Source organism: Pseudomonas sp. KH_027, assembly GCF_057838565.1.
The window spans coordinates 2,560,932-2,618,602 of sequence record NZ_CM174470.1 but is presented as its reverse complement, the minus strand read 5'-3'; the positions used below and the strand labels follow the sequence as shown (position 1 = coordinate 2,618,602).

The 57,671-nt window shown below is 60.8% G+C and carries 45 protein-coding genes and 1 pseudogene (2 of these 46 cut by a window edge); 20 read left to right on the top strand and 26 right to left on the bottom strand.

Annotated features, from left to right (window positions below):
- The 4 genes in view from AC3IYG_RS12300 to AC3IYG_RS12285 are tightly spaced (at most 1 nt apart) and all read right to left on the bottom strand, a layout consistent with a single transcriptional unit that may run on beyond the window.
- Window positions 1-750: the 5' portion of an ABC transporter permease gene (locus AC3IYG_RS12300; RefSeq protein WP_489308760.1), read on the bottom strand. 282 nt of this gene lie to the left of the window's left edge; only the first 750 of its 1,032 coding nucleotides appear in the window; it begins with the start codon at window positions 748-750; its stop codon lies off the left edge, out of view.
- Between the two features lies 1 nt (window position 751).
- Window positions 752-1,825, bottom strand: a complete 1,074-nt coding sequence (locus AC3IYG_RS12295) for a microcin C ABC transporter permease YejB (protein ID WP_489308758.1) — start codon at window positions 1,823-1,825, stop codon at window positions 752-754.
- Entirely contained in the window at window positions 1,826-3,667 is a 1,842-nt protein-coding gene (locus AC3IYG_RS12290; protein WP_489308756.1) for an extracellular solute-binding protein, read from the bottom strand. It abuts the gene before it with no gap.
- A complete protein-coding gene (locus AC3IYG_RS12285) occupies window positions 3,664-5,493 on the bottom strand; it encodes an extracellular solute-binding protein (protein WP_489308754.1) in 1,830 nt (609 codons plus the stop codon). The genes AC3IYG_RS12290 and AC3IYG_RS12285 overlap by 4 nt, the downstream gene beginning before the upstream one ends.
- 166 nt (window positions 5,494-5,659) lie before the next feature.
- On the opposite strand from AC3IYG_RS12285, the gene AC3IYG_RS12280 reads away from it, so the two are divergent.
- Window positions 5,660-7,081 carry an HDOD domain-containing protein gene (locus tag AC3IYG_RS12280; protein ID WP_489313900.1) on the top strand — a complete coding sequence of 474 codons (1,422 nt, stop codon included), beginning with the start codon at window positions 5,660-5,662 and terminating at the stop codon, window positions 7,079-7,081.
- Here the strand turns inward: AC3IYG_RS12280 and AC3IYG_RS12275 are convergent.
- Window positions 7,078-8,658, bottom strand: a complete 1,581-nt coding sequence (locus AC3IYG_RS12275; RefSeq protein ID WP_489308752.1) for a LysM peptidoglycan-binding domain-containing protein — start codon at window positions 8,656-8,658, stop codon at window positions 7,078-7,080. The two genes, AC3IYG_RS12280 and AC3IYG_RS12275, sit on opposite strands and share 4 nt — an antisense overlap.
- 100 nt (window positions 8,659-8,758) lie before the next feature.
- The gene (gene gloB / locus AC3IYG_RS12270) at window positions 8,759-9,538 is read right to left on the bottom strand and encodes a hydroxyacylglutathione hydrolase (RefSeq protein ID WP_489308750.1); all 780 of its coding nucleotides are present in this window, start codon (window positions 9,536-9,538) and stop codon (window positions 8,759-8,761) included.
- Window positions 9,539-9,645: 107 nt separating this feature from the next.
- On the opposite strand from gloB, the gene AC3IYG_RS12265 reads away from it, so the two are divergent.
- From AC3IYG_RS12265 to AC3IYG_RS12250, 4 genes and pseudogenes are all read left to right on the top strand, one after another.
- Entirely contained in the window at window positions 9,646-10,410 is a 765-nt protein-coding gene (locus AC3IYG_RS12265) for a methyltransferase domain-containing protein (protein ID WP_489308748.1), read from the top strand.
- Window positions 10,411-10,422: 12 nt separating this feature from the next.
- The gene (rnhA, locus tag AC3IYG_RS12260; RefSeq protein WP_489308746.1) at window positions 10,423-10,875 is read left to right on the top strand and encodes a ribonuclease HI; all 453 of its coding nucleotides are present in this window, start codon (window positions 10,423-10,425) and stop codon (window positions 10,873-10,875) included.
- Window positions 10,868-11,614: a DNA polymerase III subunit epsilon gene (gene dnaQ / locus AC3IYG_RS12255; RefSeq protein ID WP_489308744.1), complete on the top strand. Its 747-nt coding sequence runs from the start codon at window positions 10,868-10,870 to the stop codon at window positions 11,612-11,614. Before rnhA ends, dnaQ begins: the two co-directional genes overlap by 8 nt.
- Window positions 11,615-11,719: 105 nt before the next feature.
- A pseudogene (locus tag AC3IYG_RS12250) lies at window positions 11,720-11,854 on the top strand (amino acid permease); the annotation flags it as partial.
- Between the two features lie 188 nt (window positions 11,855-12,042).
- Here the strand turns inward: AC3IYG_RS12250 and AC3IYG_RS12245 are convergent.
- Window positions 12,043-13,302, bottom strand: a complete 1,260-nt coding sequence (locus AC3IYG_RS12245) for a putative Na+/H+ antiporter (RefSeq protein WP_489308742.1) — start codon at window positions 13,300-13,302, stop codon at window positions 12,043-12,045.
- Between the two features lie 382 nt (window positions 13,303-13,684).
- Here AC3IYG_RS12245 and AC3IYG_RS12240 point away from each other — a divergent pair, with 382 nt between their 5' ends.
- From AC3IYG_RS12240 to nudC, 3 genes are read left to right on the top strand one after another with little or no spacing between them, the layout of a single operon-like run.
- Complete coding sequence (locus tag AC3IYG_RS12240) at window positions 13,685-14,497, top strand: crotonase/enoyl-CoA hydratase family protein (protein WP_489308740.1); 813 nt, start codon at window positions 13,685-13,687, stop codon at window positions 14,495-14,497.
- Window positions 14,498-14,547: 50 nt separating this feature from the next.
- Entirely contained in the window at window positions 14,548-16,227 is a 1,680-nt protein-coding gene (locus AC3IYG_RS12235) for a FimL-related protein (protein ID WP_489308738.1), read from the top strand.
- Window positions 16,227-17,057: an NAD(+) diphosphatase gene (gene nudC, locus AC3IYG_RS12230; protein WP_489308736.1), complete on the top strand. Its 831-nt coding sequence runs from the start codon at window positions 16,227-16,229 to the stop codon at window positions 17,055-17,057. Before AC3IYG_RS12235 ends, nudC begins: the two co-directional genes overlap by 1 nt.
- On the opposite strand, the gene AC3IYG_RS12225 is transcribed toward nudC, so the two are convergent.
- On the bottom strand, window positions 17,025-17,810 hold the full coding sequence (locus AC3IYG_RS12225; RefSeq protein ID WP_489308734.1) for a TSUP family transporter: 786 nt from the start codon (window positions 17,808-17,810) through the stop codon (window positions 17,025-17,027). The genes nudC and AC3IYG_RS12225 overlap by 33 nt on opposite strands.
- A 99-nt stretch (window positions 17,811-17,909) precedes the next feature.
- On the opposite strand from AC3IYG_RS12225, the gene AC3IYG_RS12220 reads away from it, so the two are divergent.
- The gene (locus AC3IYG_RS12220) at window positions 17,910-18,560 is read left to right on the top strand and encodes a hypothetical protein (protein ID WP_489308732.1); all 651 of its coding nucleotides are present in this window, start codon (window positions 17,910-17,912) and stop codon (window positions 18,558-18,560) included.
- A 58-nt stretch (window positions 18,561-18,618) separates the two neighbouring features.
- Here the strand turns inward: AC3IYG_RS12220 and AC3IYG_RS12215 are convergent, their stop codons facing one another.
- From AC3IYG_RS12215 to AC3IYG_RS12200, 4 genes are all read right to left on the bottom strand, one after another.
- A complete protein-coding gene (locus tag AC3IYG_RS12215) occupies window positions 18,619-19,386 on the bottom strand; it encodes an SDR family oxidoreductase (protein WP_489308730.1) in 768 nt (255 codons plus the stop codon).
- Between the two features lie 27 nt (window positions 19,387-19,413).
- On the bottom strand, window positions 19,414-20,481 hold the full coding sequence (locus tag AC3IYG_RS12210; protein ID WP_489308728.1) for a phosphotransferase family protein: 1,068 nt from the start codon (window positions 20,479-20,481) through the stop codon (window positions 19,414-19,416).
- A 208-nt stretch (window positions 20,482-20,689) separates the two neighbouring features.
- Window positions 20,690-21,004, bottom strand: a complete 315-nt coding sequence (locus tag AC3IYG_RS12205; protein WP_489308726.1) for an SCP2 sterol-binding domain-containing protein — start codon at window positions 21,002-21,004, stop codon at window positions 20,690-20,692.
- Between the two features lie 63 nt (window positions 21,005-21,067).
- On the bottom strand, window positions 21,068-21,778 hold the full coding sequence (locus AC3IYG_RS12200) for a histidine phosphatase family protein (RefSeq protein WP_489308724.1): 711 nt from the start codon (window positions 21,776-21,778) through the stop codon (window positions 21,068-21,070).
- 230 nt (window positions 21,779-22,008) lie between these two features.
- Here AC3IYG_RS12200 and sohB point away from each other — a divergent pair, with 230 nt between their 5' ends.
- The gene (gene sohB, locus AC3IYG_RS12195) at window positions 22,009-23,028 is read left to right on the top strand and encodes a protease SohB (protein WP_489308722.1); all 1,020 of its coding nucleotides are present in this window, start codon (window positions 22,009-22,011) and stop codon (window positions 23,026-23,028) included.
- A gap of 43 nt (window positions 23,029-23,071) precedes the next feature.
- Entirely contained in the window at window positions 23,072-24,064 is a 993-nt protein-coding gene (locus tag AC3IYG_RS12190) for a YhdH/YhfP family quinone oxidoreductase (protein WP_489308720.1), read from the top strand.
- A 50-nt stretch (window positions 24,065-24,114) separates the two neighbouring features.
- Here AC3IYG_RS12190 and AC3IYG_RS12185 read toward each other — a convergent pair whose 3' ends face one another.
- On the bottom strand, window positions 24,115-24,552 hold the full coding sequence (locus AC3IYG_RS12185; protein WP_489308718.1) for a hotdog fold domain-containing protein: 438 nt from the start codon (window positions 24,550-24,552) through the stop codon (window positions 24,115-24,117).
- A 114-nt stretch (window positions 24,553-24,666) separates the two neighbouring features.
- Here AC3IYG_RS12185 and AC3IYG_RS12180 point away from each other — a divergent pair, with 114 nt between their 5' ends.
- Complete coding sequence (locus AC3IYG_RS12180; protein ID WP_489308716.1) at window positions 24,667-25,245, top strand: TetR/AcrR family transcriptional regulator; 579 nt, start codon at window positions 24,667-24,669, stop codon at window positions 25,243-25,245.
- Between the two features lie 69 nt (window positions 25,246-25,314).
- Here the strand turns inward: AC3IYG_RS12180 and AC3IYG_RS12175 are convergent, their stop codons facing one another.
- Window positions 25,315-25,815 carry a DUF934 domain-containing protein gene (locus AC3IYG_RS12175; protein WP_489308714.1) on the bottom strand — a complete coding sequence of 167 codons (501 nt, stop codon included), beginning with the start codon at window positions 25,813-25,815 and terminating at the stop codon, window positions 25,315-25,317.
- Window positions 25,799-27,457 (bottom strand): nitrite/sulfite reductase, encoded by a 1,659-nt coding sequence (locus AC3IYG_RS12170; RefSeq protein WP_489308712.1) that lies wholly within the window; start codon window positions 27,455-27,457, stop codon window positions 25,799-25,801. Before AC3IYG_RS12170 ends, AC3IYG_RS12175 begins: the two co-directional genes overlap by 17 nt.
- A 517-nt stretch (window positions 27,458-27,974) precedes the next feature.
- Between AC3IYG_RS12170 and AC3IYG_RS12165 the strand changes: the two genes are divergently transcribed.
- Complete coding sequence (locus tag AC3IYG_RS12165; protein ID WP_489308710.1) at window positions 27,975-29,042, top strand: ABC transporter substrate-binding protein; 1,068 nt, start codon at window positions 27,975-27,977, stop codon at window positions 29,040-29,042.
- A gap of 3 nt (window positions 29,043-29,045) precedes the next feature.
- Here the strand turns inward: AC3IYG_RS12165 and AC3IYG_RS12160 are convergent, their stop codons facing one another.
- Window positions 29,046-29,270, bottom strand: coding sequence for a DUF2970 domain-containing protein (locus AC3IYG_RS12160; RefSeq protein ID WP_489308708.1), 225 nt, complete (start codon window positions 29,268-29,270; stop codon window positions 29,046-29,048).
- Window positions 29,271-29,605: 335 nt separating this feature from the next.
- Between AC3IYG_RS12160 and AC3IYG_RS12155 the strand changes: the two genes are divergently transcribed.
- Entirely contained in the window at window positions 29,606-29,761 is a 156-nt protein-coding gene (locus AC3IYG_RS12155) for a hypothetical protein (protein WP_489308706.1), read from the top strand.
- Window positions 29,762-29,885: 124 nt separating this feature from the next.
- Window positions 29,886-30,188, top strand: coding sequence for a DUF1883 domain-containing protein (locus AC3IYG_RS12150; protein ID WP_489308704.1), 303 nt, complete (start codon window positions 29,886-29,888; stop codon window positions 30,186-30,188).
- Window positions 30,189-30,267: 79 nt separating this feature from the next.
- On the opposite strand, the gene metH is transcribed toward AC3IYG_RS12150, so the two are convergent.
- Complete coding sequence (metH, locus tag AC3IYG_RS12145) at window positions 30,268-33,978, bottom strand: methionine synthase (protein WP_489308702.1); 3,711 nt, start codon at window positions 33,976-33,978, stop codon at window positions 30,268-30,270.
- A 168-nt stretch (window positions 33,979-34,146) separates the two neighbouring features.
- On the opposite strand from metH, the gene AC3IYG_RS12140 reads away from it, so the two are divergent.
- Both AC3IYG_RS12140 and nfuA read left to right on the top strand, forming a co-directional pair.
- A complete protein-coding gene (locus tag AC3IYG_RS12140; protein WP_489308700.1) occupies window positions 34,147-36,426 on the top strand; it encodes a fatty acid cis/trans isomerase in 2,280 nt (759 codons plus the stop codon).
- A gap of 249 nt (window positions 36,427-36,675) precedes the next feature.
- Window positions 36,676-37,260, top strand: coding sequence for a Fe-S biogenesis protein NfuA (gene nfuA / locus AC3IYG_RS12135; RefSeq protein WP_489308698.1), 585 nt, complete (start codon window positions 36,676-36,678; stop codon window positions 37,258-37,260).
- Window positions 37,261-37,337: 77 nt separating this feature from the next.
- On the opposite strand, the gene AC3IYG_RS12130 is transcribed toward nfuA, so the two are convergent.
- From AC3IYG_RS12130 to AC3IYG_RS12115, 4 genes are all read right to left on the bottom strand, one after another.
- A complete protein-coding gene (locus tag AC3IYG_RS12130; RefSeq protein WP_489313899.1) occupies window positions 37,338-38,510 on the bottom strand; it encodes an MFS transporter in 1,173 nt (390 codons plus the stop codon).
- Window positions 38,511-38,551: 41 nt separating this feature from the next.
- Complete coding sequence (locus AC3IYG_RS12125; RefSeq protein WP_489308696.1) at window positions 38,552-38,800, bottom strand: DUF1272 domain-containing protein; 249 nt, start codon at window positions 38,798-38,800, stop codon at window positions 38,552-38,554.
- Window positions 38,801-38,821: 21 nt separating this feature from the next.
- Complete coding sequence (locus tag AC3IYG_RS12120) at window positions 38,822-39,817, bottom strand: GlxA family transcriptional regulator (RefSeq protein ID WP_489308694.1); 996 nt, start codon at window positions 39,815-39,817, stop codon at window positions 38,822-38,824.
- A gap of 483 nt (window positions 39,818-40,300) precedes the next feature.
- Entirely contained in the window at window positions 40,301-40,570 is a 270-nt protein-coding gene (locus tag AC3IYG_RS12115; protein ID WP_489308692.1) for a hypothetical protein, read from the bottom strand.
- A gap of 807 nt (window positions 40,571-41,377) precedes the next feature.
- On the opposite strand from AC3IYG_RS12115, the gene AC3IYG_RS12110 reads away from it, so the two are divergent.
- Complete coding sequence (locus AC3IYG_RS12110) at window positions 41,378-42,046, top strand: hypothetical protein (RefSeq protein ID WP_489308690.1); 669 nt, start codon at window positions 41,378-41,380, stop codon at window positions 42,044-42,046.
- A 159-nt stretch (window positions 42,047-42,205) separates the two neighbouring features.
- On the opposite strand, the gene AC3IYG_RS12105 is transcribed toward AC3IYG_RS12110, so the two are convergent.
- Both AC3IYG_RS12105 and AC3IYG_RS12100 read right to left on the bottom strand, forming a co-directional pair.
- Window positions 42,206-43,342 carry a catalase family protein gene (locus AC3IYG_RS12105; protein ID WP_489308688.1) on the bottom strand — a complete coding sequence of 379 codons (1,137 nt, stop codon included), beginning with the start codon at window positions 43,340-43,342 and terminating at the stop codon, window positions 42,206-42,208.
- Between the two features lie 67 nt (window positions 43,343-43,409).
- Window positions 43,410-45,284, bottom strand: a complete 1,875-nt coding sequence (locus tag AC3IYG_RS12100; protein ID WP_489308686.1) for a di-heme-cytochrome C peroxidase — start codon at window positions 45,282-45,284, stop codon at window positions 43,410-43,412.
- Between the two features lie 303 nt (window positions 45,285-45,587).
- Between AC3IYG_RS12100 and AC3IYG_RS12095 the strand changes: the two genes are divergently transcribed.
- Window positions 45,588-46,910: a sigma-54-dependent transcriptional regulator gene (locus AC3IYG_RS12095; protein WP_489308684.1), complete on the top strand. Its 1,323-nt coding sequence runs from the start codon at window positions 45,588-45,590 to the stop codon at window positions 46,908-46,910.
- 33 nt (window positions 46,911-46,943) lie between these two features.
- On the opposite strand, the gene AC3IYG_RS12090 is transcribed toward AC3IYG_RS12095, so the two are convergent.
- From AC3IYG_RS12090 to AC3IYG_RS12080, 3 genes are read right to left on the bottom strand one after another with little or no spacing between them, the layout of a single operon-like run.
- Window positions 46,944-48,278 (bottom strand): TolC family outer membrane protein, encoded by a 1,335-nt coding sequence (locus AC3IYG_RS12090; RefSeq protein ID WP_489308682.1) that lies wholly within the window; start codon window positions 48,276-48,278, stop codon window positions 46,944-46,946.
- Window position 48,279: 1 nt separating this feature from the next.
- Entirely contained in the window at window positions 48,280-49,626 is a 1,347-nt protein-coding gene (locus AC3IYG_RS12085; RefSeq protein ID WP_489308680.1) for an HlyD family type I secretion periplasmic adaptor subunit, read from the bottom strand.
- The gene (locus AC3IYG_RS12080) at window positions 49,627-51,363 is read right to left on the bottom strand and encodes a type I secretion system permease/ATPase (RefSeq protein WP_489308678.1); all 1,737 of its coding nucleotides are present in this window, start codon (window positions 51,361-51,363) and stop codon (window positions 49,627-49,629) included.
- A 702-nt stretch (window positions 51,364-52,065) separates the two neighbouring features.
- Between AC3IYG_RS12080 and AC3IYG_RS12075 the strand changes: the two genes are divergently transcribed.
- Window positions 52,066-57,671, top strand: the 5' portion of a protein-coding gene (locus tag AC3IYG_RS12075; protein WP_489308676.1) for a peroxidase family protein. The gene runs 4,858 nt beyond the window's last position; only the first 5,606 of its 10,464 coding nucleotides appear in the window; its start codon is at window positions 52,066-52,068; the stop codon falls past the right edge of the window.

Here is a 57,671-nt window from a genome sequence, read left to right as displayed (position 1 = left end):
GCCGTTCTCCATCCCCAGGGCGCGGGCCGCGCGTACGTATTCCAGGTTGCGCCCGCGGAGGAATTCGGCGCGCACCACATCCACCAGGCTCATCCAGGAGAACAGCAGCATGATGCCCAGCAGCCACCAGAAGTTCGGCTGCACGAAGCTGGCGAGAATGATCAGCAGATAAAGCACCGGCAGCCCCGACCAGACTTCGAGAAAGCGCTGGCCGAGCAGGTCGACCCAGCCGCCATAGAAGCCCTGCAGGGCACCGGCGACCACGCCGATGATCGAGCTGAGCAGGGTCAGCGTCAGGGCGAACAGCACGGAAATCCGGAAGCCGTAGATCACCCGGGCGAGCACGTCACGGCCCTGGTCGTCGGTGCCCAGCAGGTTATCGGCCGAGGGCGGCGCCGGGGCGGGCACCTTCAAGCCGTAGTTGATGCTCGAATAGCTGTAGGGGATCAGCGGCCAGAGCATCCAGCCACCCTTGGCGGCGATCAGCTCGCGGATATAGGGGCTCTTGTAGTTAGCTTCGAGTGGGAATTCACCGCCGAAAGCGGTCTCCGGGTAGCGCTTGGCGACGGGGAAATACCACTGGCCGTCGTAACTCACCGCCAAGGGTTTGTCGTTGGCGATCAGCTCGGCACCGAGGCTGATGATAAACAGCGCGAGGAACAACCACAGTGACCACCAGCCGCGCTTGTGGGCCTTGAGTCGCGCGAAACGGCGTTGATTGAGCGGCGACAGCTTGAAGGTGATGGCCATCTCAACCCTCCCGATTTTCGAAGTCGATCCGCGGATCGACCAGGGTGTAGGTGATGTCACCGATCAACTTCACGATCAGCCCGACCAGGGTGAAGATGAAGAGGGTGCCGAATACCACCGGATAATCGCGGTTGATCGCGGCCTCGAAGCTCATCAGGCCCAGGCCGTCGAGGGAGAAGATCACTTCGATCAGCAGTGAGCCGGTGAAGAAAATGCCGATGAAGGCTGCCGGAAAGCCGGCGATGATCAGCAGCATGGCATTGCGGAACACGTGACCATAGAGCACGCGGGTTTCCGTCAGGCCCTTGGCGCGGGCGGTGACCACGTACTGCTTGTTGATTTCGTCGAGGAAGCTGTTTTTGGTCAGAAACGTCAGGGTGGCGAAGTTGCCGATTACCAGGGCGATCACTGGCAGTACCAGGTGCCAGAAATAGTCGAGGATTTTGCCGCCGAGGCTGAGGTCGTCGAAATGGTTGGAGGTCAGCCCGCGCAGCGGGAACCAGTCGAAATAACTGCCGCCGGCGAACAGCACGATCAGCAGGATGGCAAACAGGAACGCCGGGATCGCATAGCCGACGATGATCGCCGAACTGGTCCAGATATCGAAGGTGCTGCCATGCCGTGTGGCCTTGGCGATACCCAGCGGGATGGACACCAGGTACATGATCAAAGTGCTCCATAGGCCGAGGGAAATCGACACCGGCATCTTCTCGATGATCAGGTCGATGACTGCGGCATCGCGGAAGAAGCTCTCGCCGAAATCCAGTTGCGCATAGCTTTTGAGCATCAGCCAGAAGCGCTCGGGGGCTGGCTTGTCGAAGCCGTACATGCGCTCGATCTCATGCACCAGTTCGGGGTCCAGGCCCTGGGCGCCGCGGTAGTTGGAACCGGCGACGGCGACTTCCGCGCCGCCGCCGGCGATACGGCTGGTGGCACCCTCGAAGCCTTCGAGCTTGGCGATCATCTGCTCCACCGGGCCGCCTGGGGCGGCCTGGATGATGAGAAAGTTGATCAGCAGGATGCCGAACAGCGTCGGGATGATCAGCAGCACGCGGCGCAGAATATAGGCGAGCATTTATTCGGCTTCCTTGGGCGCTGACGCTGGCTGCGCAGTATCGGCGGTTTCGCGGCTTTGCCACCAGGTCATCAGGCCGTAGTCGTAACGAGGCGTGGTGGCTGGGCGGCCAAGCTTGTTCCAGTAGGCGATGCGCCAGGTATCGAGGTAATAGTTGGGGATCACGTAGTGGCCCCACAGCAGCACACGATCCAGGGCGCGCGCGTGCTTGATCAGGCTCTGCCGGGAGTCGGCGCGGATCAGCCCGTCGACCAACTGGTCGATCGCCGGGTCGTGCAAGCCGATGAGGTTGCGGCTGCCCGGGCTGTCGGCGCTGCTGGAGTGCCAGAATTCACGCTGTTCGTTGCCGGGTGAGTTGGATTGGCCCCAGGTGGCGTTGGTCATGTCGAAGTCGCGCGAGCGCAGGCGGGTGACAAACTGCGAGGCATCGACCCGGCGGATCTGCATGTCGATGCCCAGCTCGGCCAGGTTGCGCATGAAGGGCAGCAGGATGCGTTCCATGTTGGTCTGCAGGAGCATGAACTCGAATGCCAGCGGTTTGCCGTCCGGGCCGATCATCTTGTCGTTCTCGATGCGGTAGCCGGCCTCCAATAGCAGTTGATAGGCCTTACGCTTCTGTTCGCGGATCATGCCGTCGCCATTGTTGACCGGCGGCTGGTAGACCGTGGTGAGCGCCTCCGGTGGAATCTGGGCGCGCAGTGGCTCGAGAATCTTCAGCTCTTCGGCGTCCGGCAGGGCATGGGCGGCCATTTCCGAGTTTTCGAAGTAGCTGCTGTTGCGCTTGTACGAGCCGAAGAACAGCTGTTTGTTCGACCACTCGAAGTCGAACAACAGGCCGATCGCTTCGCGCACGCGGCGGTCCTGGAACAGGGGGCGACGGATATTGAAGACAAAGGCCTGCATGCCCACCGAGTTATGGTTGGCGATGGCTTCTTTGACGATGCGGCCGTCGCGCAGGGCCGGGGAGTCGTAACCGGTGGCCCAGTCCTTGGCGGAATATTCCAGGTTCATGTCGAATTGGCCGGCCTTGAACGCCTCCAGCGCTACGGACATGTCGCGGTAGTAGTCGACGACGATGGCGTCGAAGTTGTAATAGCCACGGTTGACCGGCAGGTCCTTGCCCCACCAGTCCTTGACGCGCTCGAGGCGGATGGTGCGCCCGGCTGCGACGGAGGCGACCCGGTAGGGGCCGCTGCCGAGTGGGACTTCGAGGTTGGACTTGGAGAAGTCGCGCGTCGCCCACCAGTGCTTGGGCAGTATCTGCAGTTGGCCAAGAATCAGCGGCAGTTCGCGATTGCCGGCATGCTTGAAGTCGAAACGCACGCTTAGCGGGGCTTCGGCGACCACCTTGGCGACGTCCGCATAGTAGTTGCGGTACATCGGGTCGCCATGCTCGAGCAGGGTCTCGAAGGTGAAGATCACATCCTCGGCCGTCACCGGGGTACCGTCGTTGAAGCGGGCTTTGGGGTTCAGGTAGAAGCGTACGTAGCTGCCGTCCGCTGCTTTTTCGATTTTTTCGGCCAGCAGACCGTATTCGGTAAAGGGCTCGTCTGGTGAGTGGTAAGTCAGGCTGTCATAGACCAGGCCGAGCTGATCGGCGGCCACACCCTTGGGAATGAATGGGTTGAGGCTGTCGAAGCCGCCGTTGCCGGCGAGCCGCAGCGTGCCGCCTTTTGGCGCATCCGGGTTTACATAATCGAAGTGTTGGAAATTGGCCGGGTACTTGGCCGGTTCGTCATACAGGGTAATGGCATGTTTGGGCACGGCCTGGGCGAGGCTGGCCAGGCTCAAGAGCAGGGCTCCGCTGCCGCGCAGCAACAGGGCGCGCAAGGTGAGGGTCATTGGGCGTTCTCCGTGGGCTTCAGCCACCAGGCACGCAAACCCAGGGTGTAGGGCGGCGTGGTGACGAAGGCGAACCGGTTGCGGTACGCCAGGCGATGATAGTTCAGGTACCAATTGGGAATGATGTAGTGCTGCGAGAGCAGCACCCGATCCAGGGCGCGTGCCGCCGCCACCTGTTCGTCGCGGTTTTGCGCGGCCAGCAAATGCTCGAGCATGCTGTCGATGACCGGGTGGGCGACGCCGGCGTAGTTCTTGCTGCCTTTGATGCCGATCTGGCTGGAGTGGAAGTACTGCCATTGCTCCAGGCCGGGGCTCAGCGTTTGCGGCAGGGTCATCAGAATCATGTCGAAATCGAATTGATCCAGGCGCTGTTTGTACTGGGCGCGATCGACGGTGCGCAGGCTGGTCTGGATGCCGATGCTGGCGAGGTTCTCGGTATAGGGCTGGAGAATGCGCTCAAGGTTCGGGTTGACCAGCAGAATCTCAAAGCGCAAGGGCTCTCCACGGCTGTTCAGCAGGCGTTGTCCGGAGGGTTTCCAGCCGGCTTCGGCCAATAGCCCCAATGCGCGGCGCAGGGTTTCCCGCGGGATGCCGCGACCGTCGGTTTGCGGCATGCTGAAGGGCGCGGTGAACAGGCTTGCCGGCAATTGCTGGCGGAAGGGGGAGAGCAGCAACCATTCCCGTCCTTCGGGTTTGCCGAATGCGGCGAACTCGCTGTTGGGGTAATAGCTCTTGGCGCGGGTGTAGGCGTTGTTGAACAGGGTGCGGTTGGTCCACTCGAAATCGAACATCAGCCCCAGGGCTTCACGCACCTTGCTCTCGGCCAAGGCGGCGCGGCGGCTGTTCATGAACAGCCCCTGGGTTTGCGTGGGGATTCGATGGAGGATCTCGGCGCGGATCACCTCGCCACGGGTGACGGCCGGGAAGCGGTAGCCGGTGGCCCAGTTCTTGGCCTGGTGTTCGATGTAGAAGTCGAACTCGCCCGCCTTGAAGGCCTCGAACGCGACATCGCTGTCGCGGTAGAACTCCACCTCGACCCGGTCGAAGTTGTACTTGCCGCGGTTGGCCGGCAGCTTTTCGCCCCACCAATCCTTCACTCGCTCGAATACCAGTTGGCGACCTGGCATCACTTGGCTGATCTTGTAGGGGCCGCTGCCCAGTGGTGGTTCGAAGGTGGTGGCCTTGAAGTCGCGGTTTTTCCAGTAGTGCTGCGGCAGCACCGGCAGTTCGCCGAGACGGAGGATCAGCAGAGGGTTGCCGGCCCGTTTGAAGACGAAGCGAATGCGGTGGCGGCCGAGAATATCGACCCGCTGTACTTCCTGCAGGTTGGTGCGGTATTGCGGATGCCCGTCCTTGAGCAGCAGGTGGTAGGAGAACGCGACGTCATAGGCGGTGATCGATTTGCCATCATGGAAGCGCGCCTCGGGTCGCAGGTTGAACACCACCCAGCTGCGATCCTCGCTGTATTCGATCGACTGGGCGATCAAGCCATAGCTGGAGGCGGGCTCGTCGCCGGATTGGTCGTACTGCCCGGTGCCAGCCAGCAATGGCTCGTTCAGTTCGGTCACCCCATATTGCTGAAAGTTGGGGGTCGACGACGGGCTGCTACCCTTGAAGGTGTAGGGGTTGAGGGTATCGAAGGTGCCGAAGGCCATTACCCGGACGGTGCCGCCTTTGGGCGCATCGGGGTCTACCCAGTCGAAATGGGTAAAGCTGGCGGGGTACTTGAGGGCGCCGAACTGGGCATAGCCATGGCTTTCGCTGATGGCTGCCAACGCGGGGAAGCTCATGGCCAGGCTAAGGAACAGCAAGAGGAGGGGACGCATCAGACGAGGGATCCGATCCATGGCGGCTTTGGGCTTCTTGGTGGGTACAGTAACAGCTTGTATCCGCTGGAAAAAGAGTAAGCCCTGTGGCTGAGTTAGCAGGCATTATGGCGGTATTGGATTCACCCACCACGAGGTTCCTATCTTGGCCACACGCAGCCATGGTTTGCAGTCATGGATTGATCGATTAAATCAAGCCGAATTACCTGCTTTGGCCGCAGTGGTACAGGATCTGCACCGGCTGGCGCAGGAAGAGAAAGCTTCGGTCCAGCAGTTGGCCGATGTGTTGCTGCGCGATGCCTCCCTGACCTCCAAGGTGCTGCGTGTTGGCAACAGCGTCTATTACAACCCCGCGCAGGAGCCGATTCGCACCATCTCGCGGGCCATCGTCCTGATTGGTTTCAATGACGTGCGGTTGATCGGGCTCTCGGTCAGCCTGATCGACGGCCTGCTCACGCGCGCGCCGCGCGAGCAGTTGCAGGAGTTGCTGGCGCGCTCCTTTCACGCCGCCGTGCAGGCGCGCAACATCGCCGGTTATGTGCTCTCCAAGCATCAGGAAGAAGTGTTCATCGCCGCGCTGCTGTACAACCTGGGTGAGCTGGCGTTCTGGGGCTGTGGCGGTGAGCAGGCCGATGAACTGGCCGATGCCTTGGCGCAGCCCGGCGTGGTTGCGGATCAGGCGGTGCGTGAGGTGCTGGGCACCAGTTTCCGGCAGCTGACGCAGGGGCTGGTGAAAAGCTGGAACCTGGGCGAGATCGTCAGCCTGGCTCATAACAGCGCCAGCCACAATGACCCGACCGTGTATGCCGTCAGCCTGGGCGCACGTATCAGTGAGGCGGCGCTGGACGGTTGGGACTCGCCGGCGATGGAAGTGCTGATCCAGCAGTTGGCCGATTTTATCGGGGTCAGCCCGGAAGACGCGCTGCAACAAATGTTGGCCAGCGCCGATGAAGCGGTCAAGGTGGCCACGACCTTCGGGGCGAGCACGCTGTGCCGCCTGATTCCGTCGACCGATCCGGAGCTGATCCGCTTGCAGCAAGAGCAGCGTAAGGCGCGTTTGCTGCGGCCCAACCTGCTGGTGCTGCAGCAGGCGTTGCAAGATCTTGGGTTGATGGCTTCCAAGCGCGGCGATATCGGCTTGATTCTCGATACCTTGTTCAACGGCTTGCACCTGGGCGCCGGGCTTGAGCGGGTGATGCTCACCGTGCTGGCCGATGGGCAGAGTCGGTTTCGCGTCAAACGCGCGGAGGGTGAGGACACCCAACGCTGGCTGACGGAATTCGTTTTGCCGGCGGAACAGGCCGAGCAGCCGCATATTTTCAGTTATGTGCTGCGTCACAAGGAGGCATTCTGGATGGGTGTGCCGGCCAGCTATAACCTCAATGAACTGGTGACCCAGCCGATTCGACAAGCCTTGGGGCAGGGGATGTTCTTCATTGCGCCGTTGCTGGCCGGGACGCGGCAGATCGGCGTGCTGTATGCCGATGGGCGGGTCTCCGGGCGGGCGCTGAAACACGAGCAGTTCGTGGCTTTTCAGCGCTTCACTCAGCTGACCGGGCGCTGCCTTGAAGCGCTGAGCAAGCGTTAGCGACCGCTCAGATACAGGGTGATGGTCTGCCCGGGCGTGAGGGCGTGGCTGGTGCGCGGGTTCCAGGTTTTCAGGTGCTGCATCTCGACGTTGAAGCGTTTGGCGATCAGGTACATCGAGTCGCCTTTGCGCACCTTGTAATAGGTGATCGCTTCACGCCCCGTGTTGCTCTGCTTTTTTCCGGCCGGGCGCACGGTCGCTTTGTCGCCTTGCAAGGCAAGCGTCTGCCCTGGCTTGACGCCGTTGGCGGAGAGCTTGTTCCAGCGCTGCAGATCCTTGACGTCGACCTTGTTGGCTTTGGCGATCTGCCACAGGTTGTCGCCGCTCTTCACGCGGTAGCTGCGCGGCGCTTCTTCGTGCTGGGCGGTGCTCTGGAACAGCGGCTGCGCCGGTTTCACCCCGGGCTGCGCGGGAATGTTCAGCACCTGGCCGACGCGCAGGCTATTGCCCGGCAGCTGGTTTATTTCCTTGAGGGTATTCACCGTCAGGTTATAGCGGTTGGCGATGCCATGCAGGCTGTCGCCGCTGCGCACGCGGTATTCCTGCCAATCCACCAGTTCCTGCGGCTTCATCAACGCCAGGTTGGCGGTCAGCAGCTCGGCTTTATCCGTTGGCACCAGCAACTGTTGCGGACCATCCAGGGTGATGCGCTTCTTGAAGGCCGGGTTGAGCTGGTACAGCTCATCCGCGTCGACCCCGGCCATGGCGGCCACGCGTGACAGATCCATGCGCTGCTTGATCTCGACCATCTCGAAATAGGGTTCGTTGGCGATCGGGTCGAGGTTGATGCCGTAGGCTTCCGGCGCCATCACCAGCTGTGACAAGGCCAGCAGCTTGGGCACGTAGTCCTGGGTTTCCTTGGGCAGCGGCAGGTTCCAGTAGTCAGTCGGCAAGCCGAGCTTCTGGTTGCGCTCGATGGCGCGGCTGACGGTCCCTTCACCGGCGTTGTAAGCGGCAAGGGCCAGCAGCCAGTCGCCGTTGAACATCTCATGCAGACGCGAGAGGTAATTCATCGCCGCGTTGGTCGAGGCGGCGATGTCGCGGCGGCCGTCGTACCAACTGGTCTGTTGCAAGTTGAAGTAGCGCCCGGTGGACGGGATGAATTGCCACAGGCCGACCGCATCGCTGCGCGACAGCGCAAAGGGGTTGTAGGAACTCTCGATCACCGGCAGCAGGGCCAGTTCGAGCGGCATGTTGCGTTCTTCCAGGCGCTCGACCACATAGTGGATATACAGGCTGCCACGGCCGCTGGCACTGTCGAGGTAGGAGGGCTTGCTGGCGAACCACAGGCGCTGCTGCTCGATGCGTGGGTTGACGCCGATCTCGCCTTGGAGCCGGAAGCCGGCGCGCAGCCGATCCCAGATGTCCTGGGGCTTTTCGGGTTCCGGAGTGTCCGTCAGCCATTGTGGCTGGCGCTGCAGTTCGACGGCCAGGTCGGTTTCGCGGCCGGGGTCGTCAGTGTGGTTGCCGCCGGTACTCTGGCAGCCTGCCAGAACCGCCGCACAGATCACCACAAGCGCTCGCGCGGCCCGTGCCAATGCGTCTAAATCTGAAGTCGTGCGCGCTGATGACGGCATTGGCTAGGAGGTTATTCCAGGCGAAAAGATCGGCCGATTCTAGGAACGGTACTCCAGGTGGTCAAGTTTTAACCGGCGCAAGGGGCAGCCGGCGATGTATTCAGAACTGATCCTTCCAGGCGCGCAGGCTGGCAAAGACCGCGCTGGGTAGACGATTTTTGCTGCCATCCCGCTTGTCGGTTTTCTCGATGACGTCGGGTTCGCTGCTGCGTAAAAAGGGATTGGTCGCGCGTTCCAGGGCCAGGGTCGAGGGCAGGCTGATGCGCCCGGCAGCCCGACAGGCGCTGACGTCGGCCAGGCGTTGGGCGATGTCGGGGTTCTGCGGTTCTACCGCTTGGGCGAAGCGCAGGTTGCTGAGGGTGTATTCGTGGGTGCAGTAAACCTGCGTCGGGTCGGGCAGGGCGGCCAGGCGGCTCAGCGAGTCGTACATCTGCTCAGGCGTGCCCTCGAACAAGCGCCCGCAACCGGCGGCGAACAGGGTGTCGCCACAGAACAGCCAGGGGTGCTGCGGGTCGGCATGGTAGTAGGCGATATGCCCGAGGGTATGGCCCGGCACCTCGAAAACCTGAAAGTGGCGGCCGAGCACTTCTACCTGATCGCCTTCACGCAGGGCGATGTCGCGGCCCGGGATGGTCTCCCGCTCGGGGCCCAGAACCCGTGCACCGGTGGCGGCCTTGAGCTGTTCGACGCCGCCGACGTGGTCGAAATGATGGTGGGTGACCAGGATATCGCTCAGTTGCCAGCCGGGATGTGCCGCCAGCCAGGCCAGCACCGGGGCCGCGTCGCCGGGGTCGACCACCGCGCAACGTTGCTTGGCAGTGTCTTGTAACAACCACAGGTAGTTGTCGTTGAAAGCAGGGAGGGCGTCGATCTGTATCATGGCCTGAATCGCTAAGCTGAACACATTGGCGCATCTTAGAGCGCAACTGCCCTGTCTGGCGTTTTTTGTTCAGTCGCGCCCCAGGGTTAATCGACGGAGAGGCTGTTATGACCGATCAGGCTTTCGCCCAGGCCGACCCCGACTGGCTCGCTTTGACCTGTGCCGCGCGCAGTTGGCTCGACGGGCCGCTGGGGCAGCTCTTGCTGGAAGACGAGCGGCGCTTGTTGGAGGACGAGCTGGCGCGCTTCTTCGGTGGTTATCTGGTGCATTACGGACCCTCGGCCGAGGTGCCTTCGAGTGCCAAGCAGATCCAGCGCAATGTGCGCCTGGGGGCGCCCTTGCCTGGGGTCGAGATCGCGTGCGAGGAGCAAGCCTGGCCGCTGACCGAATCCGCCGCGGATGTGGTGGTGTTGCAGCACGGCCTGGACTTCTGTCTGTCACCCCACGGTTTGCTCCGCGAGGCGGCGCGCAGCGTGCGCCCGGGTGGGCATTTGCTGATCATTGGCATCAACCCCTGGAGCAGTTGGGGCTTGCGCCATGTGTTCGCCCGCGATGCCTTGCGTGAGGCGCGCTGTATCGCGCCGACACGGGTCAGCGACTGGCTGCACCTGCTCGGCTTTGCGCTGGAGAAACGTCGCTTCGGGTGCTATCGTCCGCCGCTTGCTTCAAGTGCCTGGCAATCGCGCCTGGGCTGCTTGGAGACTTGGGGGCGTGCCTGGCAGATGCCGGGCGCAGGCTTCTATCTATTGGTGGCGCGCAAGCTGGTAATCGGATTGCGGCCACTGCGTCAGGCCCAGCGAGCGCCCATGGGCAAGCTGGTGCCAATGCCGGTGGCCAAGGTCAGCCGGCGTGATTCCGAAAGTGACACCTGAGCAGCAAAACTAATGAGCGAACAGATCGAAATTTTCACCGACGGCGCCTGCAAAGGTAACCCCGGCCCGGGTGGCTGGGGCGCGCTGCTGGTTTTCAAGGGCGTGGAAAAAGAGTTGTGGGGTGGCGAAGCCAATACCACCAACAACCGCATGGAGCTGACCGCGGCCATCCGTGGCCTGGAAGAGCTCAAGCGGCCGTGCGAAGTGTTGCTGGTGACCGACTCCGAATATGTCATGAAGGGCATGAAGGAGTGGCTGGTCAACTGGAAGAAGCGCGGCTGGAAAACCGCCGCCAAGCAGCCGGTCAAGAATGCCGATCTCTGGCAGCAGTTGGATGAACAGGTCAATCGTCACCACGTCACCTGGAAATGGGTGCGTGGGCACACCGGCCATCATGGCAACGAGCGCGCCGACCAATTGGCCAACCGTGGTGTGGACGAAGTGAGGGGCCTAAAGCATGCGTAGTGTGGTACTGGATACCGAAACCACCGGTATGCCGGTCACCGACGGTCACCGGATCATCGAGATCGGTTGCGTCGAGTTGATCGGTCGGCGTCTGACTGGGCGGCATTTCCATGTCTACCTGCAGCCGGATCGGGAAAGTGATGAGGGCGCCATCGCGGTGCACGGCATCACCAATGAGTTTCTGCTCGACAAGCCACGCTTTCGCGAGGTTGCAGAAGAGTTCTTCGAGTTTATCAAAGACGCGCAGCTGATCATCCATAACGCGGCGTTCGACATCGGCTTCATCAACAACGAATTCGCCTTGATCGGCCAGCAGGAGCGTGCCGACATCACCGAGCATTGCTCGGTGCTCGACACTCTGCTGATGGCCCGTGAGCGTCATCCGGGGCAGCGCAACAACCTCGATGCCCTGTGCAAGCGCTACGACGTAGACAACTCCGGGCGCGAGTTGCACGGTGCGTTGCTCGATGCCGAGATTCTTGCCGACGTCTACCTGAGTATGACCGGTGGCCAGACCAGCCTGTCCCTGGCCGGCAATGCCTCGGATGGCAACAATTCCAGTGGCGGCAGCGAGGCCAGTGAGATTCGCCGCTTGCCGGCCGATCGTCAGCGCACGCGGGTGATCCGTGCCAGTGCCGAAGAGTTGGCCGAGCATGCCGCCCGGCTGGCGATTATCGAAAAATCTGCCGGCGCCGTGCCGCTCTGGGTGCAGATGGAGCAGCCGAAAGCCGACGCCTGAGCCTTGGCTCGGATGCCGAGATGCCGGGCCTGTGCCGCCAGGACAGCCCGAGCGGCGGCTGCTATACCCTGAGTGGCATCGAGGCGTAACTCAGGTGGAGGCGGGATGAGTCAGGGAGCGATGAGCAAGACCGGCAGCATGGGGTTTTGGACCTGTTCCGCGCGGGTGATTGGCAATATGGTCGGTTCGGGGGTGTTTCTCTTGCCGTCCAGCCTCGCTGCCTATGGCGGCTTGAGCCTCCTTCTGGGGGTTTCTGGTGCTGATGGCCGGTAGTGCGCTCTACAGCTGGCGCCAATGGCGCAACCGGGTGCAGGGCGAAGCACTGCTGCAGGAGCCGGCATCAAGCATGGGCTCGTCTCGCGGAACGGAAAACAAAGCCCGCTAAACCCAATGGCTTAGGGGGTGCGCGGGCACGTGCCGCGCCTTGCTCACAAGTATCGGAACGCCAAAGCCGCAATGATGGTCGGCGGCAGTGCGGCCAAAAACAGATTCAGTGGATTCACTGCTTCATCGTCGAAGTGCCCGCGCAAGATGGAAATGCCTGCCGGATTAGGTGCGTTGGCAATGATGGTCAGGCCGCCGCCTGTGACGGCGCCGGCGACCAGGGCGTACTTGAAGCTATCGGACAGGCCTTCGACCAGTGAGCCCAGGTAGGTCAGGGCCGCGTTGTCGGTGACAGCCGTCAGGATGGCCGCGCCGAAGAACACGGCGTCACTGCTCATGCTCATCAGCACCGGTTGCAACCACCACTGCTGCTGCCCGCCCAGTACGACCAGCCCCGCCAGGAAGAAGGCGACCAGCAACCCTTCGCGCAGGATCAAGCGGTTTTGGTGGCGTTGATAGGCATGGGCCACGCCGAGGAAGAAGAGAAACAAGCCCATGAAAACGGCTGTGTGATGAGCAAACACCACGACGCCGGTCAGAAACCCCAGGTGCGCAACGATCAAGGGCAACGGCACGGCGTCGGCACGGGTATTGCTGGTTAGCAGCGGCAACTTGGCCAACTCCTTGCGAAACAGCATCGTCGCGCCGAGGGCATTCACGGCGACCGCAATGGCGGCCTTCCAGCCGAACGTCACCAGCATGAAGCCGATATTCCAGTCCCACTTTCCGGCGACCATCAGCACGGGGGGCGCGGCGAACGGTGTCAGGGTGCCGCCGATTGAGATATTCACGAGCAGCACGCCCAGCGTCGCGTACTTCAATCGCGATGAAGCGCCGCGGGCAAAGATGTGCTCGGCCAGGATCAGCGCAGCCAGCGTCATGGCGGCAGGCTCGGTGATGAATGAACCGAGCAAGGGCACCAGCGCCAAAACGGTGAAATAGAAGCCCATGCTACCCGGCAAGGGGATGGCCCGAGAGACCAGGCGCACACCCGCCATTGCGGTTTGCAGGATCGGCCGGGTGCCCGCAATCACCATGATCGCAAAGACAAACATCGGCTCGGTGAAGTTGCGCGTGTCGAGGTAGTGCGTTGCCACTGTCGGGCCGTCAGTGGCGACCATCGCCAGGATCAGGATCAGCGCCCAGAAGCCAAACACGACTTCGACTTCGCCCAGCAAGTGCCACAACCCGGCATGGGCCGGTCGGCTATGCGCCAATTGCTCGAAAAACTTGGTGGCGAAGGTGTGCAGGATCGCAACGGCAAACAGCACGGCACCTATCAGCTGAATGGTGGTGGGGGTCACGCACTTCTCCTTGGAGTGTCAGTTGGAGCCCTCGGGAAGCTCGGGCGCTCCACCAGAGGTGGGGGAGAGCCTGTAAGCATCGTGCCCGGGGTGAAAATGAATTCGCCAATCAGCAGCTGGCCGGCGACGCCGTGACCGAAGGCCCGGAGCCATCATGGCCGTCGAGCGATCCTTGCCTGGAGGTGGGCGCTGATTGCAGACGAGACTCTAAACAGATCAACAGTTTAACTCGCTTACTCAAAAAGGTTTTGAAGTCCGGCAGCGTGGCCTGCGTCACAGAGGCCGGCATCGACATTTATTGCGCGCTTGTTATAGTTGGGCAGTTTTATCCATAACAATATTTCTATACGCGCCCGCACCGCCTGTGCCGAGGATGACTGTAGTGTCCGACTACAAAGCTTTTCGTGTCGAGTTGGCAGGTAAGATCGCCCATGTAGTGATCAATCGCCCGGAAAAGATCAACGCCATGAACGCCGATTTCTGGACGGAGATCATCGATATCTTCCGCTGGATCGATGTCACCGATGAGGTTCGGGTGGTGGTGCTCTCGGGGGCCGGCAAGCATTTTTCCTCCGGCATCGACCTGATGCTTCTGGCGCAGGCGGGCAATCAGCTGGGCAGTGACGTTGGCCGTAACGCCGAGGCGCTGCGACGCAAGATTCTCGAGCTGCAGGCTTCGTTCAATGCCGTGGATGCCTGCCGCAAACCGGTGCTGGCGGCGATTCAAGGTTTTTGCCTGGGCGGCGCCATCGACCTGATTTCGGCTTGCGACATGCGCTATGCGAGCCTCGATGCGCAATTCTCGATCAAGGAAATCGACATGGGCATGGCCGCCGATGTCGGTACGCTGCAGCGCCTGCCGCGCATTATTGGCGACGGCATGATGCGCGAACTGGCTTTTACCGGTCGTACCATCGGCGGCGAAGAGGCGCGCAGCATCGGCCTGGTCAATCGCACCTTTGCCGATCAAGCGGCACTCCTCGATGGGGTGTTTACTATCGCCCACGAGATCGCCAGTAAGTCGCCGATTGCGATCCGTGGCACCAAGAAGATGATTGGCTACATGCGCGACCACCGCGTCGACGATGGCCTGGAGTACGTCGCGACCTGGAACGCCGCCATGTTGCAATCCGCTGATCTGCGTGTGGCAATGACCGCGCACATGAGCAAGCAAAAGCCGGAATTCGCCGACTGATGCAGTATCAGCCACTGTTTTCATCATCGGCGCTGGAGGCGCACTAGGCCATGGTTTCTGGAGCCACGTCCCTTAGTCTGGTGCGCGACGAGCTGTTCGCCACCATTGAAGAAGCCGAGCAGAGTCTCGAGCAGTTCATTGCCGAGCGGCACAATGGCAGCCTGTTGCAACAGGCGGTCGAGTACCTGCAGCAAGTGCGTGGCACGCTCAATCTGATCGAGCTGGCCGGTGCCGAATTGCTGGCGCAGGAAGTCCTGCAGCAGGCCACCGATATTCCGGCGGGCGCGGGCGAAGAGCGCGATGTGCAGCTGTCGGCGTTGAGCAATGCATTGCATGTGCTGCGTCGCTACCTGGAAAACCTCGAATTCCATCGCCAGGAGATGCCGGAGCTGCTGCTCCCGGCCATCAACGACCTGCGCCAGGCCGGCGCGCAACCGGCCTTGCCGGAGAGCTTTTTCTTCAGCGCGCGGCTCGACCAGGTGCGCCCACAGACTCAGCCGCCAGCCTTCGAGACGGCGTCGCAGAACGCCGATGCACGGCGCCTGCGGCAGATGTATCAAGTCGGCCTGCTGGGTTTCATTCGCGAACAAAACCTGCAGGCCAGCCTGAAGCTCATGGGCCGCGCCTTGATGCGCCTGGATAACCTGTTTGTTGGCCAGGCCCGTGGCCGCTTGTGCTGGATTGGCACCGCCGCGCTCGAAGCGCAGGTCGATGGTCAACTGCTGCCGCGCAAATCCCGCAAGCAGCTGTTCGCCCGCATCGACCGCGAGTTGAAACTGCTGCTCGGTAACGCGCAGTACGAAGCACCGCGCAACCTGCTCAAGGAGCTCTTGTATCTCGTGGCGCTGGCCGACAGCCATGGCCCGCTGGCGACGCAAATGCGCGACACCTTTGGCCTGGCGGCGCTGCCGTTCACGGACCAATTGTTGGAAGAGGAATACCAGCGCCTGGCTGGCCCGGGCCGTGCGGTGATGCGTTCGTTGTCTTCGGCGATTCGTGAAGAGCTGGCCAGCGTCAAAGACCTGCTCGACCTGATCGAGCGTGGCACCGTCGACAGCGAGCGGTTGAGCAGCCTGCATGCGTTGCTCGGCAAGCTGGCCAAGACCCTTGGCATGGTGGGCCTGAGTTCGGCCGGCGCGACGCTCGGCAACCAGCTGCAAGTGGTCGCCGGCTGGAGTGAAAACACCCCGGTCGAGCCGCAGATGCTGCACAAGTTGGCCGATGCGGTGCTCTACGTGGAAAGCATGGTCGCCAGCCTGGAGCGCGGCGAAGGGCGTGACACTCGCCCAGTTGAGGTCCAGCCGGGCGACGAAGCGACCTCCTTTGCCCAGCATCAGCTCACCGAGGCGCGCATCGTGGTGGTTGACGAGGCTCAGGCGGGCCTGGCGCTGGCCAAGCGGGCGATCACCTCTTACCTCGAATCCAATGGCGACAAGCTGCACTTGGCCAATGTCCCCTTCAGCTTGCAGGCCGTGCGTGGCGGGTTGTGGTTCCTCGATCAGAAGCGTGCAGCAGTGCTGGTCGGCGCCTGTGGCGAGTACATCCAGAAGCAGATGCTCGAGACTCCGCAAATGCCCTCCGAGCAGATGCTGGAAACCCTCGCGGATGCGCTGACCAGCCTGGAATATTACCTGGAAGGCGGTGCGGTGCTGCGCCCGGAAACCAGCCCCAGCGTGTTGGATCTTGCAGCCGAAAGCGTGCGTGCTTTGGGCCTTTCGGTGGCCGCCTGATGAGCGCGCGCTGGCAGCCTGCGGTGCTCGATATCGAGAAGCCCGGTGGTTGGGTGCTGGCGCATTACAAACAGAACTTTCTTGCCGACCGCAACGGCGTGCTCTTCCCGCGCGAGTGGCTCAAGCGCCAGGACCTGCCGATTCGCGCCGAGCATGGCCTGGGCTACTTCGATGGCGACCCGATCTACCTGCTCGATCTGGAGCAGGCCGCCGAGGTGCCCGATTGTGCCTGGCAAAGCTTGCGTCAGTTCATGCTACAGGCCGAGTACGAAACCTTCAGGTTGCTGGGTTTTGCCGCCCAGGTCGCGACCTGGGCCGATCAGTTCCGCTTCTGCGGCAGTTGCGGTGCGCGGATGCAGCGCTCGGCCACCGAGCGCTGCATGTACTGCTCGAACTGCGAGCAACAGCATTACCCGCGTCTCTCGCCGAGCATGATCGTGCTGGTGACGCGCGGCGACGAGATCCTCTTGGCGCGTTCGCCGCGCTACGTGCCGGGCATGTACAGCACGCTGGCCGGCTTCGTCGAGCCGGGAGAGTCGGTCGAGCACTGCGTGGCACGCGAGGTGCGTGAGGAAGTCGGGCTGGAAATCCACCAACCGCAGTACCTGGGCAGCCAGGGCTGGCCGTTTCCGCACTCGCTGATGCTCGGGTACCACGCTGAATATGCCAGCGGCGAAATCGTCATGCAGGTCGACGAGATCGAAGATGCGCGCTGGTTCAAGCTCGATGCGCTGCCGCCTTTGCCGCCATCGCGCTCGATTGCGCGCTACCTGGTCGATTTGTACCTGGCGCGCCGCTCAGGCCATGCCGAACCAGTGCTGCCAAGCTAGCCGCGCGGTCAACGCCAGTACCATCAGAATGAATACCGGGCGGATGAATTTCGAGCCGCCTTTGATGGCGGTGCGTGCACCGAAAAAAGCCCCTGCCATCAAGGCAATGCCCATGCTGATGCCGAGCAGCCAGGCAACCTGACCCGAGACGATAAACACCGCCAGCGCCGCGGCATTGCTGACGAAGTTCATGCTGCGCGCTACGCCGCTGGCGCGCAGCAAATCGAGCGGGTAGAGCAGCAGGCTGCTGACCGTCCAGAAGGCCCCGGTGCCAGGGCCGGCAACCCCGTCGTAAAAGCCCAGCCCCAGCCCTTGCGGCCACTGGCGCCCGGTGGCGATGGGCGCATCCGGGTTGGATGGCGCGGCGGGCGTGCCACCGAAGAGCAGATAAAGCCCGCAGGCGAAAACCACCGCCGGCAGCATCTGGTTCAGCCAGGCGGCGGGTAGCCAGTGGGCCAGGCCTGCGCCGAGCAGGGCGCCGATTGCGGTGCCGATCAGGGCGTTGCGCCAAAGTCTTGGCGCGAACAGCTTGCGCCGGTAGAAGGTGTAGCTGGCGGTAGCCGAACCGAAGGTGGCGCACAGCTTGTTGGTGCCGAGCACCAGATGCGGTGGCAACCCGGCGGTGAGCAGTGCGGGAATGGTCAGCAGGCCGCCACCGCCGGCAATGGCGTCGATGAAGCCGGCTACAAAAGCCACCATGGCAAGTATCGCGAGGGTAGTGGGGTCAACAACGAGTTCAAAAGGAAAGGGCATAAAAAGTCGACTAGTGTCCGATTGTGCAGCGACCTGGCTGTTCGTCTGCGGGCTTGCTCCGCATAATGCCGGCTATTTTAAGCGGAAGGAATTGGGCGTATGCAGTATGACGGTTTGGCTTGGGGCATAGCACTGCTGGCATTGCTGGCGGTGTTGGTCGCCGCGCGCATCCTGTTCAATCGGCATTGGTTTCTCGGCTGGCTACGCGGCACCGTGGGTTTGGTCTTTCTGGCGTTGGCCGGGCTGGTCGGATTGGTTGCTTATGACCTGCTCGATTACACGCCGCTGCCCGAAGGCAAGCCACTGGTGACCCTGAGCTTTCAGGCCGACGGCCCGCAACGCTACCGCGTCAACCTGCTGGAGGGCGCCGAAGAGCGCACGGTGGCCCTGGAGGGCGATCTCTGGCAGTTGGATGCGCGGATGATCGAGTGGAAAGGTCTGGCAGCCTTGATTGGTTTGCAACCCGGCTACCGCTTGGAAAAACTCTCTGGGCGTTTCCTTGCGATCGAACAGCAGGCGCTGGCTCAACATGGGCAAGCCACCTTGGCGCAAAGCCCATATGGCGTCGATCTCTGGCGCTGGCTGCGGCTCGGGCAGCACGACCTGTTTCTATTCAATCCGCAGGCCTTGCGGGTGACTTACCTGCCAATTGCCGATGGTGCCGTGTATGCCGTCAGCTTGTCGCCGACCGGCCTGCTGGCCCAGCCACTGAATCAGGCGGCACATCAGGCATTGAAAGACTGGCAATAATGCTCTGCGAATAAAAAAAGGGACCCGATGGGTCCCTTTTTTATTGGCTGGCGATCACTCAGGAGAGGAAGCCGCCATCCACATTCAGCGCCACGCCGGTGGTGTAGCTGGACGCATCGCTGGCCAGGTACAGCACGGTGCCGGCCATTTCGCTGGGGTCTGCCACGCGCTTGAGCGGGATCTGCTGCAGCGCGACGTTGAGGATCGCGTCGTTCTTGACCAGCGCCGAGGCGAACTTGGTGTCGGTCAGGCCGGGCAGCAGCGCGTTGCAGCGGATGCCGAACTGCGCGCATTCCTTGGCGAAGACCTTGGTCATGTTGATCACCGCGGCCTTAGTCACCGAGTAGATGCCCTGGAACACGCCCGGCGATACGCCATTGATCGAGGCAACGTTAATGATGCTGCCTTTGCCATTTTCACGCATCAGCTTGCCGGCTTCGATGGACATGAAGAAGTAGCCGCGGATGTTCACATCCACGGTCTTCTGGAAGGCCGACAGATCGGTGTCCAGCACGTTGCAGAACTGCGGGTTGGTGGCGGCGTTGTTGACCAGGATGTCCAGACGACCGAACTGTTCGCGAATCTGGGCGAACACGCTCTGAATCTGCTCCATCTCGCCGATGTGGCAAGCGATGGCGGTGGCTTTGCCGCCATCGGCGATGATCGCGTCGGCCACGGCCTGGCAGCCGTCGATCTTGCGGCTGGAGACAATGACATGGGCACCTTGCTGGGCCAGCAGTTTGGCGATGGACTCACCGATACCGCGGCTGGCACCCGAGACGAAAGCGATTTTGCCGTCGAGGTCGAACAGTGTGGTCTTGGACATGGGGTTCCCCTAGTGATGGGCCGTTGGTTACAGCGTCGATTTGTTGATGACTTGCAGGCTCATCTGCTCCAGCAGCTTGTTCATGTGGATGAACTGCGCGAAGCGTTTGTCCTGGGTCTGGCCATGGAAGAAGCGGTAGTAAATCTGCTGCACGATGCCAGCCAGGCGGAACAGGCCGTAGGTGTAGTAGAAGTCGAAATTGTCGATCTGGATGCCCGAACGCTCGGCGTAGTAATCGACGAACTCCTGGCGGGTCAGCATTCCGGGGGCATTGCTCGGCTGCCGGCGCATCAGTTGCACCGGCGGCGGGTCATTGGCTTCGATCCAGTAGGCGAGGGTATTGCCCAGGTCCATCAGTGGGTCGCCGATAGTGGTCAGTTCCCAATCCAGTACGCCGATGATTTGCATCGGGTTGTGCGGGTCGAGGATGACGTTGTCGAAGCGGTAGTCGTTATGCACGATGCTCGACTTGTGGTGATCGGCAGGCATCTTGTCTTTCAGCCAGGCTTTAGTGGTTTCCCAGGTCGGCGCGTCAGGGGTCAGAGCCTTCTCGTAGCGGTCACTCCAGCCGCCGATCTGGCGCTGTACATAGCCTTCTGGTTTGCCCAGGTCGCCAAGGCCGCAGGCTTGATAGTCGACGTTGTGCAGTTCGACGAACTTGTCGATAAAGCTCTTGCACAGGGCTGCGGTCTTCTGCGCGTCGAGGCCCAGTTCCGGCGGTAGTTCGGAGCGCAGGATGATGCCGTTGACCCGTTCCATCACATAGAACTCGGCGCCGATCACCGATTCGTCGGTGCAGTGCACGTAGGCTTTCGGGCAATAGGGGAAACCGTCTTTGAGCTGATTGAGAATGCGGTATTCGCGACCCATGTCGTGGGCCGATTTGGCTTTGTGGCCAAATGGCGGACGGCGCAGGACGAACTCCTGCTCAGGGTATTCGAGCAGATAGGTCAGGTTGGATGCACCGCCCGGGAACTGGCTGATGCGCGGCTCGCCAACCAGGCCGGGAATGTGCGCCTTGAGGTACGAGTCAATGATCGCGGCGTCGAGTTCTTCGCCAGCGCGGATACGGGTGGATTGGTCAGTAAGCGCCATGCTTATCCCTTCTACTTATGATGGGGGCCTTCGACTATTGGCTAATCTAATGCCGCTAGGGGGGCGTCACAAGCGTCGCGAGCCCTTATTGGCGAGCGTGTTGCTGGTTAATCAGCCTGCCTGATTGATCAAGCGCAGCAGGTTGGTGGCGAAAAAAAACCGGAGTCTGAAGACTCCGGTTTTTATCTTACGGCACAAGCTTAGATGCTTAGACCGGGAACAGCTCGCCCAGCTTCATCGCCAGCATCATGTCGCCTTCAGCGCGCAGTTTGCCGCCCATGAACGCCTGCATGCCGTCGGTTTCACCGGTGGTGATGCCGGCCAGGGTTTCGGTGTTCATGATCAGGGTGACGTTGGCGTTGGCCGATTCACCTTGGGTCAGTTCGCAAGAGCCATCTTTAACGGTCAGGAAGAAGTTCTCGCCATCTTCGATTTTGAAACCGAATACCAGGTCCAGGCCAGCAGCAGCGGCAGAGTTGAACTTGGATTGCATGTTTTGGGCGATGTCAGCAACTGTGGTCATGGTTCGATCCTTTATAGTTTTCAGGTTTTTCTCGCGGCCTTGCGGGCCACAGTGGGCCGGAACTCAGCGGAAGGTGATGAGTTCCGGCGCCTTCAACAGTTCTAAATGCACATGACTGTTGAAGGAAGCCAGGGCCACCTCGCGACCGCGGAACTTCAAGCGGTTGAGCGAAGTGTTGACGATCTGCCAGTTGAGCTCGAAGGCTCTGTCGGCGGGTACGCCGGTGATGATCTGCAGCAGCGCGGTGATAGTGCCGCCGGAGGTGAATACGGCAACGTTATCCTTGCTGGAGGCTTGTTCGAGAATACGCTCGAGGCCTGCCTGTACGTTGTCGACGAAGCCTGACCAGCTTTCCAGTCCCGGCTGGTCGTGTTCGCCGGAAACCCAGCGACCGATCAGGCGCGAGAACAGGCGCTGGAACTCGGCGCGGTTCTGCGCCGCATTGCGCAGTACATGCAGGGCTTCGGGTTCTTCGGGCAGCAGGTCCGGGAGCAGGGCGCGGATTACCGCGTCGGCATCGAATTCGTTGAAGGCGGCATCTGTTTCGATTTCCGGCACGGCCAGGCCGGCGGCGCTGAGCTGTGCCAGTGCGGCCTTGGCGGTATGCTGCTGGCGCTGCAGGCTGCCACTCAGGCAACGGTCGAGGCGCAGGTCGAGCGCGGCAAAATGCTTGCCCAGCTCTTCGGCCTGGCGAATACCGATAGCGGAAAGCACATCGTAGTCGGCGGCGCCGAACGATGCTTGGCCATGGCGAATCAAGTAAATGCTGCCCACGTCAGCGTCATCCCGCTACGGTGAAAGTCTCGCGAGGTTATGAGGATAGATTGGGCCTGTCAACGAAAAAACATACGCTTGTTTGAATTGCGCGATCTGGCTTTGTATCCAACGGTCGCTATCGAGCGGGTCTGTTAGCTGCTGGTCGGCGACAGGCCGCGTCGGTATGCTTGGGCGATACGCAGGCTGCCCGTAGCAGGGCGGATAGCAGGGAACTTGAGGGGAACCATGTGGAGTTTTTAGCTGAGTACGCTGGCTTTTTGATCAAGACGGTAACGCTGGTCGTGGCCATTCTGGTGGTGCTGGTGGTGATTGCCGCCCTGCGTGGCCGAGGGCGCCGCCGCAGCGGCCAGTTGCAGGTGCATAAACTCAATGACTTCTACAAGGCGCTGCATGAACGCTTGCAGCAATCGGTACTGGATAAGGACCAACTCAAGGCCATTCACAAAGCAGAAGCCAAGGCTGCCAAGCTGGCGAAGAAGCATGGCAAGCACAAGGCGCGGGTTTTCGTGCTGGATTTCGATGGTGATATCAAGGCTTCGGCTACCGAGCACCTGCGCCATGAAGTCACTGCGCTGCTGAGCCTGGCGACGCCGCAGGATGAAGTGGTACTGCGCCTGGAGAGTGGCGGCGGCATGGTGCACAGCTATGGCTTGGCCTCCTCGCAACTGGCGCGTATCCGCCAGGCCGGGGTTCCATTGACCGTCTGTGTAGACAAGGTGGCCGCGAGCGGCGGTTACATGATGGCCTGCATTGGCGAAAAGATTATCTCCGCGCCTTTTGCCATCCTCGGTTCCATCGGCGTGGTGGCGCAATTGCCGAACGTCCATCGCTTGCTGAAAAAGCACGAAATCGATTTCGAGGTGCTTACCGCTGGTGAGTACAAGCGTACGTTGACGGTATTTGGCGAGAATACTGATAAGGGGCGTGAGAAGTTTCAGGAAGACCTGGAAATCACTCACGAATTGTTCAAGAACTTCGTTGCCCGCTATCGCCCGCAACTGGCCATCGATGAGGTGGCGACGGGTGAGGTCTGGCTTGGCCAGGCCGCGCTGGGCAAACAGCTGGTCGACGAGTTGAAGACCAGTGATGAATACCTTGCCGATCGGGCTAAAGCGGCCGACGTGTTCCAGTTGCACTATGCCCAGAAGAAAAGCCTGCAAGAGCGTGTCGGCATGGCGGCCAGTGTCGCCCTCGACCGGCTGGTGCTGACCTGGTGGAGCCGTCTGCAGCAGCAGCGGTTCTGGTAAGCAGGTTTCGACTGACGGGGTTTCCAGTGCTGAGGAGAGAGAAATGAGCGGGTTCAAGGCGCTGCAGGTCAGTGAAGGGGTGGCGGGTGTGTTCGAGCGGAAGGTGGTCGAGCGCGACACCGCCGAGTTGCCCGCTGGCGAGCTGCTGATCCGCGTGCAGTATTCTTCGCTCAACTACAAGGATGCGCTCTCCGCCAGCGGTAACCGTGGTGTGACCCGTAATTATCCGCATACGCCGGGCATCGATGCGGCGGGCGTGGTGGCTGAGTCGAGCGTTGCCGAGTTCGCCACTGGCGATGAAGTGATCATCACCGGCTACGACCTGGGGATGAACACCGCCGGGGGGTTCGGTCAGTACATCCGGGTGCCGGCCGCCTGGGCGATCAAGCGCCCGAAAGGCCTTTCACTGCGTGAGGCGATGGTGCTGGGAACGGCGGGCCTGACGGCGGCGTTGTGCATCGACAAGCTCGAGCAGGCGGGGCTGACGCCTGATGCCGGCCCGGTCCTGGTCACCGGCGCCACGGGAGGCGTGGGCAGCGTGGCTGTCGCGCTGTTGTCGAGCCTCGGCTATCGGGTCGCCGCGTCTACCGGCAAGGCTGAGCAGGGCGCGTTTCTCAAGGGGCTTGGCGCGCAACAGATAGTCGAGCGCAGCGCGCTGCAGGCCGGTACGGATAAACCGATGCTCAAGGAGCAGTGGGCTGGGGCGGTGGACACCGTTGGCGGCGACATTCTGTTCAACGTGGTCAAGTCCCTGCAATACGGCGCCAGTGTGGCCTGTTGTGGGCTGACCGCCGGCGTCGCGTTCACGGGCAGTGTGTTGCCGTTTATTCTGCGCGGGGTCAACGTGCTGGGCGTCGATTCGGTCGAGCTGCCGCTGGTGGTCAAGGCCTCCATGTGGGACAGGCTGTCGGTGCAGTGGAAACTGACCAACCTCGAGGCGCTGGCCCATGAGCTCACTCTTGAACAACTGCCGGAAGCGATCGAGCAGATTCTCGCCGGCAAGCAGGTCGGGCGGGTGCTGGTAAACCTGGACTGAGCCTGCATAAGTCGCGCGAAACGGCCCGGCATTTGCCGGGCCGTTTCGTGTCAAGCCTGGCTGACGTACATGGTGATCTCGGCCCGCAGCACGGCTTTGTCACCGACATAAGCCATGACCGGGACGGTGACATCACCGAGGGTGTTCCAGTCCACTGCGCTGCCATCGGCGACAGCGCGAATATCGCCATCCGCCTTGGCCAGGTATTCCACCGTCATGCCGCGCGGAATCCAGCGGCAGCCGGCTGGAATCGAGGCATCGGTCATGGTGCCGGCAACGAGCTCGGCGGCGTTGCACAGGGCAATGGCATGCACGGTGCCGATATGGTTGAGGACTTCACGACGTTTTGCAAAGGTCACCTCGGCATAGCCTTGGCGCAGTTCGACGAACTGTGGGGCGATGCTGGCAAAGTAAGGCGCCACCTGGCCGATCATGGCACTGAACTGCGCCGCGCCGGCCTGTTTGTACATCTGCAACATCTGACTCATGGGTAATTCCTTGATAGGGTTCGGGATTGAAGATGTGTGCGCACCGAGGCAGTATATGAGCTCTAGAAATTAATTCTAGAAAAATATTCTAGTACGAATTTTCCAAGGAAACCCATGGGCCGTCCCTCCCGTAAAGACGAGATCCTCCAGGCCGCCCTGGCCTGTTTCACCGAGATCGGCGTGGATGCCACCACCATCGAGATGATCCGTGATCGCTCGGGGGCCAGTATCGGTAGCCTGTATCACCACTTCGGCAACCGGGAACGCATCATCGGCGCGCTCTACCTTGCGGGTGTCGGCGAATATGCCGCGCGCCTGGAAGCGGGCTTTGCCACGGTGGAAAGCGCGCAGGAGTACGTCAAGCTGTTGGTGATCAGCTACATCGATTGGGTGGTGGCGAACCCGGACTGGGCGCGTTTCATCCTGCACAGCCGTGGACGGGTTGAAGCCAGTGAACTGGGCGAGCAACTGCGTGAGTCCAATCGGGTGCACTACGGGCGAATCGGCGAGGCGCTATCGACCTATCGCTCGGCGGGGGCGTTCAAGGCGATGCCGGCGGAGTGTTTTGCTTCGGTGGTGATTGGTCCGACCCAGGATTTTGCCCGCAACTGGCTTGCGGGGCGCACCCAGACGAGTTTGGCGGAGTGCCGCGAGCTGCTGGCGCAGATAGCCTGGGACAGCGTCAGGGCTTGAATGCGATCCCCTGGCGGACGATGAAAAAAGCCCCGCGGTGCGGGGCTTTTCTTATGCGCGGACGAGGCGTCAGTCTTGCCGGCGGCGGAACAGCGGCAGTGGCTGGTCGGCAGCGTTCTGGTAGAACTCGCTGAAGTCCTTGAGGCCTTCCAGCGCATCGAACGGATCGCGATCCGGGCGTACGGCGAAGGCATCGAAGCCACAGCGGCGCATAAAGAACAGTTGGTCGCGCAATACATCGCCGATGGCCCGCACTTCGCCAGTGTAGCGGTAGCGCTCACGCAACAGGCGCGCACTGGAGAAGTGGCGGCCGTCGGTGAATGCCGGGAAGTTCAGGGCGATCACCTGGAAGTGGGCGAGGTCGTCAGCCAGCTCTTCCACGGCTTCATCACTGTCCAGCCACACGCCCAGGCCGCCGTCACGGGCTTTGAGCGCATGGCTGTGCTCGCGCCAGAGGCTCAGCGGCACGATCAGGTCGTCGCAGTTGGACAGGCCTTCGAGCGAGGCATCCTTGGGCAGCAGGTGCCAGGTTTCGTCGATGACTTGGTTGTTTTTAATGATTCGCTGCATAAACACGTTCCTTGAAGGGGTCGATGCCGATACGGCGGAAGGTGTCGATGAAGCGCTCGTCTTCGGTGCGCTTCTCGACGTAGACATTGATCAGTTTTTCGATCACATCCGGCATTACGTCCTGGGCGAAGGAGGGGCCGAGGATTTTGCCCAGGCTGGCGTCACGGCTGGCGCTGCCGCCGAGGGAAACCTGGTAGAACTCTTCACCTTTCTTGTCCACGCCGAGGATGCCGATATGGCCCACGTGGTGGTGGCCGCAGGCATTCATGCAGCCGGAGATGTTCAGGTCGATTTCACCGATGTCGAACAGGTAATCCAGGTCTTCGAAGCGGCGCTGGATGGCTTCGGCGATCGGGATCGACTTGGCGTTGGCCAGCGAGCAGAAGTCGCCACCCGGGCAGCAGATGATGTCGGTCAGCAAGCCGATATTCGGCGTCGCGAAACCGTTCTCGCGCAGCTCGCCCCAGAGCTGGAACAGCTTGGCCTGTTCGACGTCGGCGAGAATGATGTTCTGCTCGTGGGAGTTGCGCACCTCGCCGAAGCTGAAGCGATCGGCCAGGTCGGCGATGACATCCAGCTGCTTGTCAGTGACATCGCCCGGGGCGACGCCGGTTGGTTTCAGCGACAGGGTGACGGCGGCATAGCCCGGCTTCTTGTGGGCGACCACGTTGCGGGCGCGCCAGCGGGCAAAACCCGGGTGCTCGGCATCGAGCTGGGCGAGGGCGGCGTCTTCGTCGGGCAGGGCTTGGTAGCCGGGGTCGACGAAGTACTGGCTCACCCGCTGGACTTCGGTGTCGGTCAGGGTGCTGGGGCCGTCCTTGAGGAACGCCCACTCGGCCTCGACCTTTTCGGCGAAGACATCCGGGCCGAGTGCTTTGACCAGGATCTTGATCCGCGCCTTGAACTTGTTATCGCGACGGCCATAGCGGTTGTAGACCCGCAGAATGGCGTCCAGATACGTCAGCAGGTGCTGCCAGGGCAGGAATTCATTGATAAAGGAGCCAACCACTGGCGTACGACCGAGGCCGCCCCCCACGGAAACCCGGAAGCCCAGTTCGCCGGCAGCGTTATGGACGGCTTCCAGGCCAATGTCGTGCACTTCGATCGCCGCGCGGTCACTGACCGCACCATTGACGGCAATCTTGAATTTGCGCGGCAGGTAGGCGAACTCGGGATGGAAGGTCGACCACTGGCGGATGATTTCGCACCAGGGGCGCGGGTCGATCAGTTCATCCTTGGCGACACCGGCGAATTGGTCGGTGGTGGTGTTGCGGATGCAGTTGCCGCTGGTCTGGATCGCGTGCATCTGCACGGTCGCCAGCTCGGCGAGGATATCGGGTACGTCTTCCAGCTCGGGCCAGTTGAACTGGACGTTCTGCCGGGTACTGATGTGCGCGTAGCCTTTGTCGAAGTCACGGGCGATTTGCGCCATCTTGCGCACTTGAGCCGAGGACAGCAGGCCGTATGGAACGGCAACGCGCAGCATCGGCGCATAGCGCTGGATGTAGAGACCATTCTGCAAACGCAGCGGGCGGAACTCTTCGCCTGACAGCTCGCCAGCCAGGTAACGGCGGGTCTGATCACGGAACTGCCTGACGCGGCTCTCGATGATGTGTTGATCGTATTTATCGTAGACGTACATGAAGTGTCCTGTTTTCAGGCTGCTTACAGCTAATCAGCGCGCACGGCCGCGCACTCCTGGCGGAGCTGGGGCAAGATACCAGCTCAGAGTTATGCGCAAAAGTGATGTTTTAATATAAGTACAGAACCTTGGGGTATAAACAAAAGCCAGTGCGCCGCTGCACAGCTTGAGTCGGCGGCCTTCCTGGTCTTAACTGCCAAAGCGAGCCACCTAATAAACACAACAACAGGGGAAGCCATGACCGACCATTCCGAACCCGATAACCGCGACAGCGTGGTTGATGCACGCGCGATCTTCATCTTGATCCTGCTGGCAGTGGCCACCGCAGTGTACTGGGTGAGTCACCAGTAACCGGCCCAACATCGAACTTCAGCGGCGCCGTCTCTGGCTACCAAGCAGAGGCGGCGTCATTGTTTCGGCGCCTTGTTGATGAGTGGTGACATAAGGCCACTACCGTGGCTGGTATACTGCGCTGCGAATTTACCTGTGAGTGCTGAAGTTGAAGTGGTTTTTGTGGGTGGCGGTTGCAATATCGGGGTTGCTTGCCTGTGGTCTGGCCAGTGCGGCCACCGTGGTTTTCCTGAATCCGGGTAAGTCTACCGAGACCTACTGGGTCAGCTATTCGCAGTTCATGCAGGCCGCCGCCGATGATCTCGATATGTCGCTGCAAATCCTGTATGCCGAGCGTGACCCGCAGATGATGCTCAGCCAGGCGCGCGCAGTGCTGCAGGGCACGTCGCGGCCGGACTACCTGATCTTCGTCAACGAGCAGAGTGCCGGCCCGGAGATTTTGCGCCTCTCCAAGGATTCCGGGGTCAAACTCTTCGCGGTTGGTAGCACGCTGACAGCCGACCAGCAGAGCCTGCTTGGCCATGACCGGGGCCTGTACCCGAACTGGATCGGTAGCCTGGTGCCGAACGACGAAGAAGCGGGTTATATGATGGCCAGCGGCCTGATCCAGCAGCGGCGTTTGCGCGTCTCCGCCGGGCCGCTGGAAATGCTGGCGTTTTCGGGTATCAAGCAGACCCCGGCCGCTCAACTGCGGGAGAAGGGGTTGCGCAAGGCACTGGCCGAGCACCCTGAAGTGCGCTTGCGGCAGTTGGTGTACAGCGAGTGGAATAATCAACGTGCCTACGATCAGGCTCATGTGTTGCTGCCACGCTATCCGGCGGTCAGCCTGATCTGGGCGGCGAATGACGAAATGGCCTTCGGCGCCATGCGCGCGGCGGAAGAGCTGGGCAAGACACCGGGTCAGGACATGCTTTTTTCGGCCATCAACACCTCACCCGAAGTGTTGATGGCGCGCCAGCAGGATCGCGTCAGCGTTCTGGTCGGCGGCCACTTCACTGGGGGCGGTTGGGCAATGGTGCTGCTGCATGACTACGATGCCGGTCTGGACTTCGCCACACGTGGCGGCAAGGATCGTCAGGTCCCGCTGTTCATGTTGCTGGACAAGCAGCAATCAGCACGCCTGCTGCAACAGATCCAAACAAAAGGCTACCGGCTGAATTTTCGCCGTTTCAGCGCCGTCAATCGACCCAAGATGCGCACCTACGATTTCTCGTTGAAAGCGCTGCTCAACTGAGCGTCAGAGTCCGGCCAGGTGCAGGACGAACTTGACCACCCCGAAGATCACCAGCACGAAGACTGACGTGAAAAGCAGGCCCAGAATGATGAAGTGGCTGGGTTTGCCGCGTGTGAAGTCACGGGTGCGATTCTTCCCGCTCTGTACGCCGAACGCCGCGGCCAGCACGCTGTGGAGCATCTGCCAGAGCGTTGGCGGTTTGTCGTTGTCGTTGTTTTGCTCGTCCATAAACCTCTCCTGGGTTTCAATCGCTTGCAAGGCGCTAACGCTGAGTCCGCGCCCGACTGCCTCATTGCCGGATCCATGCGACAGCCATTGAAACCCATGCGCATAGGGTAATTGGCAGGCGCCAGATGGCCTGCCAACCATAGCTCAATACTGTTCCGATCGGGCTGTACGCGGGGAAAGTCCTGCATGCGGCTAGCCGGCAAACCCGGCTTTTACGAACAATTCAGCGGCTTCACTGAAGGGGGGCGCCGAGGGGGCGTGAATCGGCACAGGGTGCGGATGACGCCATAGCCATCTCCGAACTCGCGCAGCTGGATGCTCAGTTTCAGGTGTAATTGCTGAAGGTCGAACCGCAGCAGAGCAACTTGAGTGTCGTGCTCGGTTTCAAGAACGAAATCGACAAACTCTTGCGGCGGATCAACCTCAGGCAGACCGGCATCTTGCTGGCCAGGGTCAAGTCGGTGTGCTTGTGGGGCGCGATTACAGTCTGAGCCAATAAGCCAAGCCAGGGCGCTTCAAGCCGAAACCTGGCATTGTCCTGTGCGCGGTTTAACCCGCCCGCCAAGGTTCATGCTATCGTTTTGATTTAGCTGAAGAAGCTGTGCGGAGCTGTAAATGAAATTCATACATCAGCGTGAACATCTGAATGAGGACGATATTGTCGTCATCGAGTGTTCGCAAACCTGCAATATTCGCCTGATGAGCGACGCGAATTTTCGCAGCTTCAAGAATGGCGCTCGGCATAGCTATCACGGCGGCGCCTTCGACAAATTCCCAGTGAAAATCCCGGTGCCCAGTACCGGGTTCTGGAACATCACCATCGACACCGTCACGCGCAAGGCGATCAGTGTCACCCGCAAGCCGACGCTCACACACTCGATCAAGATCGTCCGCAAGTCGCCATCACGGCTGAGTTGAGTGTTGCAGGCGCGCGCAGCGGCGCTTCAAAACGACCAGGCCCGCATGTGCGAGCCTGGTCGTTTAGCAATGCCTCAACTCAGTTGTCGTAACCCAGATTCGGCGCCAGCCAACGTTCGCTGACGGCCAGTTCCTGGGCTTTGCGTTCGGTGTAGCTCTGCACCTGATCCTTGTCGACCTTGCCGACGGCGAAGTACTGCGCCTGCGGGTGGGCGAAGTACCAGCCGCTGACGGCTGCTGCCGGGAACATGGCGTAGTGTTCGGTGAGAAACACGCCGCTGCGCCCAGCCTGGCCTTCTTCGGCGGCAGGGTCGAGCAGGTCGAACAGGGTGCCTTTCTCGGTGTGGTCCGGGCAGGCCGGGTAGCCCGGGGCAGGGCGTATGCCTTTGTAGGCTTCCTTGATCAGGTCGTCGTTGCTCAGTTGTTCGTCCGGCTCGTAGCCCCAATAGGTTTTGCGCACCTGCTGGTGCAGCCACTCGGCGCAGGCTTCGGCCAGACGGTCGGCGAGAGCTTTGACCATGATCGAGTTGTAGTCGTCGCCTTTGTCCTGATAGGCCTTGGCCACTTCTTCAGCGCCGATGCCGGCGGTGGTGATAAAGCCGCCGACGTAATCGGTGATGCCGCTGTCTTTCGGTGCGACGAAATCCGCCAGGGAGAAGTTCGGCTTGCCGTCGGTTTTGATCGTCTGCTGACGCAGGTGATGCAGCCTGGCCAGCGGCTGGCCGTCGTCGCCGTAGACTTCCAGGTCGTCCTCCTGCACCTGATTGGCCGGCCAGAAGCCGAATACGGCACGGGCCTTGATCAGCTTGCCGTCGATCAGTTTCCTGAGGATGTCCTGGGCGTCGGCGAACAGCGCGGTCGCCGCTTCGCCGACCACTTCATCGGTGAGGATGCGCGGGTATTTGCCGGCCAGGTCCCAGGAGATGAAGAACGGTGTCCAGTCGATGTACTCGGCCAGAACGTTGAGGTCGATATCGTCCAGCACCTTGGCGCCGGTGAAGGTCGGTACGGTCGGCTGATAGGTCGCCCAATCGAATTTCGGTTTGTTGGCGATTGCGGCCGCATAGCTCAGGCGCTCGGTGCGGGCGCTGCGGTTGGCGGTGCGCTCACGCACTTCGATGTACTCGAGGCGGGTCTTTTCGACGAAGCCGGCTTTCAGTTCCTTGGAGAGCAATTGCGTGGCCACGCCGACCGCGCGCGAAGCGTCGGTGACGTAGATCACCGCATCGTTCTGGTACTTGGGCTCGATTTTTACCGCGGTGTGGGCCTTGGAGGTGGTCGCGCCACCGATCATCAGCGGCAGGCTGAAGCCCTGGCGCTGCATCTCGCGGGCAACATGGACCATTTCATCCAGCGACGGGGTGATCAGGCCGGACAAGCCAATGATGTCGCACTTCTCGGCGATGGCGGTTTGCAGAATCTTTTCCGCCGGCACCATCACGCCCAGGTCGACGATGTCATAGCCGTTGCAACCCAATACCACGCCGACGATGTTCTTGCCGATGTCGTGCACGTCGCCCTTGACCGTAGCCATGAGGATCTTGCCCTTGGCTTCCGGTTTGTCGCCTTTCTCCAGTTCGATAAAGGGGATCAGGTGCGCCACGGCCTGTTTCATCACTCGCGCGGATTTGACCACTTGCGGGAGGAACATCTTGCCTTCGCCGAACAGGTCGCCGACCACGTTCATGCCGGCCATCAACGGGCCTTCGATCACTTCGATCGGGCGTGCGCATTGCTGGCGGCACTCTTCGGTGTCTTCGACGATGTGGGTGGTGATGCCCTTGACCAAGGCATGCTTGAGCCGTTCGGTGACGGTCCAGGTGCGCCACTCCTCGGTCTCGGCTTCCTTGACACTGCCGTCGCCCTTGTATTGGTCGGCGATGGCCAGCAGCGCATCGGTGCCATGCGGGGTGCGGTTGAGCACCACGTCTTCGACGCGCTCGCGCAGTTCTTTCGGAATCTCGTCGTAGATCTCCAGCTGGCCGGCGTTGACGATGCCCATGGAGAGGCCGTTCTTGATCGCGTAGTAGAGGAACACCGAGTGGATCGCTTCGCGCACCGGGTTGTTGCCGCGGAACGAGAACGACACGTTCGATACCCCACCCGAGGTCAGCGCATAGGGCAGGTGGTCGCGGATGTAGGCGCAGGCGTTGATGAAGTCGACGGCATAGTTGTTGTGCTCTTCGATGCCGGTGGCGACGGCGAAGATGTTCGGGTCGAAGATGATGTCCTGCGGCGGGAAACCGACCTGGTTGACCAGGATGTCGTAGGAGCGCGCGCAGATTTCGATCTTGCGCTTTTCAGTGTCGGCCTGGCCGTCTTCGTCGAAGGCCATCACCACCACGGCGGCACCGTAGCGCTTGCAGAGCTTGGCGTGGTGAATGAACTGCTCGACGCCTTCCTTCATGGAAATCGAGTTGACGATGCCCTTGCCCTGGATGCATTTGAGGCCGGCTTCGATCACTTCCCACTTGGAGGAGTCGATCATGATCGGTACGCGGGAAATATCCGGCTCGGAGGCGATCAGATTGAGGAAGGTGACCATGGCCTTCTTCGAATCGAGCATGCCCTCGTCCATGTTGATGTCGATCACCTGGGCGCCGGCTTCCACCTGTTGCAGCGCCACTTCCAGGGCTTCGGTGTAGTTGTCCTCGCGGATCAGGCGGGCGAACTTGACACTACCGGTGATGTTGGTGCGCTCGCCGACGTTCACGAACAGCGAGCTGCGGTCGATGGTGAACGGTTCGAGCCCGGCCAGGCGGCAGGCTTTCGGAATGTCCGGGATCACCCGTGGCGCGTACTTGGCGACGGCTTCGGCAATCGCCTTGATGTGCGCGGGCGTGGTGCCGCAGCAGCCGCCGACTATGTTGAGGAAGCCCGAGGCGGCGAATTCCTCGACCACTACGGCCATTTCCGCGGGGCTTTCGTCGTACTCGCCGAAGGCGTTCGGCAGGCCGGCGTTGGGGTGCGCGGACACATGGGTGTCGGCTTTGTCCGACAGCTCTTCCAGGTACGGGCGCAGTTCTTTGGCGCCGAGGGCGCAGTTCAGGCCGACCGAGATCGGGTTGGCGTGGCTGATGGAGTTCCAGAACGCTTCGGTGGTCTGCCCGGAGAGCGTGCGACCGGAGGCGTCGGTGATGGTGCCGGAAATCATGATCGGCAGTTCGAAGCCGAGTTCTTCGTACACGCCTTGCACGGCGAAGATCGCCGCCTTGGCATTCAGGGTGTCGAAGATGGTTTCGATCAGGATCAGGTCTGCGCCGCCCTCGATCAGGCCGCGAGTGGCCTCGGTGTAGTTCTCCACCAGCTCGTCGAAGCTGACGTTGCGGTAGCCGGGGTTGTTCACATCCGGCGACAACGAGCAGGTGCGGCTGGTCGGGCCGAGCACGCCGGCGACGAAGCGCGGACGGTCCGGGGTTTCCAGGGTCTTTGCATCTGCCACCTGACGGGCCAGACGCGCGCCTTCGACGTTCAACTCATAGACCAGGCTCTCCATGCCGTAGTCGGCCTGGGAAACTTGAGTGGCGTTGAAGGTGTTGGTTTCGAGGATGTCGGCGCCGGCATCCAGATAGGCCTTCTCGATCGCGCCGATCACGTCCGGGCGGCTGAGGATCAGTAGATCGTTGTTGCCCTTTACATCGCTCGGCCAGTCGGCGAAGCGGCTGCCGCGGTAGTCCTGTTCCTCGAGCTTGTAGCTCTGGATCATGGTGCCCATGCCGCCGTCGAGAATCAGGATGCGCTCTTTGAGGGCTTGCTGGAGAGCGTGGAGGCGAGCGCTGCGGTCGGACATGGATGAATTACCTGATAAAGCACGGGAAAAGAATGGGCGGATGATACCAAAGCTGTGCGCCTTTGCAGCCTGGTGCCATTTTGCATGAGCAGCATTCATGTTGGCGGGTTGGCTTTACGGTGCGCTAGCCGGATAAAATCGCCGACATTGCCAAACAAGGATCAGTTTATGCCGTACCGCGCAGCCATCGGTGCTTTGCTCTTGCTCGTCTGCAGCTTCGCAGGCGCGGAGTCCCTCTCTTACAGTCGCGATGTCCAGCCGATCTTCACCGAGAAGTGCGTGGCCTGCCACGCCTGCTACGACTCGCCGTGCCAGTTGAATCTGGGCAGTGGCGAGGGCGTGGCGCGTGGGGCGACCAAGCTGCCGGTGTATGACGGAGCGCGCACCGAGGCGCAGGCCACCACGCGATTGTTCTTCGATGCGCAGGGGGCGGCGGCCTGGCAACGCAAAGGTTTTCATTCGGTCGTGGCGGGGCAAGGCAGCCAGGCCGCATTGCTGGCGCGCCTGCTCGAACTTGGGCAGAAAACCCCAGTCGAGCCCAATGCCAAGCTGCCCGCGAGCATCGCGCTGGGCATTTCCCGGCAGAATCAGTGCCCGTTGCCGGGCGAGTTCGATGCCTATGCCGCCAAGCACCCGCTTGAAGGCATGCCGCTTGCGGTCACAGGGCTGAGCGCGGGGCAATACCAGACGCTGCAGCGCTGGCTGGCCGCCGGTGCGCCGCTCGATGAGCAAGCGTTGCAGCCGAGCGCTACTGAGTCGGCCCAGATTGCGCAGTGGGAAACACTGTTGAATGCCCATGGCGCCCGTGAGGACTTGGTTGCGCGTTGGCTGTACGAACACCTTTTTCTCGCTCACCTGTACTTCGAGGGCGGTGATGCGGGGCACTTCTTTCAATTGGTGCGCTCGCGAACGCCCAGCGGCCAGCCGATCGACCCGATTGCCACGCGGCGGCCGAACGATGACCCGGGTTCGGCGTTTTATTACCGCTTGTGGCCGATCCAAGGCGTGATCGTGCACAAGACGCATATCACCTATCCGCTGAGTGCGAGCAAATTAGCCCGGGTGCAGGCGCTGTTTTTCAGCGGCAACTGGCAGGTGACGGCTTCACCGGGCTACGGGCCGCAGCGCCGAGCCAACCCGTTCGAGACCTTCGCCGCGATCCCGGCCCAGGCGCGTTACCAGTTCATGCTGGATAACGCCGAATACTTCGTGCGCACCTTCATTCGCGGGCCGGTCTGCCGTGGGCAGATTGCCACCGACGTGATTCGCGATAACTTCTGGGTCATGTTCCAGGCGCCTGAACGTGACCTCTTCCTGACGGATGCCGACTACCGCGACGAGACGACGCCGCTGCTGGCGTTGCCAGGGCAGATGGACCAGCTCAGTGGGATGCTGGGGCTGTGGCACGCCTACCGAGACAAGCGCAATGAATATGAAGCGCTGCGCTTTGATGCCTATGCCGCCGCACCAGCACCCAGTTGGGCGCATATCTGGGCGGGTAACGACAATGCGTTGCTGACGGTGTTTCGTCATTACGACAGCGCTTCGGTGCGCAAGGGCTTGATCGGCGAAATACCACAGACCTTGTGGTGGCTGGATTATCCGCTGCTGGAGCGGACCTACTATCAACTGGTGGTCAATTTCGACGTGTATGGCAACGTGTCTCACCAGGCCCAGACCCGGTTGTATTTCGACCTGATCCGCAACGGCGCCGAGCAGAACTTCTTGCGACTGCTGCCCGCCGACTCGCGCGTGGCGATTTTGAGCGACTGGTATCAGCGCAGTGGCAAGCTGAAAATGTGGATGGATTACCAGCGCATCGATGATGACAGCCCCACAGGGCTCGAATTGGCGGGGCCGGAGCCGAAACGCAGTTTTGCCAATGCCTTGATCGAGCGCTACGCCGGCATCAATGCGCGACCGGACCCGATCAACCGTTGCCAGGCGGGGGCCTGTTACCGCCCCCATCTCGCCCAGCCGTTGCAGGAGGCCGAACAAGCGCTAAGCCGGCTGACGAACAAGCCGGCAGCCGGGCTCAAGGTCATCGCTCAATTGCCGGAAGCGACCTTGCTGCGGGTCGAGTCCGCCGATGGCACGTTCGAGGTCTATAGCCTGCTGCGCAACCGGGCCCACAGCAATGTAGCCTTCATGATGGGCGAAGACCTGCGTTACCAGCCAGGCCTGGACACGTTGACCCTTTATCCGGGCGTGCTGACCAGTTACCCGAACTTCATGTTCAGCCTCCAGGCCGGGGAAGTGCCGGGCTTTGTCGCGGCGTTGGAGGGCGCGCGCGATGCGGCTGGCTTCGAGCGGGTGGTCGAGCGCTGGGGTATCCGCCGCTCGCATCCCCAGTTCTGGCGCTACTTCCACGACCTCTCGGCCTATATCCGTAAAACCGAGCCGGTGGAAGCGGGGGTGCTGGACATGAATCGCTACCAGAATCTCTGAAGCGGGTCGGCTGAAACCAGCCGGCTCACGCGCGCCGGCAGCCCCTGGCATGGGCTGTCAGGCCGCCATGGGCATTGCCGCAAGCGCTATCGTGCTGAATCCAGCCGATCTTTCTCCAGCAGCCCACGCCCTGGCTGGACAGCCTGTCGGTGCGCCGGGAGCAGGTGCCGCTTTCCTGAGCAAATTACTAGGACTTTGTTCGTGCGCACCTATTGGCGTAAACTGCCCCCACGTTTGCGAGGAGTTACCATGAGCGCCATCACCATTACCGAAGCTGCCCAAGACTATCTGGCTGATCTGCTGAGCAAGCAGAACACCACAGGCATCGGCATTCGCGTTTTTATTACCCAGCCGGGCACCCAGTACGCCGAGACCTGCATCGCTTACTGCAAGCCGGGTGAAGAGAAGCCCGAAGACAGCGTGCTGGCGCTGAAAAGCTTCACGGCCTACATCGACGCCTTCAGCGAAGCCTTTCTGGACGACGCGGTCGTCGACTATGCAACCGATCGCATGGGCGGCCAGTTGACCATCAAGGCGCCGAACGCCAAAGTGCCGATGGTCAACGCCGACAGCCCGCTCAACGAGCGCATCAGCTACTACCTGCAGACCGAGATCAATCCGGGCCTGGCCAGCCATGGCGGTGAGGTCAGCCTGATCGATGTGGTTGAAGACGGCATCGCCGTGCTGAAGTTCGGCGGTGGCTGCCAGGGCTGTGGCCAGGTCGATCTGACGCTTAAGGAAGGCATCGAAAAGACCCTGCTGGAGCGCATCCCGGAACTGAAAGGCGTGCGTGACGTGACCGACCACACCAACAAGGAAAACGCCTACTACTGAGGCATTGCGTTGCGGGCTAAATAAAAAGGCGACCTACGTGGGTCGCCTTTTTGCTGCCTGTGGATGGTCGATAGGCCTCAAGACGAGGCGGGCAGCAGGCTGCGCCTGGCCGGCAGCAGCATCAACATGGCCAGGCCGACCAGGGGCAGGATGACCAGATTGAGCGCACTCCAGCCGAGGCCGCTGATCAATACGCCGGCGCTGAACGCGGCCCCCGCGGCCAGCATGCCATTGAGCAGCTCCATCAGGCCTTGGGCCTGGCCACGCTGGGTTTCGTCATGACCTTCGGCAAGCAGCGTGGTACCGGCGACCAGCATCAGGTTCCAACCCAGCCCGAGCAGCAACGAGCTGAATAGAAAGTGCAGCTGTTGCAGGCCAGAGAGGGCGACAGTGGCGCTGCCCAGCAGTATCACCCCGCCCAGCAGGGCTACCCGGCGGCTGCCGAGGCGATCGACCAAGGGGCCTGCCAGGAAGGCGGGGAGGAACATGCCGAGCATGTGCCATTGGATCACCTGGGCGCTGCTTTCCAGGGCAAAGCCGCAGAAGCTCATGGCCAGGGGCGTGGCATTCATCACCAGTACCATCAGCCCATTGCCAACCGCGGTGGTGGCGATTGCTGCGCGTATCACCGGTTTGCCCAACAGTTGGCGTAATTCCTTGAGTCCGGCCTTGGCCCTGGGCGGTGCAGCGCCTTCGCGCAGTCTGCTCAGCAGTATCAGGGCCAGCAGGGCGAGGACCGCGATCAGCAGGTAGGCGCCGACGAAGGGCGTGTTCAGCAGGCTCCCGGCCCACAGCAGCAAGCTTGGCACCAGCAGGGCCGCCAATACGCCGCCGCCAATTACATAGGCGCTGGCGCGACCTTTTTCAGTCGCATCGACGGCTTCCAGCGCGGCAAAACGGTAGTACATCGCCGACGCCTGATAAGCGCCGATGGGCAGGGCGCCCAGGCAAAACAGAATAAAGTCGCCCAGCCAGACGCCCAGCGCGCTGAGCAGGCCGCCCAACATGCCAGCCCCGGCGCCGAGCATCAAGCCGGGACGACGGCCATGGCGCTGCATAAACAGCGACAAGGGCTGCACGGTGAGCAAATTGCCCAGCATCCACAAACACAGCGGCAGGGTTGCCAGGATAGTGAGCGGGGCCAGTTGCAGTCCCACCAAGGCGGTCAGGGTGATACCGATCATCGAGCACGACCAGTACAGCGCCTGGCCGGCAAACAACAAGCGGATCGAGGGATTACGTAACAGCAGCATTGGGTGGCTCCAGGGGCAAGTTCGGCTGCGGACGATGGTTAAACCTTGCTGCCGCAGCCGGCGGGCTTAAGCACCCGTTCACTAGACGCGGGGGAACGTTCCAGCTTGTCGGCCGGGCGGCGCGGACGGCTCAGCAGTTCACCGCCGCAGTTCGGGCAGATGCCTTGCAGATGGCCGTTTCCGCACGCGCGGCAGAAGGTGCACTCGAACGAGCAGATCAGCGCATCTGGCGAGTCGCCGGGCAGGTCGCGGTCGCAGCATTCACAGTTTGGACGCAGTTGCAGCATGGGGGCTCCTTGGTTCGGGGGTCAGGCAAAACGTTCGCTGTATTCCTGCGGACTGACCGCCAGGTGTTTGTGGAAGGTACGGCGCAGATTTTCGGGGTGGCCAAACCCGGTCAGGCGCGCCACCGTGGCGATCGACGCCTGGGCGTCCTGCAGGAGGGCGCGGGCCGCTTCCAGCCGAACCCGTTCGACATAGCGCCCTGGCCCCATCCCCAGTTCCTGCACGAACACCCGCGACAGCGTGCGCGGCGCCAGTCGCGCCTGGGCTGCCAGCGCCTCCAGGGAAAGATCGTCGCCCAGGTGAGCGGGAAGCCAGTCCAGCAGGGCCGCCAGACGGGGCACACGACTGGGCTCCGGGGCCAGCAGGGCACTGAACTGCGCTTGGCCGCCGGGACGGCGGAGGAACATCACCAGCCGGCGCGCCACGGCGAGCGCAATCGCGCGACCGAGGTCGGCCTCCACCAGTGCCAAGGCCAGATCGATGCCGGCGGTTACCCCGGCGGAGGTAAACACATGGGCGTCGCCACCCTGGTTGCGCGGGTCATAGGTATGCAGCCGATCGCCCTGGACCTGTACCGCCGGGTGGCTGTCGCGAAGCTCATCGACATCCGCCCAATGGGTGGTCGCCAGGCGGCCGTCGAGCACCCCGGCGGCGGCGAGAATCAAGGCCCCGGAACAGATCGAACCAAGGCGGCGAACCTTGGGTTCGGCGTTGCGTAACCAGGCCAGCAGATCGGCGTCCTGGCACTGAGCGTTAACGCCCTGGCCTCCAGGCACCAGCAGGGTATCCAGTTGGTTCGGGTCGACCTGTTGCCATATCTGGTCGACACAGATTCGCAGGCCGGCGGAGGTGGCCACCGCACCTGCGGCACTGCCAAGCAGGATCAGCTCATAGGCGGCAGGAAGCCCCTGGCGCTGGCGCTCGACATTTGCCGAGGCGAATACCTGCAACGGGCCTGTGACATCTAGGCTCATGACATCGGGAAAAATCAGGCAGGCGATCTGGCGGACGCGGTCCATAGGCACCTCGAAAGTGATGGTGCCAGTTTGCAGCGGAGGGCGAATGGCGACAATGTCAATAAACCCACATATCTTGCCAATATGTTGGGGTGCGCTCGCTGTCAGGCCGCGTTGAGCTGCTCGGGGAAGCGCATCAGGGTGACCTCTTCGGGGCGCAGACCTGGCGCAGGTGCGGTTTGCCCATGGTTGTCAGTCGGGGAGTAGGCGTGCACCACGAGTCTAGGTTCGTGGCAGGTGCGCAAACCCGGCAGGGCCGCCGCAGCAAAGGCAATGCCTTGCACGTGCCACTGCAAGGGGCCGTTGCGGGAAGTCGTGTGCGGTCGAGGACGGACCGCGACGCTGGCGGCTGGCTTGAAGCGATGGCCTCATTCATTCAGTCGAGCCACTCAAGCTGCTCGTTGACCGCGACAGTGGCCTCTGTGCGGCATCGGGGCAGGTAGATGGCCTGCCCAGGACGCCAAAGCACTGCGCTGCCGGATAGTCTTACTCCGGCATGTTCCAGGGTTGCAGGTCGTAACCTTTCTGACGCAGTTCCGCGCGGGACTTTTTCAGTACATCGGCCAGCAACTCCGGGTCGGAGTAAATGCTGCTGGGCAGTTGCGTACGTCCAAGCAAGCGGGTGCTGGTGCGGTCGATAACGCTCAGGCTCAGTTCGCCAGTGCCATCTTGTGGCGCCCAGGCGACGCATTGAAAGGGTTGGAATGCGCGGTTGGCGATCAACAATGCTTCGTTAAAACGGAGCGGGGTGTTCATGGGGTCGGTTTCTCCGAGTAGATCCCAATACGGTAAACGGCCGTTGGCGCCGGGTATGCGCTGCTTTGGCCTGTCATGGGTGTTGATGACCTAAGTCGACCTGCAAGTCACATTAAGTCGCGCGTTTGATCGTGTATGTCGCACAAATGATAGGTTTTCGTGATGCTCAGACTGTTTTCCGGCCTCGGTCGGCATTTCCCGTCGGAAAATGCCGACCGAGGCCATGCCGTGATAGCCCGTACAGAGGGTAAATCTGCCGTCCGCAGTCCAGATTCACAGGTCAAATTCCTGCTATTTTTGCAAACGAGTGGCGACTTGTTCACATTTTTCCTTTGGATGTGGGGTCCCGGAAGCAATTTTTTTTGCCGGGTCTCAGTGACTTGTCAGATGGCCCCAAAGCCAGTGGTGGTAACGGTTCCTTGGCCAGATGTGGCCATGCGCGACTACCTGAATCGGGCTTTGGTCACTGCCGTTTGTCGGCATATTTGATCAAAAAATGAACGGATGACGGTTTTTCCGTTCAGAATACGCAGCAGGTGAACGAGCTTTGACTCTCATCTGCACCCCCCAAGTGGAAGTGAAACCTCATATGCACCCAGTGCAAATGTGGATTTTTATTACCTGAAAACGGAGATGCTCGGATGATTGAATATTCATTCGCAAGGCATACTTTTTTCTCGAAGCCGCGATACTGAAAGTACTCGTTAGCTAACGATTTATTAATTTTAGTTGAGTTTTCTCTATATAAACTCAAGTTGAGCCCTACTGAATCACTTGTTGATTCACTATTAGAATAAAGAGGTAAGCATGGAACTCAATATAATTGCTTCGTTTTTGGAGCAGAAAGTAGCTATGGAGTTTTTGCGCCTAGGCGTTGTTTATTTCCATCTGATTGCCTGCTGTGTGGCAATCGGGCTTGTGTTGACCAGTGATATTGCAATGGTCAAACAGTTGCTCAAGGGTGAAGTGGCCAACCAACACGATGATGCTCATCTGGACGGGCTCCAAAAAACAGTGAGCTTCTCCCTTGTGGTACTCTGGCTCACGGGTATTGCCATTGTCGGAATAGACTACGCCGACAAGGGCTTGGAGTATTTTCTGAATCCAAAACTGCAAGCTAAAGTGGCCATCGTGACGTTGCTGACCTTCAATGGTGTGCTACTGCATCACTTGGTATTGCCGGCACTGAAGAAAGCCGGTTCGTTGTTGAACCTCTCGTTCAACCTGCGCATGTTGGCACTGTTCTCGGGTGCGCTGTCAGGCGTGTCCTGGTTCTATGCTGCGATGCTGGGTGTCGGTCGCCCGCTGGCCTGGAAATACTCGCTGACGGAGTTGCTGGCGGTCTATCCAGTCCTTATCGTCGGTGGATTCATGGCGATGGCGCTGCTCACCCGGTGGGCAAAGAACAAGAACGCGGCAGAACCGGAGGTGCAAAACATCTGGGCATTGAAAACTCCGGTTCTGAGTTCACACTGAACCTGAGTTGAAAACGGACGTTCAGCCTTAGCGGGAAAGACAATCCGGTGTCATCGGCATGGCGATCTGAAACTTTAAATGCAATACCTGAGTTGGGTGTTGCTGGAAGTTTAAGATCGCCATGTTTGCTTTTGCAGCCGAAAAAAGTCTTGGTTATATCTAGTCTGCGCTGTTGCGCTGATGCCGATAAACGCTCACCGCTTCATAAACCGCTTTGCGCAGGCGGTTTATCCCGCCAATCGGTCGATGTTCCGGCAATGAATGCCAGGGATTGAACGAGAGGTTGTCGCAAAACAGGTTCTGCTCTGTGCTGTCAAAATCCTGGGCGGGCAGTTTGATTGTCGCGACCGTCTCGAACGCTGCGATTGATTCATCCCATTCGACGCTGGTGTCCTCAATGGGCATGTAGTGCTCGGGGTTTTGCCGTTGCACTTGCAAGGCAAAACAAGCCGGCACCCGATCAAGGGAAAGTTGCTGATAGAGCGCGCTGCGCAGGAAGTTGGGCAGGTCTTTATTCTGTTCGGGCAACTCGTAGTTCGGGCAGTTTTCCGGGGTCGGGATGACACGGTACTTGATGTTGTTCGGCCCGAGCCTGAACGGCGCGATGGAGTTGTATGTCGTTGCCAGTGGGCTCTGCGGCGCGGGTGAGAGCGTTTTCAAGGCGATGATCAGGTGGCGTATCTCCCAGTCACGCGGGTCCCAACTGGGAAAAAAGGCCAGGATCTTCTTGCCGCTGGCTTGGGCGGCGAAGTTGCTTTTGTATTCGGCGACGTCGCGGACGAAGAACGAGGGGTGGTTGAACATCACGAAGTCCTGGTCGCCAGTGTTGTTGGGGCTGGCCATCAACTTGGCCCCGGGCACGTCGAGCAGTTTGATCGCCATGCCGCGTGCGTCGCGGGCGCGGTCGAATTGTGGATAGGCATTGCCGTTGGACAGACGCATCCAGGCTTGCCAGGTTTTGCCCGGTTCGCTGAGCACACCCTGGCGCAAGGCTGGGTCGATCTCCGGCAGTACGGTGAGTTCGGCTTTCAGGCAACCATGTGCCTTGGCGTGGGCGTCACGCAGTACGCGGGTGTTGTCGCGGTGTTGTTCGATGACGCTGATAGCATCTTCAATGATGCCTTGGGTGAGGGCGGCTTCACCGGCGGGAATCTGCTCTTCGGCGGACACCGGGCCGGAAAATTTCCAGCCGTAGTAGAGCGAGCCGATGCCCCAGCCGCCGAGGCCGACGACCAGTACGAGCAGCGTGAGTTTACCGAGCAAACGGCCAAGCCAAAGCCAGAAGCGTTTGAGCATGGGGCGAGTCCTTGTGGGTTATGGGGGTATCCGGCTCCTTTCCTGCTGGGAAAGGAGCCGATGGTAACTAGCCCTGGCAGCTGGGGCCCGGATTCCAGGGTTTGGCTGCAATGGGTGTTAGCTGGCTTTCGAGCTTGGTATCGCCCAGGGCCTTGAGGTATTCGATCAGCGCCCAGCGCTCTTCTGGCTGAAGGGCGCGGCCGATGACGCCTTCTTGTCGGCAGCCATCGCGGAATTCGTGACCACGATTATTGTTGCCGGTGACGCTGGTTTTGAACAGGAAGCCGCCGTCGAACGGCTTGCTGTCAAAGCCGACGTGTTGCGGGTCGTATTCGTGGTTGCCGACCCAGAATTGCTGCTCGCGTTCGGAGATGGGCGAGAGCAGTTGGAACAGCGTCGGCACCGAGCCGTTGTGCAGGAAGGGGGGCGTGGCCCAGATACCGTCGAGCGGGCGAGCTTTGTAGCCACGCTTTTCCTGTACGCCGATGGGCAGGCCATAGCCGTCCATGCTCCAACGCTCCTGTGCCTTGATGCCGGCATCCTGATAGGCGCGGTTTTCCACGTAGGCGGTGATGTAGGCCAGGCCCTTGGCGCTGGAGATGCTGGCCAGGTCGATGTCATCCAGCTTGCCGTCGAGCAATGTGACCCCGAGTTTGTCCAGTTCGGCCTTTTTCCAGCCGAGCTTGCTGATATCGAAGCGGTGATCGGCGATGTTGTCGGCGGCGGTGGGATCGGTACCTACGATGCGCGTGGGTACGATGCGCATCCGCCATTCCGGATCGCGGGTTGGCGCCAGGCGTTCGTCAGGGGCCTTGGAGTTTGCCGCGTGGCAATAGGCGCAGTTTTCCTCGAACAGCGCGCGGCCTTTGCTGGCCAGTTCGAGGTCGACCTTGCCGAGTACGTCCTCCGGCCAGGCTGGAGGCTTCAATTGTTTGAGGGTTTCTTCCAGGGTATAGAGATCGCGCAGGCGCACGCTTGAGGCATAGCGCTCGGCTTCCGGTACGGCATGGCCATTGGTTTCAAACAGCCGTAGAGTGGCGCCGACGCCCAGGGATTCGCCAATGTTGCGGGCCATTGGCTGCATGGCTGAGCCATTCCACTGCACCCAGTCGAACTTCCAGATGTCCCACAGCTGCGGGTAACTGACCGGAGCGTTGCCGATGCGGTAGTTGCTGGGGTCGATTGCATCGCCGAACACGCTGTTGGCGATACGGCCGAAGGCATCGGTGCGGCCAAAGCCTTCCTCTGTCGGGTAGAGACCACGGTGGGTGTCGTTCCAGGCCTGGCCGAGCAGGCGGTTGAGCACGATTTTGAAGTCGCTGCGCAAGGTGTCGCGACCTTTCGGGTACCGATCGCCAAGCACCGTTTCGGCGAAGCGTTTGAACTTGAGCGGGTTGTAGTAGGTGAAAGCCATGCTCATGCCGAGCGCCTGGCCAAAGCTGCCACCGCGCAGCGTCGGCACTGTGGAAGCCAGCGAGTGCAGGGCGGCGCCACCATCTATACGCACTGAATGGCCTTTATAGCGCAGTTCGCCGGTGTGGCAGGCGGCGCAGCTGATGTCCAGGTATTGAGCGCCGGATTCGGCATCCTGATGGCGGGCGAAACCCACCGGCAGGTTCCCGGGGTTGAGTGCCGAGGGCTGCTGCTGCGGCTCGGTCAGAAAACCGAAACGCGCCAGGTAGGCTGGCGCGGCGAACCTGGCCCGTGCAAAGGGCTGTTCCAGGGCCACGAACCAGTCGTACCGCAGACCTTTAACCTGGGTGCCTTGGGGGGTGTAGTAGTAAGTCTGCCGTGCTTGCGGGCTCCACTGCTCAAGATAGTGGAGTTGTTCGGGTTGCTCGTAGGTTGGGAGGTTTGGATTGGCAATGTAATAGAGGGCAACGGCCAGCCCCCCCAAAATGACAAGCAGAAGCACGAGCAAGCTGCGGCGGAGGATTCGCATCGGATACGTCCTTGTAACTTTTTTATGTGCCTGACGTTATGCCAAGCAATCCGGGTATTGGCAAGGCGTGATTAAAGCCCGCGCAGATTGCTGCACAGAGCGCTGTCGAATAACACGCTGGCTCTTCATGCTTGGTGTGCAACTCGACAGCGTCCGGCATCCAGCCATTGATGCGTGCTAAACGGCATATGTTTTATAGAGAAATGATCCAAACTCCGTCAAAGTTATTGCTAGCGTTACAAGTGCGTGCGCCAAATTATTGTTTTTAATAAGTTTACTTAAAAATGGCGCCAAGGATAAAACATGCCTGAAGACGTCGTCCCCGTACCTCGCCGCCTTCTGGTGGTAGATCCCTGCAATGAATGTGAGCGTCTTCTCGGGCTTTTGCGTGCCGATGGCTGGAACGTGGAAAGCAGTACCCTTGCAAGCGCCGCAAAGAGGGACTTCGATGTTGGTCTGCTGCGCCTGCAAGCCGTCGACTTCGATCCGCAGCAGATCAAAGAGCTGATTCGCCACAGCACTGCGGCATGGATCGTTGTGCTGAACGTCAATGAGCTGAGTATTCGGGCCATCGCTGATTTTGTGGGCGAATGGTTTTTTGATGTTTACACGTTGCCCTTTGACGTTACGCGCTTGAAAACGACGTTGGGTCGGGCCTTTAAGGCGCGTCTGCGTGGAGTGGCTGGCAGCATAAACCCGGCCCATGGTTATGAGTTGTTGGGTAACAGCCGAGGGATGAAGGATCTACGCAAGCTGCTGACGAAGCTGGGGCCGATGGCCTCGCCGGTGCTGATCCGTGGGGAAGCGGGAACGGGTAAGGAGTTGCTGGCTCGTACCCTTCATGCCCGCTCGCGTCGTCCATCCGGGCCATTCGTGGTGCTTGGTTGTGCGTCGATCTCCGCGCATGCGTTGCAAGCCGAGCTTTTTGTTCCCGAACAGGGCGACGCAACCGGCGCGCCAGGGGAAACAGGCGGTTGTATCGCATCCGCCGATGGCGGGACGTTGTTTCTTGATGAGGTCGGCAGGCTTTCCTTACCGCAGCAGGCCAGCCTGTTGCGCTTCATGTTGCGGATGCAACGCGAACCCGCGGCGGTTGCGGCCTTTCCGGTCAATGTCCGGCTACTGGCGGCAACGGCCATGGACCTTGAAAGCGCGGTCAGACAAAAACGTTTCCTTGAGGCCCTTTATCACCTGCTCACTGCGGTGCCTGTGCATACCGTCCCATTGCGTGAGCGGAGGATGGATATTCCCTTTCTGGCGGAGCATCTGGCCAAGCTTTATTCGGTAGAAGTCGGGCGTCGTCTGCGGCACTTCAGCGAGGCGGCTCTCGAGGCGATGATCGAACATACCTGGCCGGGGAACGTGCGCGAACTGTCCAATCGTGTGCGCCGGGCTTTGGTCTCGGCCGAGGGGCGACAGATCGAGGTTGCCGATCTGGGGCTAGGAAAGGAGCAGGGTAGGGATACCAGGATCGGCACGCTGAACGAGTACATCTTTCGTGCCGAGCGCCTGGCACTTAACGATGTTCTGACCCGCTATTCCAGCAACATGAGTGAAGCGGCGCGGGTGCTGGGGATCTCCCGGCCAACGTTCTACCGTTTGTTGCACAAGCACCAGATCCGTTAGCTGTCCTATAGATAGGCGGTTAACGTGCCTGGACTAAAACAACAGTTGCGGGCCGAGATAGGCATTGGCCTGGTCGATATCATCATCGCCCAGGGCGCCGACACTGGCGGCGAGTCGCAAACGAGAAAGCAGGTAGAGCAGTTTTGCTTCGAACAGGTTACGACGTGCGGTGAACACCAGTTCTTCGGCATTGAGAATGTCGACGTTGGTGCTGCTGCCGGCAAGAAAGCCCTTCTTCGATGAGTCGAGCGATTTTTCACTTGAGCTCACCGCTTTTTCCAGCGCCCTGATGCGCGCTTCGCCACTTTGCACGCCGCGAAATTCACGCGTCGTACCGGAGATGACTTCTTCGCGTGTGGCATTCAACTCTTCTTGCGCCATGTCTCTGGTCGCCACTGTCTGCCGGGCTCGGGCACTGGTGTAGCCGCCGCTGAAAAGCGGGACATTCATTTCTACCCCGACCGAGCCATAGCGGTTGCGCTGGTTCAGGGTGGACACCGACTCACTTTCTCCCGAGGTGTAACCCAGCACGAAATCCAGTGTCGGCCAGTGGCCGGCCTTGGCCTTGCTAATGTCTTCTTCAGCGACATTGAGGCTGTAACGCCGGGCCTGTATCGACGGGTTATCGCTCTGTGCCTTGATAATCCAATCCGGCAAGCTGCTGGGCTCCAGCGCAGGGGTCGGGAAGCTTTCACGCAGGGTGGAGAGTTGCTCCGGTGTTTCGCCGAGGTATTCCTGCAGCAGGCGTCTGGCGACCAGCAGGTTGTCCTGTGCCTCGATCAGTTCGGCCAGCGCCAAGTCTCGCCGTGCAGTCGATTCGTCGATGTCGGTAACGGTGCCGTCGCCGAGGTCGAAGCGCCGCTTTGCCGACGACACCTGCTGCTCGAATGCCTTGAGCTTGGCTTTAGCCAGTTCAATGGTTTCGTGGGCCAACAAAACATCGAAATAGCGGCCGGCAAGGCGCAAGGCCGAGTCCTGGCTCTTGGTGTCGAACACCGCAACGCTGTAGTCGGCCTGGTGTTTACCCTGGCGGTACTCGGCCATTTTCTCTTTGTTGAAGAGCGGCTGGCGCAGTTGCACCGTTCCCCCCTTGGACTCGTAGTGAAGATCGTTTTCGCTGTCGCGGCCCTGGGCATCTGGCTGTCTCTGGGTACCGTTGACGTGGTTGTCGTAGGCGCTGGCGTTGATCTGCGGCAGCAGGCCGGCTTTGCCCAGTGCGCGGTTTTCTTCGCCCGCCTCCTTTTCATGCACGGCAGCCAGGTAGGTAGGCCCCTGATACTGCAGCAGGTGCCAGGCTTCTCGGAGATCCAATGCCTGCGCCGGAAGCGTCACGCAGATGAGGCCGCTGAGTATGAGGCGGGGGCTCATCTCACTGCTCCTTGAAAGAACTGTCGACTCGTTCGATGAGGGGTTTCATCAGGTAGCTCAGCAGGTTGCGCTCACCGGTCTTGATGGTGACGGTCGCGGGCATGCCGGCGCGGATGCGGTTGGTGCCGAGCATCGACATCCCCTCCGGGGTGACTTCGATCTGCGCAAGGTAGAAGGGCTGTTTGTTTTCCTCGTTGATCAGCCGGTCGGCCGAGACGGTCAGCACCTTGCCCGGAATATTTGGGGTCTGCGCATGGTTGAAGGCAGGAAAGGCGATGATTACCGGCAAGCCTGGGACCATTTTATCGATCGCTTGAACCGGGATCATGGCGTCGACTTGCAAGGGTTCATTGCCTGGCACGATGTCCATGATTTTGAAGCCTGGCTGAATCACGCCGCCGATGGTCGAAATATTGAGACCTTGCACCATGCCATCGATCGGCGAACGGATTACGGTATTTTTAACTTGGTAATCGAGTGCTTGCAGGCGGTCGGCAAGCGCAGTGTTTTCCTTCTGTACGTCGGTCAGTAGCGATTGCACCTCTTTGCGGTAATCGTATTCGCGCTGCAGGACGCGCAGCTTGAGTTCGGCGATCTGGCTCTGGGTGCGCGCAATGTTGTTGAGGTTTTCAGCCTGCGCGGCGGACAGCTCGGCGTTGCTGCGTTCGAGCTCGAGCATGCGGTTGCGCGGGATGTAGCCCTCGGCCGCCAAGCTTCGGGCACCGTCCAGTTCCTGTTGTAGAAATTTCAGCTGGCCCGCGCGGGCGCTATAAATTCGCTGCAACCCCTTGATTTGCCCTTCGGCGGACTTGAGCGTCTCTTGCAGGATGCTGACTTCGCCGGCAAGCCCGGTAAGCCGGGTTGCGAACAGGCGGCGCTGCAGGGTCAGGGAGGAGACGAAGCGTGGGTCGTCCTTGAAGCGTGCGACCAGTGCCGGGTCGAAGATTACCTCGTGCAGGCCATCACGCTCTGCCTCCAACCGGTTCTCGACCGTTTTGCTGACGATGTACTGGGCACTGACCACGCCTTGTTCGGAGATCGCCTGAGTGGAATCGAGTCGTACCAGCTCCTGCCCCTTGCTGACACTATCGCCCTCGCGCACCAGAATCGAGTCGATGGTGCCGCCGGTCAGGTGTTGGATGGTCTTGCGGTTGCTCGTCACCTTGACGGTGGCAGTCGCGACGATCCCCGCATCCAGTGGCGCCAGCCATGACCACAGCAAGAAACCACCGAAGCCCAGCAACACCAGCAATATGCCCCAGCGCGCCGGTTTGCGGTCGTCGACGTCGATGCCGAGCTCGGCATTGGCCAGCACCAGGTTCTTATGCTCAATATTTAACGAGGTCATTTACTCTCTCCCCCTGACGGCAGCCAATGTCGGGGCGCCCCCATTCGGGAGCACGCTGGCTTGCCTGAGTGCGGCGAACACTTCGTCGCGTGGGCCGAACATCTGCATGCTGCCGTCGCGCAACATCAACACCTTGTCCACGGTGCTCAGTACGCTCGGACGATGCGAGATCAGTATGGTCGTAGTGCCGCTGCGTTTGAGATCCTCGAGTGCCTCGACCAAGGCCTTTTCGCCGGCGTCATCGAGATTGGCGTTTGGCTCGTCGAGCACGATCAGCGCGGGTTCGCCGTAGAGCGCGCGCGCCAGGCCGATACGTTGCTTCTGGCCTCCGGAGAGCGGGCTGCCATCGACGCCCAAACGGGTGTCATAGCCTTGGGCGAAACGCAGGATCATCTCATGCACGCCGGCGCGCTTCGCCGCGAGGATCGCCGCTTCGCTGTCGATCTCGCCGAAGCGGGCGATGTTCTCGGCGATGCTGCCTTCGAACAGTTCGACATCCTGCGGCAGGTAGCCCAGCCAGGGACCGAGCTCTTCCTTGTCCCAGATGAATACATCGGCGCCGTCGAGCCGCACCTTGCCGGCCTGGGTTGGCCACACGCCCACCAGCAGGCGGGCGAGGGTCGATTTACCCGAGGCCGAGGGGCCGATGATGGCAAGTGCCTCACCGGGCGCAAGGTTGAAATTCACCCCACGAATGATGGTTTGCGGGGTGCCGGGCGCTCCGGCGTAGGCGTTCTCCACGGCGAGCATGCCCATGGGGCGTTGCAATGGCATGGCCGGCGGGCGGGGAGGGAAGTCGTTGAGCAGCTGATTCAGGCGGCCCCAGGCTCCACGCGACGAAAGCAACTGCTTCCAGGCACCGATTGCCTGCTCGACAGGACCCAGCGCGCGCCCGGTCAGGATCGAACAGGCGATCATCATCCCCGGGGTGATTTTGCCTTCGATCGCCAGCAGGGCCCCGGCGCCGAGAATCAGCGATTGCAAGGTTATCCGCACGAAACGCCCAACCCCACTTATATAGGCTGCCCGATCAGAGGCCAGTGTCTGCATTTCCAGGATGCGCAGGTGGCTTGTGAACCAACGCTTGCTGATGGCCGGGAGCATGCCCATGGCTTCGATGACTTCAGCGTTGCGCAGGTTGTTATTGGCAAAGGTGCCGGAGACTTGCGAGGCCTGGTTCGCTTCGGCCAGCGGTTTCTTCGTGGCCACCTCGGTCAGGTAGGTCAGGGCAATGAGAATCAGCGAGCCGAACAGGGTCAGCAACCCGAGCAACGGGTGAATCAGGTAGGCAACCAAGAGATAGATAGGGGTCCAGGGTGCGTCAAAGAAGGCGAACAAGCCGTTGCCGGTCAGAAACTGGCGCACCAGAGACAGGTCCTGCAGCGCCTGTGCGGGGTTACCGCCTGCTCGGCCCAGGTTACGCTCGAAGGCGGCGGTAAAAATCCGGCGATTGAGGGTCATGTCGAGCCGGTTGCCGACCCGGATCAGTACCGTCGAACGCACCACCTCGAGCAAGGCCATCAGCATGTACAGCCCGAGCACCAGAACCGTCAGCATCATCAAGGTGGTGACATTGCTGCTGACCAGTGCACGGTCGTAGACCTGCAGCATGTAAACCGCAGGTGCGAGCATCAAGAGGTTGATGACGCCGCTGAAGCCGGCGAGTGAATAAAAGGTGCGGCGCAAACGAAACAAAGCATCCGCAAGCTCAGAACGTGGGTTCGACTGCTTATCCATCATCGTCATCCATTGCTGCAGATTTCAGGGAAATCCTGTGCGGCAAAAATCAGCTGACGGAACACAGAGGCTTTGCATTCTGCTGGCCGTCCGATCCTCAAGGATCATGTTCTGATCACAACCGCCCTAGCTGCTTTCAACACCAGAGTAGGTGAGGTTGACGGATCTGGTGAAAAAGCTTGTCACTTTTTCGATTCGTTGTTCTTAAGGTAAATTTTTATCTGTTGTAGAACAGTAAGTTATCTGTGTCTGTGCCGCTTGTCGTTGAGATTGACGGTTGCTTGACACTCATCATTGATGCGACTTAAGTCTAATTCAGGGCAACGGTTGATATTGTGAGCAGAGCTGACTAGGGGCGCTGCCATGGGTATCAACGTCCCTTGCTAGGGAGAACATCATGAGTACCGCCGCACACTTGCAAAAAGTGAGGGTGCTTTTCCCCAAACCCGTCTTAGCCCCCGAGTTTCATGGGCCACCTATGACCTGAGCAACATCACCGAGCCAATCGGTGTGGAGTTGTTAAGGGACTGAATTCCCCGGAGTCGAGCACTGCCGATCGCCTGCGATCGGTAAAGGACTCGTCATGGCCGCGATACCAAGTCCTGCAGTTCAATTTTTCATTGAGTCAACACCAAACCACGTGTTTGCAGACCTACTTAAAAAGCATGTGGTTTCCAGATTCAGAGCATTGAGGAAACAGCCATGGCCAATTTCATCAAGTCCGATCTCGATTTCATCCTCCAGCAAATCTTTATCGCAGAGGCTAATGCCGGCGGTGCGAGCATGACGGATTTGCTTCCGAATTCACTGGTTCCCCTTGGTTTGCGCACGGTCGATGGATCGCTCAATCACCTGGCTCCAAACCAGACTTTTCTGGGTGCAGCGGACACCGTCTTTCCACGTGTGCTCGATCCGGTATTCCTTCCAGGGTACGAGCAGACCACTGGCACGGTGGTTGATGGGCAGCCACGGGTGATTTCCAACCTGATCGTCGACCAGACGATCACCAACCCGGCGGCGGTGCAGGCTTTCGTCGACGCCGGGCTGGGTACCCTGGACGTCAACGGCGTCCTGCTGGATCTTGACGGTGTTCCTATCCCTGCCGGCCAGCCGCTGTTTATCCCCAATACCGCGCCGGATGCAGGTTTGTCGGCCGGCTTCAACGCCTGGTTCACCTTCTTCGGTCAGTTTTTCGACCATGGGCTCGATCTTGTGCAGAAGGGTGGCGGCACGGTATTCATTCCGCTGCAGCCGGATGACCCGCTGTTCAGTACCGCCCCAGGCGCGCTGAACTTTATGGTGTTGACGCGGGCCACCAACCAGCCTGGCGACGACGGCATTCTGGGCACCGCGGATGATGTGCATGAGCACACCAACCTGACGACCCCATTCGTCGATCAGAACCAGACTTACACCTCACACCCTTCGCACCAGGTATTTCTGCGCGAGTATGTCCTGAACGCCGCCGGTGATCCGGTCGCGACGGGACGCTTGATTACCGGTGCAGGCGACGGGATGGCGACCTGGGGCGATGTGAAAGCCCAGGCCCGCGATCTGCTCGGTATCATCCTCGACGATCTCGATGCCCTGGACCTGCCACTGTTGGCCACCGACGCCTATGGCAACTTCATTCCAGGCCTTAACGGTTTACCGCAGATCGTGACCGCGAGCGGCCTTGTCGAAGGCAATCTGCTGACGCCAGTGGATGCGTCTATCGGGATTCGCACCAATCACGCATTCCTTCTCGACATCGCCCATGAAGCCAACCCGCTGAACGCACAGACCGGTGCGCCTCTGAATGCTGACGCTGACGGCGTCATAGGCTTGTCCGAGCCGGGCACTTACGACAACGAATTGCTCGATGCGCACTTCATCGCTGGCGATGGTCGGGTGAACGAAAACATCGCCCTGACGGCCGTTCACCATGTCTTCCACTCCGAACACAATCGCCTGGTCGACCAGACCAAGGGTGTGATCCTGGAGGCGGCGGCAGCGGGCGACATAGCGTTCCTCAACCAGTGGTTGTCAGTGGCTGTTACCGCGCTTCCCGCTGATCTGTCGACGCTGGTGTGGAATGGCGAACGGCTGTTCCAGGCGGCGAAATTCGGCACCGAGATGCAGTATCAGCATCTGGTGTTCGAGGAGTTCGCGCGTAAAGTCCAACCAATGGTTGATGCCTTCCTGGCGCCCGATGGTTTCGATACCTCGATCGATCCGTCGATCGTCGCCGAGTTCGCGCACACGGTCTATCGCTTCGGCCACTCGATGCTGACCGAGACGGTCGACCGACTGGACCCTAATTTTGTGTCGAGCGAAATCGGCCTGCTCGAGGCGTTCCTCAACCCGCTCGCGTTTGCGCCCGGCGGCCTCACCGCCGATGAAGCCGCAGGCGCTCTGGTGCGTGGCCTGACCCGGCAACTGGGCAATGAGATCGATGAGTTCGTTACCCCCGTGCTGCGCAATAGCTTGCTGGGGCTGCCGCTCGATTTGCCGGCCCTCAATATTGCCCGCGGTCGCGATACCGGCATTCCGTCCTTGAATGCGGCGCGCCGTGAATTCTATGAAATGACCTCCGACAGCCAACTGAAGCCTTACATCAGTTGGGTCGACCTGATGCAGAACCTGAAGCACCAGGAATCGCTGATCAACTTCATCGCCGCCTATGGCACGCACGCCGACATTACCGCTGAGACGACGCTGGCGGGCAAGCGCGCGGTGGCTTTTGCCATCGTGTTTGGCGGCGCCGGCGCACCGATCGACCGTCTCGACTTCCTCAACAGCACAGGTACCTATGCCAACCTGGCCAATGGCGTGACCATCACCGGCGTCGATGCCATCGACTTCTGGGTCGGCGGCCTGGCCGAGAAACAGATGCCGTTCGGCGGCCTGCTCGGCTCGAGCTTCAACTTCGTTTTCGAGACGCAGATGGAGGCGCTGCAAAACGGCGACCGCTTCTACTACCTGTCCCGCCTCGCCGGGATGAACTTCCTCACCGAGATGGAGAACAACTCGTTCGCCAAACTGGTGATGCAAAACACCAACACGACCCACTTGCCGGCTGACATCTTCTCGACTCCGGCCTTTATCCTCGAAGTCAACCCGGCGCTACAGTTCACCGGCCTGAACGAACCAGGCCCGGACGGCGCCCAGGGGACTGGCGACGATGACGTGGGGGCGGACGGCATTGCCTTCAATTCCGACCCGCTCGGCGGCACCGCTCTGCTGCCGCTGGTGATTCGGGACAACCCCGCCACAGCCGCCGTCGAAACCAACTACCTGCGCTACACCGGTGTGGACCATGTGGTGCTCGGTGGCACCGCTGGGAATGACACCCTGATTGCCAGCATCGGCGACGACACCCTCTGGGGCGACGGCGGCAACGACCGGCTTGAAGGTGGCGACGGTGTCGACAACGTCGAAGGCGGTGACGGCGACGACATCATCACCGACCTGGGTGGCGACGACGTCCTCAAAGGCAATGCCGGCAACGACGTTATCCATGCCGGCAACGGCTTCAACCTGATCCTCGGTGGCGATGGCAGCGACTTCATCGTTACTGGCGAGGACGTTTCGGAGACCTTCGGTGGCCAGGGCAACGACTTCATCCTCGGTGCTCAAACGAACTTGCAAACCCTCGGTAACGAAGGCGACGACTGGATCGAGATCGGCACCTCGGATGGCGCCGCCGGCGACAACTTCGACCCGGAAGAGGACAGCATGATCCTCGGCCACGACGTATTCATTACCGGTGGTGGGTTTGACGAAGCCGAGGGTGAAAACGGCAACGACATCATGGTCATGTCCGACGGCGAGGACCACTTCAGTGGCGGCGGCGGTTTCGACTGGGCCAGCTATCAGAACGATCCGTTCGGTGTAACCGGTGACCTGCTCGTCAACGACTTCATTGAGCCGCCCGTGGCGCCATCCAACCAAGGCATCCTCGATCGGTTCGCCGAGGTGGAAGGTCTGACGGGGTCGGGGTTCAGTGACGTGCTGCGCGGTGATGATGCCGAGGCTCTCGATATCAACGTTGCGGGGCCACAAAACGGTGCGCTCAATACGAGCGGCATCGCTATGATCGACGGCCTGCAGGCATTCCTCAACCAAGTGTTGGGTGGGACTGTGACGTCGTTCGGCGAAGGCAACATCATTCTCGGTGGCGGCGGCAGTGACATCATCGAGGGCCGCGGCGGCAATGACCTGATCGACGGCGACCGCTTCTTGAATGTGCGGATCGGCGTATCGGGTCACCCGACTATCACCAGTGCTGCCAGTCTGGTTGAGCTGGTGCCCTATATGCTCTCGGGCGAAATCAACCCGAGCCAGCTCAGCATCATCCGTGAGATCAACATAGCGGCCGACGACTTCGACACGGCGATGTTCTCTGATATCCGTGACAACTACAGCATCGTCACCGACGGCAATGGCGTGACCACCGTTACCCACCTGAATGCGGGTATCGATGGGGTCGACCGTCTGAACAGCATTGAACGCCTGCAGTTCGCCGATGAGGCGGTGGTTTTGGCGCCCGGGCTCAATAGCGAGCCGCTGGGATCGCTGACCATCAGCGACAGCACGCCGGCGGTGAACCAAGTGTTGACCGTGTCGTCGGCGGGCATCAACGATGGCGACGGAATCGACAGCCGGTTCAGTTACATCTGGCAGGTCGAACGGATCGCCGGCTCGGGCATCTTCGAAGATATCCTGGCGCTCGGCGCCAACAACCCGGCGACAGCCAGCGGTACGACCTTCCGCGTGACGGCCGATCTCGATGGGCTGGCGCTGCGCGTTAGGGCTATCTACAAGGACGGCGGCGGTGTGCTGGAGAACGTGTACTCGACGCCGACCGCTGCGGTTGACGGCGTCATCGCCGTTGCGCCCGCTCCGGTCATTCCGGCCGAGAGCCCGGTCGTCAGCCCGGGTAACGGTTTGCACCTGATCCGAGGCGACCTGCAGTTCATTCTCGACCAAATCATCATCGCGGAAAGGAATGCGGCCGGTGAGGATATGCTCGACATTATCGGCAACTCACGGCTGCCGTTCGGTTTGCGTACGGTCGATGGGACATTCAACAACCTGGTGCAGGGGCAGACCAACTTCGGCGCGGCGGACCAACCCTTCCCGTCGCTGCTGGATCAGGATTTCCGCAATGATCAGGACGGCGATAGCTTCGATCCTGACGGCCCAGGGGGGCCGGCGCCGGTTAATACCAATACCAACTACGCCTCTACCGTTAGCGTCGTCGATGCCGACCCACGCATCATCAGTAACCTGATCGTCGACCAGACGATCACCAACCCGGTGGCCGTGGAAGCCTATGTCGCCGCGGGGCTGGGCACGCTGGACGTTAACGGTGTCCTGCTGGATCTCAACGGTGTCGCCATCCCTGCCGGTCAGCCGCTGTTTATTCCCAATACGGCGCCGGACGAGGGCCTGTCGGCGGGGTTCAACAGCTGGTTCACGCTGTTCGGTCAGTTCTTCGACCATGGCCTCGACCTCGTCAACAAGGGCGGCAACGGCACGGTCTATATCCCGCTGCAACCTGACGATCCGCTCTATGTGGAGGGCAGCCCGACCAACTTCATGATCCTGACGCGGGCCACCAATACCTTGGTGCATGCCGGTGCGGATCTTATTCTGGGGACATCCGACGACGTCCACCTGCACAACAACCAAACCACGCCGTTCGTCGACCAGAACCAGACCTACACCGCGCACGCCTCGCATCAGGTGTTCCTGCGCGAGTATGCACTCAACGCTGTCGGTGATCCGGTCTCGACCGGCCAGATGCTCGACGGTGCCAATGGCGGTTTGCCGACCTGGGCTAATGTCAAGGCGCAAGCCTTGATGCTCGGTATCACGCTCACCGACGCGGACGTTACCAACGTGCCGATGCTGGAGACCGATGCCTACGGCAAGTTCATTCCCGGTCCTAACGGCTTCGCACAGTTCGTAACCGCGACAGGTCTTGTAGAAGGGCAGGCTGGCGGTCTGGCGGTGCCCGCGAATGTGGTGCGCACCAACCACGCCTTCCTCGATGACATCGCGCACAACGCCAACCCGCGCAACTCGGCCGGAGCGCTGCTGACCGCCGATGCCGACACTGATGTCGGTAACGCGGTGGCGGTTGACCCGGTTACTGGGGCACGGCTGGAGTACGACAACGAGCTGCTCGATCGCCACTTCATCACCGGCGATGGGCGCGGCAACGAAAACATCGGCCTGACCACCGTGCACCACGTCTTCCACTCCGAGCACAACCGGATGGTCGAGCACACCAAACAGGTGGTTCTGGCCAGCAACGACCC

Coding starts and splice junctions, on each gene's coding strand:
- AC3IYG_RS12295 (WP_489308758.1), bottom strand. CDS start 1,825: ATGCTCGCCTATATTCTGCGCCGCGTGCTGCTGATCATCCCGACGCTG.
- AC3IYG_RS12290 (WP_489308756.1), bottom strand. CDS start 3,667: ATGACCCTCACCTTGCGCGCCCTGTTGCTGCGCGGCAGCGGAGCCCTG.
- AC3IYG_RS12285 (WP_489308754.1), bottom strand. CDS start 5,493: ATGCGTCCCCTCCTCTTGCTGTTCCTTAGCCTGGCCATGAGCTTCCCC.
- AC3IYG_RS12275 (WP_489308752.1), bottom strand. CDS start 8,658: ATGCCGTCATCAGCGCGCACGACTTCAGATTTAGACGCATTGGCACGG.
- gloB (WP_489308750.1), bottom strand. CDS start 9,538: ATGATACAGATCGACGCCCTCCCTGCTTTCAACGACAACTACCTGTGG.
- AC3IYG_RS12265 (WP_489308748.1), top strand. CDS start 9,646: ATGACCGATCAGGCTTTCGCCCAGGCCGACCCCGACTGGCTCGCTTTG.
- rnhA (WP_489308746.1), top strand. CDS start 10,423: ATGAGCGAACAGATCGAAATTTTCACCGACGGCGCCTGCAAAGGTAAC.
- dnaQ (WP_489308744.1), top strand. CDS start 10,868: ATGCGTAGTGTGGTACTGGATACCGAAACCACCGGTATGCCGGTCACC.
- AC3IYG_RS12235 (WP_489308738.1), top strand. CDS start 14,548: ATGGTTTCTGGAGCCACGTCCCTTAGTCTGGTGCGCGACGAGCTGTTC.
- nudC (WP_489308736.1), top strand. CDS start 16,227: ATGAGCGCGCGCTGGCAGCCTGCGGTGCTCGATATCGAGAAGCCCGGT.
- AC3IYG_RS12225 (WP_489308734.1), bottom strand. CDS start 17,810: ATGCCCTTTCCTTTTGAACTCGTTGTTGACCCCACTACCCTCGCGATA.
- AC3IYG_RS12220 (WP_489308732.1), top strand. CDS start 17,910: ATGCAGTATGACGGTTTGGCTTGGGGCATAGCACTGCTGGCATTGCTG.
- AC3IYG_RS12215 (WP_489308730.1), bottom strand. CDS start 19,386: ATGTCCAAGACCACACTGTTCGACCTCGACGGCAAAATCGCTTTCGTC.
- AC3IYG_RS12210 (WP_489308728.1), bottom strand. CDS start 20,481: ATGGCGCTTACTGACCAATCCACCCGTATCCGCGCTGGCGAAGAACTC.
- AC3IYG_RS12205 (WP_489308726.1), bottom strand. CDS start 21,004: ATGACCACAGTTGCTGACATCGCCCAAAACATGCAATCCAAGTTCAAC.
- AC3IYG_RS12190 (WP_489308720.1), top strand. CDS start 23,072: ATGAGCGGGTTCAAGGCGCTGCAGGTCAGTGAAGGGGTGGCGGGTGTG.
- AC3IYG_RS12185 (WP_489308718.1), bottom strand. CDS start 24,552: ATGAGTCAGATGTTGCAGATGTACAAACAGGCCGGCGCGGCGCAGTTC.
- AC3IYG_RS12180 (WP_489308716.1), top strand. CDS start 24,667: ATGGGCCGTCCCTCCCGTAAAGACGAGATCCTCCAGGCCGCCCTGGCC.
- AC3IYG_RS12175 (WP_489308714.1), bottom strand. CDS start 25,815: ATGCAGCGAATCATTAAAAACAACCAAGTCATCGACGAAACCTGGCAC.
- AC3IYG_RS12170 (WP_489308712.1), bottom strand. CDS start 27,457: ATGTACGTCTACGATAAATACGATCAACACATCATCGAGAGCCGCGTC.
- AC3IYG_RS12160 (WP_489308708.1), bottom strand. CDS start 29,270: ATGGACGAGCAAAACAACGACAACGACAAACCGCCAACGCTCTGGCAG.
- AC3IYG_RS12150 (WP_489308704.1), top strand. CDS start 29,886: ATGAAATTCATACATCAGCGTGAACATCTGAATGAGGACGATATTGTC.
- metH (WP_489308702.1), bottom strand. CDS start 33,978: ATGTCCGACCGCAGCGCTCGCCTCCACGCTCTCCAGCAAGCCCTCAAA.
- AC3IYG_RS12140 (WP_489308700.1), top strand. CDS start 34,147: ATGCCGTACCGCGCAGCCATCGGTGCTTTGCTCTTGCTCGTCTGCAGC.
- nfuA (WP_489308698.1), top strand. CDS start 36,676: ATGAGCGCCATCACCATTACCGAAGCTGCCCAAGACTATCTGGCTGAT.
- AC3IYG_RS12125 (WP_489308696.1), bottom strand. CDS start 38,800: ATGCTGCAACTGCGTCCAAACTGTGAATGCTGCGACCGCGACCTGCCC.
- AC3IYG_RS12120 (WP_489308694.1), bottom strand. CDS start 39,817: ATGGACCGCGTCCGCCAGATCGCCTGCCTGATTTTTCCCGATGTCATG.
- AC3IYG_RS12115 (WP_489308692.1), bottom strand. CDS start 40,570: ATGAACACCCCGCTCCGTTTTAACGAAGCATTGTTGATCGCCAACCGC.
- AC3IYG_RS12110 (WP_489308690.1), top strand. CDS start 41,378: ATGGAACTCAATATAATTGCTTCGTTTTTGGAGCAGAAAGTAGCTATG.
- AC3IYG_RS12105 (WP_489308688.1), bottom strand. CDS start 43,342: ATGCTCAAACGCTTCTGGCTTTGGCTTGGCCGTTTGCTCGGTAAACTC.
- AC3IYG_RS12100 (WP_489308686.1), bottom strand. CDS start 45,284: ATGCGAATCCTCCGCCGCAGCTTGCTCGTGCTTCTGCTTGTCATTTTG.
- AC3IYG_RS12095 (WP_489308684.1), top strand. CDS start 45,588: ATGCCTGAAGACGTCGTCCCCGTACCTCGCCGCCTTCTGGTGGTAGAT.
- AC3IYG_RS12090 (WP_489308682.1), bottom strand. CDS start 48,278: ATGAGCCCCCGCCTCATACTCAGCGGCCTCATCTGCGTGACGCTTCCG.
- AC3IYG_RS12085 (WP_489308680.1), bottom strand. CDS start 49,626: ATGACCTCGTTAAATATTGAGCATAAGAACCTGGTGCTGGCCAATGCC.
- AC3IYG_RS12080 (WP_489308678.1), bottom strand. CDS start 51,363: ATGGATAAGCAGTCGAACCCACGTTCTGAGCTTGCGGATGCTTTGTTT.